This is a genomic window from Pseudomonas sp. PA-5-4B (assembly GCF_021606215.1).
Classification (GTDB): domain Bacteria; phylum Pseudomonadota; class Gammaproteobacteria; order Pseudomonadales; family Pseudomonadaceae; genus Aquipseudomonas; species Aquipseudomonas edaphica.
In genome coordinates, this window is record NZ_WKDB01000020.1 from 1 (window position 1) to 57,671 (window position 57,671).

A 57,671-nucleotide genomic window follows, 5' to 3' on the forward strand; every position below is an offset into this window, starting at 1 on the left:
GGCACTTTGTGACGCGGAGCGTCACGGGCTGCATTCCCACGCGGAGCGTGGGAACGATCGGGGACACTCAAACAGCTCGTTCCCACGCTCTGCGTGGGAATGCCTCCTGGGGCGCTCCGCGTCCCGCTCTATGCGCATGACTTGAATACTGGGCACTTTGTGACGCGGAGCGTCACGGGCTGCATTCCCACGCGGAGCGTGGGAACGATCGGGGACACTCAAACAGCTCGTTCCCACGCTCTGCGTGGGAATGCCTCCTGGGGCGCTCCGCGTCCCGCCCTATGTGCATGGCTTGAATACTGGGCACTTTGTGACGCGGAGCGTCACGGGCTGCATTCCCACGCGGAGCATGGGAATGATCGGGGACACTCAACCAGCTCGTTCCCACGCTCTGCGTGGGAATGCCTCCAGGGGCGCTCCGCGTCCCGCCCTATTAGAACTCGATGCGCACGTCGCCCTTCGGCACGCTGCAGCACGACAGGATGTAGCCTTCGGCTTCGTCTTCCTCGGTGATCCCGCCGTTGTGGTCCATCTCGACCTCCCCGCCCAGCTTCATCACCTTGCATGTTCCACAAATGCCCATGCCGCACGCTTTAGGGATCAGCAGGCCAAGCTTGGCCGCGGCTGCGTGCACGGTTTCGCCCGGTGCCACGCGGATGCTTTTGCCGGAGGCAATAAATTCCACTTGATGCAGGTCTGCCAGGTCGATCTCTGGCGCGTCCGCTGCTTGCTCGGCTTGTTCCACCGCATCGGCGCGGGCTTCCGGCGGCGTGGCGCCGAAGGACTCCTCGTGATAGCGCGTCATGTCGAAGCCGGCGGCCTCCAGCAGGCGTTTCACTGCGCTCATGTACGGCGTAGGGCCGCAGCAGAACACTTCGCGCTCAAGGAAGTCCGGCACCATCAATTCCAGCATCTTGTGGTTCAAGTAACCGCGATAACCCGCCCAAGGCTCGCCCAGCCCGTGTTTTTCGCAGATCAGGTGCAGGCTGAAGTTGTCGATCCGCGACGCCATGTGCTCCAGCTCGCGGTGGTAAATGATGTCTTTGGGCGAACGGGCGCTGTGGACAAACGTCATGTCGACATTCGCGTTGGTGTCGTAGAACCAGCGCGCCATGGACATCACCGGCGTGATGCCGACACCGCCACTGAGGTACAGCACTTTGGGGCTTGGGAAGTCGATGGCATTGAACAGCCCGACCGGCCCGTGCACCGCCAGCTCTTGCCCTTCATGCAGGGTGTCGTGCAGCCAGTTGGAAACCCGCCCCCCCGGCACGCGCTTGATGGTCACCGAGAAGCTGTACGGCACCGACGGCGAACTGGAAATGGTGTACGAGCGCATGATCGGCTGGCCTTCGATCTCAAGCTCCAGGGTCACAAACTGCCCCGGCTTGAAAAAGAACAGGATCGGCTGGTCGGCCATGAAGCAAAAGGTGCGCACGTCCCAGGTTTCCTGGATGACTTTGACGCAACGGACGATGTGCCGACCATTGGCCCAGGTCTGGGTGGTTACCGGGTTCAGGAAATTGTTGGACATGCTTGCTCTCCACTGCCGATGCTCGGCTTTATGGTGGCGATTCTGCGTAACGCCGGAACCGCCCATTTACCTATCTGCGACATTCACATACTTATCGCGACCAGCCCCCATACCACGGGGCTTGCGCGTCGGGATCAGAGTGGGCCATGTCGTTAATGGACAAGGTTCGGCGCATCGGCGGCCCCACACTCGCTGCCAACAACTACGCTTTCTTTACGCCTTGCTGCAAAACCTGATCAGCCACTTTCGCCGGCCACACAGAATGGCCATGAGGACACACACGATGGACGTCACCGCAACCTTAAGCTTGGGCGATCCGCTGGAACCCGCACGCAAGGCCACCGCGCAAATGCTGCAAGAGCGCGAGCGCACTTTTTCGCTGCCGCAGCCGTTCTACTCTGATGAGCGGTTGTTTGATATCGACATGCAGGAGATCTTCCAGAAAGAGTGGTTGATCGCCGGCATGACCTGCGAGATCCCCACCAAGGGCAACTACATCACCCTGCAAATCGGCAAGAACCCGATCATCGTGATCCGTGGTGCCGACGGCGTGGTGCATGCCTTCCATAACGTGTGCCGCCACCGGGGCTCGCGCCTGTGCACCAGCGACAAGGGCAAGGTCGCCAAGCTCGTTTGCCACTACCACCAGTGGACCTACGAACTGGACGGCCGCCTGTTGTTCGCCGGCACCGAGATGGGCGCCGACTTCGACATGAAGCAGTACGGCCTGAAGCCTGTGAACGTGAAAACGGCTGGCGGCTACATCTTCATCAGCCTGGCCGAAAACCCGCCGGCCATCGATGACTTCCTGTCGACGCTGAACCACTACATGGAACCCTACGACATGGAGAACACCAAGGTGGCGATTCAAACCACCTTGTTCGAAAAGGCCAACTGGAAGCTGGTGCTGGAAAACAACCGCGAGTGCTACCACTGCAACGCGTCGCACCCGGAACTGCTGAAAACCCTGCTGGAATGGGACGACGTCACCGACCCGCGTGCCGACCAGGCCTTCAAGGACCACGTTGCCGCCTCCGCCGCTGCGTGGGACGCCGAAAAGATCCCTTACGCTCACGCCAGCTTCGGCCTGCGCAACCGCATCGTACGCATGCCGTTGCTCAAAGGCACCGTGTCGATGACCCTGGACGGCAAGCAAGGCTGCGCCAAGCTCATGGGCCGCATCAAGAACCCGGACCTGGGCTCGATGCGCATCCTGCACCTGCCGCATTCGTGGAACCACTGCATGGGCGACCACATCATTGTGTTCACCGTGTGGCCGATCAGCGCCCAGGAAACCATGGTCACCACCAAGTGGATCGTGCACAAGGACGCCGTCGAAGGTGTGGACTACGACGTGGAGCGTATGCGCCAGGTCTGGGACGCCACCAATGACCAGGACCGCCGCCTCGCCGAAGAAAACCAGCGCGGGATCAACTCCACCGCGTACCAGCCGGGCCCGTACTCCAAGACCTATGAGTTTGGTGTGGTGAACTTTGTCGATTGGTACAGCGAGCGTTTGTTGAACAACCTGGGCGCGGCGCCAGCGCCTTACCTTAAGGGTGTAGCGGCGCACGAATAGCTGACACACCAAAGATCAAACTGTGGGAGCTGGCTTGCCTGCTCCCACATGTATTGATCACTGTTCAAATAATGATCACCCCCCTTACAGCCCTTTGCCGATCTACCCTCCAGCCTTCGCCCAACAACTTATCCACAAAGCCACCCACAGCAATTGTGGGCAAGTGTGCCCGGCCCTCTAAATTAACTGAAGAAAATCCGTGACTTATTCAAGTCGTGCGGTTTTAGCCACACCTGATCACTTATTGATCAACCCCTTGAAAGCCTCTTAATACGTGGCCTGCAGCAGTACGCGAACACCTTATCCACAGAAGCACCAACAGACTTTGGGGGCAACTTCGCCGGCGTTGTGGAAAACCGCGTCAAACCTTCACAAATCGGGGCATCCAGGGGTTTCAGCGAGCCAATAAGCCAAATTGATCATATTTTGACCACACCACTGAAAGCCTTTATTTATAAGGCTTACAGCCAGTGGCGAACATCTTATCCACAGAAGCGCCAACAGACTTTGGGGGCAAGTTTGTGCAGGGTTTCAAACTTATCCAGGAAAAAACCCAAGCAAAACCGTCAGTTAGCCTGGTTGTTTTTCGTACAGAGGGCTGCAGGGCTTGATTAGCCGGGGGTGTGGACAACCGCGAACAGGTTATCCACAGGCGGATCAACAGGGATTGTGGGTAATCCGGACGATGCACTGCAAAAACAGTGTGAGGGCGAGTTTTTCTGTGGGAGCTGGCTTGCCTGCGATACAGGCACCTCGGTCCATCAGCCAGACCGAGGTGATGCTATCGCAGGCAAGCCAGCTCCCACACAAGCCAGCTCCCACAGGTAATCAGCGCACCACGCCTTCTTCAATGAGTAGCTTCAGAATCGCTTCCGCGCCCGCCTCGGGGCTAAGACCTTTGAGCACTTGCCCACCGCCGCCGCTGGCCTTGGCGGTCGCCGCCTTCATCCGGTCCGCGCCGCTCTTGGCCTTAATCACCTTGAGGCGCTTGGGCCGGGGCTTGGCCGGTTGCAACACTGCGTCTGCGAGTAACTCGTCCGTCTCGATTTCGACCTCATGGGCCGCCAGTTCACCGCGTTGCGCCGGGCCATAGGCGCTTTGCCGTGGTTTGGGCGCGGCGTTATCCACAGTCGCCAGAAACGGCAGGCGCACCTTCAGGCGCCGCCGCTGCCCGCGCGGCAAGGCTTGCAGCACATGGGCAATGCCGCCATCGATAGATTCCACTTGCGCCAGCCCGACTATCAATGGCCAACCCAATTGCTCGGCCAAAAGAAACGGCAACATGCCTGAGCCTTCGCCGGTTTCCGCCTGGCTGCCGGTGAGCACTACGTGGGCGCCAGTCTCGCGCAGATAATCACTGAGCACCGGCAAGGCGTCGCTGCCCGCCGGTTGTTCCAGCACATGCAATTGCGGCAGGCCCATGCCCAGGTAGCTGCGCAACGTCGGCTCGTTAACGTCACCGGCATGCAACACTTGCAACTTATCCCCAGCCAGCTGCAGGCCCAGCTCGACGGCGCGCGCATCCTGCTCCGCACGGCGTGGGCGGCCGGAGGTCGGGTGGGCGCCGATTGACACCAGGCTGATTACATTCGTGGTCATGGTCATGTCCCTAGGCTGCGTCGCGCTTGGCGCCGTTGCGGTACACCTGCACCGCCTCGATCAAGGCTTGCAGAATCGCGGCGCTTTCGCCGATCACCGACAAGTCGGCACGTTTGATCATGTCGCAGCCAGGGTCGAGGTTGATTGCCACCACCTTGTCGCAGGCACCGATGCCTTGCAGGTGCTGGATCGCCCCGGAAATACCCACAGCCACATACACCCGTGCCGTCACCCAAGTACCGCTGGCACCGACCTGACGATCACGCGCCATAAAGCCATCATCCACTGCCACCCGTGACGCACCTTCGGTGGCGCCCAAGGCGGCGGCGGTCTGGTGGAACAGTGCCCAATCTTTTACGCCATTGCCGCCAGAGAAAATAAACTCCGCCTCGGCCATCGGAATCGCCCCTGGGTCCACCGCCACTGCGCCGAGATCCTCGATGCGCGGCAGGCTGCGCGCCAAGGCTGTGGATAACTCCACGGGCAAGACTTCGTGACGGGTTTCGCTGACCGGCTCGGCGCATTCCACCGCTGCCAGAATCAGGCGTGGCAGTGGCCGGGCCAAATCCTCCTGGCCCGCACCGGCGCGACCGATGCACTCCTCGCCCTTGATCTGCCACACACGGGTGGCCGGGCGCTCCTTGAGGCTCGCAGCAAAACGCCGGCCCAATTCACCGCCGCCACTGCGGCTGTCGGGCAGCAACCAATGGCGTGGGTTGAACTGGTTATCCACAGCCCGCAGGCCCTGGACGCGTTGCTCCGGTGAATAACCCTCGAATTCGTGGCCTTCCAGCACCAGCAGGCGATCGACGCCCGCCGTGGCAAAAGCACTTTCTTTATGTTCGCCAAACACCACCGCCAGCACCGCGCCGTCACTGCCGGCCAGTTGCCGGGCAAGGCCGAGCACGTCGCGGTCGTGGCTGCTCAGGCGGCCACCAACCATGTCCGGCACCACGTTGATGTAGAACGCCGGCGCTGGCACCTGGTGCAACGGCAACTGCACTTGCACCGCCGCCGTGCGCTTGGCCGCGCCGCCCTGCTGGGCGCCGCTGCGGTCGATACGCTTGATGCTGTTGGGGCCGATAAAACCCACGCCATGTACATTTTTGCGGAGGACGCCGTTCGGCCCCATCCAACTGTGTTGCAGCGGCTGCATGGCGGCGTGCAACGGGTGCAGGCGGTTGCGGGCGATCCATTCGGCCCGTGGGTCGCGGCGGATAATGTCGCTCATCAGTGCACCTCCGCAGGTTGACGCTTGATAGGTGCCTTGCCAGGTGCGGCTTCTTCAAGCAACGCGTCGGCGACCAGTTCAGCGATGTCCTTGATCAGGGGTCGTGGCTCGACCACGCCCTCAAGCATCGCGGTGCATTGTGGACAACCCACGGCCACCAGCTCGGCGCCGGTTTCACGGATGTCTTCCATGCGCATATCCGGGATCCGCTGCTTGCCGGGAATATCGGTGATCGGCGCGCCGCCACCGCCGCCGCAGCAGCGCGAACGGAAGCCCGAGCGTTGCATCTCCTTGACCTCAATGCCCAACGCCCGCAGCACTTGGCGCGGCGCCTCGTATTCGCCGTTGTAACGGCCCAGGTAACAAGGGTCGTGGTAGGTCACGCTGTTGCCCTTGTGCTGGCCCAGGTTCAGCGCGCCTTCACCGATCAGCTCGGCCATGAAGGTGCTGTGGTGCTGCACGACATAATTACCGTTGAAGGCGCCGTATTCGTTTTTCAGCACGTGAAAGCTGTGCGGGTCGCAGGTGACGATACGCTTGAAGCTGTACTTGGCCAGGGTCTGGATGTTGCGTGTGGCGAGCAATTGGAACGTGGCCTCATCACCCAGGCGGCGAGCGACGTCACCGCTGTCGCGCTCCTCCAGGCCCAGTACTGCAAAATCGACCTTGGCCGCTTTCAGCACTTTGACGAAGGCGCGCAAGGTGCGTTGGTTGCGCATGTCGAAAGCGCCGTCGCCGACCCAGAACAGCACGTCGCTGCTGCCTTTTTCGCTGAGCAACGGCAAGTTCAGGTCCGCTGCCCAGTTGAGGCGACCGCCCGGTGCGAAGCCGCCGGGGTTGTCGGTGGCGATCAGGTTTTCCAGGACTTCGGCGCCCTTGTTCGGCGTGGCACCTTTTTCCAGGGTGAGGTGGCGGCGCATGTCGACGATGGCGTCGACGTGCTCGATCATCATCGGGCACTCTTCCACGCAGGCGCGGCAGGTGGTGCACGACCACAGGGTTTCGGCATCAACCAGGCCGTTGACGATCGGCTGGTGCGGGTTGCCGCCGTGCTCGCCAATCGGTTTACCTGGATAAGGGCTGCCGGCGAACTTGGCATCGGTGCCACCGGCCAGGCCGACGACCATGTCCTGAATGAGTTTTTTCGGGTTCAGCGGCTGGCCGGCGGCGAACGCCGGGCACGCCGCTTCGCACTTGCCGCACTGCACGCAGGCGTCGAAGCCGAGCAGTTGGTTCCAGGTGAAATCCTTGGGTTTTTCCACGCCCAATGGCGCGGTTTTATCGCTGAGGTCGAGCGGCTTCAAACCTGTAGAGCGACCGCCACCAAAACGCTCGGCGCGGCGGTGCCAGGCCAAGTGCAGGGCACCGGCGAAGGCGTGCTTCATCGGCCCGCCCCAGGTCATGCCGAAGAACATTTCGCTTACGCCCCACAGCACGCCCAGGCTCAAGAGCGCGGCGAGCAGCCAGCCGCCGAAGTCGGCGGGCAGAATCCCGGCCACCGGCAAGGTCACCAGGAAGAAGCTGACCGAGAACGCCATCAGGCTTTTCGGCAGGCGCATCCACGGGCCTTTCGACAGGCGTGATGGCGGGTTGCGCCGACGTAGATAGACGAAGGTGGCGCCGACAAACATCAGCACCGAGGCCAGCAGCAAGGCATAGCCGAGGATACGGTTATGCAGGCCAAAACCGTGCACCAAAATGGCCAGCAACGCCGACAGCACAAAGCCCAGGGCCGTGGCGACGTGGGTGTTGGCGATGTATTTGTCGCGGGCCACCACGTGGTGCAGGTCGACCATGTAGCGCTTGGGCATGGCCAGCAGGCCGCCCAGCAGGTCGACCTTGGACGCGCGGCCACGGCGCCACATGTTGACCCGGCGCAGGGCGCCTAGGGCAGCGAGGCCGATGGCTGCAAACAAGAGAATAGGAAGCAAGGTGTTCAACATGGTGAAGCTCCCAAAGACCACACAGGTCTTGCATGGGAACCGGATAAAGGTGGGAGCTGGCTTGCCTGCGATGGCATCGTCTCGGTGTCACTCAAGACCGAGTCGCCTGCATCGCGGGCAAGCCCGGCTCCCACATTGACCGGTTCCCACAGTGGTTCGGTGGTTGCCTAGAAATCCTTGCACAAGCGCAGGGCGTCATAGATAGCGGCGTGGGTATTACGCTGCGCCACACAGTCACCAATGCGGAACAGCAAGTAGCCGTCACCCGCTTCGCTCAAGCACGGCTGCGGCTTGATCGCGAACAAGGCTTCGACGTCAATCTGGCCCTTGTTGCGCGAACCTTCCTTGAGCCCGTAGTAGATAGCTTCGTCCGGGCGCACGCCGTTCTCGACCACCACCTGGTCAACCACGCGTTCTTCCTTGGCGCCGGTGTATTCGTTCTCCAGCACCGCCACCAACTTGTCGCCCTCGCGGTAAACCTTTTCCAGCATCATGTCGCCGGTCATGATCACTTCTTTGGGGTACATGCTGCGGTAGTAAGTCGGGAACGACGTACCGCCAATCGCCACGCCTGGCTTGATGTCGTCGGTGACGATTTCCACCTGGCTGCCTTTGTCGGCCAGGAAGTCGGCCACCGACATGCCGGTGAACTCGCAGATGGTGTCGTACACCAGCACGTTCTTGCCCGGCGCAACTTTGCCGTCGAGCACGTCCCAGCTGCTCACCACCAGGCCTTCAGCGGCGCCCCAATGTTCGTTCTGCTCGATAAACGGATGCCCGCCGACGGCCAGCACCACGATGTCAGGGCGCAGGTCCAGGATGGTCTCGGCATCCGCCGCCACGCCCAGGCGCAGGTCGACTTTCAAGCGCGCCAACTCCAGCTGGAACCAGCGGGTGATACCAGCAATCTGGTCACGCTGCGGGGCTTTGGAGGCGGTGGTGATTTGCCCGCCGATAAACTCTTTCTTCTCCAACAGGGTCACGTCGTGGCCACGTTCGGCCGCGACCCGCGCGGCTTCCATCCCGGCAGGACCGGCACCCACCACCACGACTTTGCGTTTGGCCCCGGTGGATTTCTCGATGATGTGCGGCACGCCCATGTATTCACGGGAGGTCGCGGCGTTCTGGATGCACAACACATCCAGGCCCTGGTATTGGCGGTCGATGCAGTAGTTGGCGCCGACGCATTGTTTGATCTGGTCGATCTGGCCCATCTTGATCTTGGCGATCAGGTGCGGGTCGGCGATGTGCGCACGGGTCATGCCGACCATGTCCACATAGCCGCCTTCCAGAATGCGCGTGGCCTGGTTCGGGTCCTTGATGTTCTGTGCGTGCAGCACTGGAACCTTGACCACTTCCTTGATACCGGCCGCCAGGTGCAGGAACGGCTCCGGCGGGTAGCTCATGTTGGGGATCACGTTGGCCAGGGTGTTGTGGGTGTCACAACCCGAGCCCACCACGCCGATAAAATCGAGCATGCCGGTGTCGTCGTAATACTTGGCGATTTGCTTCATGTCCTCGTGGGACAAGCCGTCCGGGTGGAACTCGTCACCACACAGGCGCATGCCTACGCAGAAGTCGTCACCGACCTCGGCGCGCACGGCCTTGAGCACTTCCAGGCCGAACTTCATGCGGCCCTCGAAGGTGCCGCCCCATTCGTCGGTACGCTTGTTGACCCGCGGGCTCCAGAACTGGTCGATCATGTGCTGGTGCACCGCAGACAGTTCCACACCGTCCAGGCCACCGGCCTTGGCGCGCTTGGCGGCGCTGGCGTAGTTGCCGATCACGCGCCAGATTTCTTCCGGCTCGATGGTCTTGCAGGTAGCACGGTGCACCGGCTCACGCACGCCGGACGGCGACATCAGGGTTGGCCAGTTAAAGCCGTCCCAGCGCGAGCGACGGCCCATGTGGGTAATCTGGATCATGATCTTGGCGCCATGCTTGTGCATGGCGTCGGCCAGGTTCTGGAAGTGCGGGATGATGCGGTCGGTGGACAGGTTCACCGAGCTCCACCACTCCTGCGGGCTGTCGATGGCCACCACCGAGGAGCCGCCACAGATCGCCAGGCCGATACCGCCCTTGGCTTTCTCTTCGTAGTACTTCACATAGCGGTCGGTGGTCATGCCGCCGTCGGTGGCATACACCTCGGCGTGGGCGGTACTGAGCACGCGGTTGCGGATGGTCAGCTTGCCGATCTGGATCGGCGCAAACATTGCTTCGAAAGCCATGGCACGGTTCCTCGACTTACAACGGCTTGACGGTGAACAGGCCGTCGTCATGGCCCTCTTCGGAGCCTCCGTAAACTTGCTCGGCTACGGTGCGAATCTTGCTGCCACGCGCCTGCAGAATCTGGTCCATGGCACCGGCAAACCAACCGGTGAACATGTAGTCCACTTTGCGCCCGACCTTGCCGTACACGTAGACAAACGCCGAGTGCTCCAACTTGACGCTGGCGGTGCCTTTGTCGAGGTCGATGTCCTGGATCTTGAACAGGCCCCAGCCGCGTTGCGACAGGCGCTTCATGTAGTGCTCGAACACCGCAACGCCTTCCAGGCCGTGGCACTCAGCTTCTTTTTCACACCAGTGCCAGGCGGATTTGTAGCCGGCCTTGTAGAGGATCTCGGCGTAGGCATCGCTGCCCAGGACTTCTTCGATGCCCATGTGGTTGTTGACGAAGAAATGCCGTGGCACATATAGCATCGGCAGGGCGTCGGAGGTCCAGACACCGGTTTCGCTGTCGACTTCGATAGGCAATTGCGGGGCGATTTTGGCCATGGAAACTTAACTCCAGAAAATTCTCAGGTATGCCCCGACGCGAACGGTCGGGGAGAAATGCGGTGGCTTATTCGCCCCAGACGTCTTTCAAGACATTGACCCAGTTCTCGCCCATGATCTTGCGCACCACGCGCTCGCTGTGGCCGCGTTTGAGCAAGGTCTCGGTGAGGTTGGGGAACTCGCCCACGGTGCGGATGCCCAGCGGGTTGATGATCTTGCCGAAGCTGGTCAGACGGCGGGCGTAGCCTTTGTCATGAGTCAGCATTTCAAAGAAATCCTGGCCATGGCCCTGGGTGAAGTCGGTGCCAATGCCAATGGCGTCTTCGCCGACGATGTTCATGGTGTATTCGATGGCTTCGGCGTAGTCGTCGATGGTCGAATCGATGCCCTTGGCCAGGAACGGCGCGAACATGGTCACGCCGACAAAACCGCCATGGTCGGCGATGAACTTGAGTTCTTCATCGGACTTGTTGCGCGGGTGTTCTTTAAGGCCCGACGGCAGGCAGTGGGAGTAGCACACCGGCTTTTTCGATTCGAGGATGACTTCTTCGCTGGTCTTGGAACCGACGTGGGACAGGTCGCACATGATGCCGACACGGTTCATCTCACCGACGATCTCACGACCAAAGCCCGACAGCCCGCCGTCACGCTCGTAGCAACCGGTGCCGACCAGGTTCTGGGTGTTGTAGCACATCTGCACCACACCCACGCCGAGCTGCTTGAAGATCTCGACGTAGCCGAGTTGGTCCTCAAACGCATGGGCGTTCTGGAAGCCGAAGATGATGCCGGTCTTGCCCTGCTCTTTTGCACGGCGAATGTCGGCGGTAGTTTTCACCGGGATCACCAGGTCGCTGTTTTCACGGATCAGGGTCTGGCTGGCAACGATGTTGTTGATCGTGGCCTGGAAGCCTTCCCACACCGACACCGTGCAATTAGCGGCGGTGAGGCCACCTTTGCGCATGTCTTCGAACAGGTCGCGGTTCCACTTGGCAATAATCAGACCGTCGATAACGATGCTGTCGGCGTGCAACTCGGCTGGGCTCATCAGGCGTCCCCTTATTGGCGATTCATGCGCCGAATCGTCTGCCGGCGCTTTGGGGCCAGCATATGCTCAGGGGCCGACGGAGCCGGGTGCAAAAACGACAGGGGAATTGCCGAAAGCGTCAATCAGCGACAAAGGCCTACATGACATAGCTGACAGGTGGCTGTTCTTTGTCCCACGCTTGAGCCAGAATTTGCTCATCACCTGATATGAGACGGCGCAATGAAATCGATTTTCCTGGCTTTGGCACTCATCGCAACCGGCGTACACGCCGCTGAAGACACCGACAGCACGCCCTGCGATGGCATCGAAAACGACAAACAAACCCTGGAATGCGCCACCTATAACAAAACCACCGCCGAGCAATTGCTCAAGGATAACTACCAGGGCTTGCTCGAACGCATGGGTTCGACCTATGGCAGCAACAAGTCGCAACTGGCCGACATTACCGCTCGTCTGAAGGATGCCCAGCAAAAATGGGAAAAACTGCGCGATGCCGATTGCGCGGTGGACACCTTCCCGGCGGTGAATGGCAGCAAGGACTACGCGATTCAACAGAATGACTGCCTGGCGCGAATGAGTGATGAGCGGTCGGAGTTTTTGGAGTCGATTGGGCAGGAATAAGCGACAATCCCGTCACTTTTTCTCTGAAACCAGGCTATCCATGACTATCTGCGGCATCGAAATCAAAGGCAGCGAAGCCATCATCGCCGTCGCCTCCCTGGACAACCAGGCGCTGACCCACGTGGCGCTGGCCATCAAGAAAATCGCCCTCGATGACGACGATGAGGCAGCCAACGTCAAAGCCTTCGCCGCCCAGGTGAAGGCCTTTGTGCAAGAAAACGCCATCACCCGCATCGCGATCAAGAAGCGCAGCAAGAAAGGCGAATTCGCCGGTGGCCCGACCACGTTCAAGATTGAAGGGGTGTTTCAGTTGCTCGACGGTGTTGAGGTGGCATTGCTGTCGCCGCAGACCATCAATGCGCAGAACAAAAAGCACGATTTTGCCCTGCCGGCCTCGCTGAACAAGTATCAGCATGAGGCCTTCAAGGCGGCGTGTTCGGCGCTGGTAAAAAAGTAAGCCACACCACCAATCCCCTGTGGGAGCTGGCTTGCCTGCGATGGCGGTTTGTCAGATAACGCTGTACTGCCTGATCTACCGCTATCGCAGGCAAGCCAGCTCCCACATTTGATTTATGGTGTCTTTGAATTCGCTGTACGGCTTCTGTGCAGCAGCCAATCGCCAAAGGATTTGTCTTCCAGGGCATACCCGCCGCGACTCGACTTCCACACTAGCTCTTTGTCACGCAAGGCATCGATACAGGCCTGAATGGTCTGGGTGCCCGGCACCACGTCGCTGCCCATGTCCTCCAGTGCCTTGCTGACCGCCGTGAGTGTACTGTCGGTAAACGGCGCAAAAGGCTCGTTGTTCTGCGAACGCACCACCATCACCTCCAACACAGCACGCTGGGGAATGGTGAGGTTGTTCCACGCGCTTTCAAATTCGGTCCACACGCCGGCACGCAACAGTTCGGCGCGGCTGTGCAGCAGTTGGCCCAGGTTGCTCGCCTCGCCCAACTCCAGCGCCACTTCGCCGATGATGGTACGCAGCATCTCCGGGCGCCGGCCGACCAGTTCAAAGGCTTCGTCGATGTCCGCCGCGTTGAACTGATTGGTTTTGGCCAAATGCGCGTTGAGGTGCAGGGTGTAGGCCTGGGTAAACTCTTTGCCGAGCAAAGGGAACGGGGTAATGCTGGAGCCGAAGAATGGCTGGCTTTTACCGAGGACCAAATGCGCAAGCTTGTCGCGATTGGAGCCAGTGAATACCAGGCGCAAGCCACTGCCCTCCTCGTCACGGCCCTGGTTGAGCTGATCCCGGGCAGCTTTCAACGCGAACATCGCGTTGATACCAGGCTCGGTGGTCAGTGCGTGCTGCGCTTCATCAATCACCAGCACGACGGGCTTTTCGGCTGCGCTGTGGAGCAACTCCAAGGCTTGGGTCAGCGTCGCGCCAACCGGCAATTGAGGCTTGCTGAAGTCCCAGGACAAGGTACGCAGGAAGCTTAGTTTCTCGATTCCAATGTTCTTGGCCAGCTTGCGAATGCCCTTTTCATAGGGCACCAGCGCCGCAGCAATCGCGCTGGCAATCAACTCCGCGGGGTCTTTTTCTTTGTCAGCCCAGAGATCGACATACACCGTCAGCCAACCCCGCAACTGGCACTCCGGGATCAAGTCTTCGCGCAAAAAGGTGCTTTTGCCGGTGCGTCGAGGGGCTGCGAGGAACAGGCCTGAAGTGAAATCCTGAATCCCGGCGCCCACCAAGCCATCAGCAATGCTGCGAGCCAGCGTCGGGCGGCGAAACACAAAGCCGCTGTGCTTGGACATGGTTTTATACTCAATTATTGGAAGCACTATAAATTATAGTCGTGAGTATAATTGACTATAATTGCCGATCAAACCACCTCCCGTCGCCGATCCTCTCTCGGGCACTTGGCAAACCGCGCCCTGTAGCTGCGGGTGAAGTACGACGGCGACTCAAACCCGCACGCAATGCTCACTTCCAGCACGCTCATGTCGCTCTGGCGCAACAACTGCCGGGCTTTTTCCAGGCGCAGGCCGAGGTAGAAGTTACTTGGCGTGTCGTTCAGGTGCAGGCGGAATAGCCGTTCCAGCTGACGCCGGGTGACTTTAATTGCATCGGCCAACGCCAAGGTGCTCAGCGGCGGCTCGGTGTGTTGCTCCATTTCACCGATCACCTGCACCAACTTCTTGTTGTTGATGCCGTAGCGCGTGGCGATCTGCATGCGCTGGTGGTCCTTGCGCGGGCGGATGCGCCCGAGTACGAATTGCTCGGACACCTGGATGGCCAGGTCCGGGCCGTGGGCCTGGGCGATCAGGTCGAGCATCAGGTCGATGGAGGCGGTGCCACCGGCGCAGGTGATGCGCCGGCGGTCAATCTCGAACAGCTCCTGGGTCACCGTGAGCTGTGGATAAGATTCCTTGAACGCGTCGATGGCTTCCCAGTGCAAGGTCAAGCGGTGGCCGTCGAGCAAGCCTGCTTCGGCGAGCACGCAGGCGCCGGTGTCGATGGCGCCGAGGGTGACGCCGTCGAGGTCGAGGCGGCGCAGCCAGTGTTCAAGTGCGGGCGTGGTGAACTTCAAGGGTTCGAAGCCTGCGACCACCATCAGCGTCGCGCCTTTTTTCAGCGGCTCCAATGCGGCGTCGGCGTTCACCGACATGCCATTGCTCGCCAACACCGCGCCGCCATCGGCACTCAACACGTGCCAACGGTACAACTCGCCGCGAAAGCGGTTGGCCACGCGCAGCGGTTCCAGCGCGGAGATAAAGCCGATGGCCGAGAAACCCGGCATCAGCAGAAAGTAGAAATCCTGGGACATGGTGGCGCTCTCGTAGGACGGGCAGCGTGCTCACTGTGATACGCCAGTTCAACCGGCCATTCAAGAGCACAGGTCGCTGCAGTGCAAGAGCTGGTCGCCGCCGTGCGCTTTGCCTCCCCTCAAGCTGCGTAACTTGATCCCACGGCGCACAAAGACGCCGGCACCCACAATAACGACCTGCCGAGGGATCCACCATGAACCGACTGATCAGCCGCTGCGTGCTTGCACTCAGCGCCAGCGCCATCTTAAGCACCAGCGTACTCGCGGCCGACGCAGAGTCTTGCCGGAACGTGCGCATGGGCGTGGTGAACTGGACCGACGTAATCGCCACCAGCGCCATGACCCAAGTGTTGCTCGACGGCCTCGGCTACAAGACCAAACAAACCAGCGCTTCCCAGCAAATCATCTTCGCCGGTATCCGCGACCAGCGCCTGGATATGTTCCTGGGCTACTGGAACCCGCTGATGACCCAGACCATCACGCCGTTTGTGGACGCCAAGCAAGTCAAAGTCCTCGACAAACCCAGCCTGGAAGATGCGCGCGCCACCCTCGCGGTGCCGACTTATCTGGCGGATAAAGGCCTGAAAACCTTCGTCGATATCGCCAAGTTTGAAAAAGAACTGGGCGGCAAGATCTACGGCATCGAGCCAGGCTCGGGCGCCAATACCCAGATCAAGGCGATGATCGCCAAGAACCAGTTCGGCCTCGGCAAGTTCCAGTTGGTGGAGTCCAGCGAAGCGGGGATGCTCGCCGCCGTCGACCGCGCCGTGCGCCGCAAGGAGGCCGTGGTGTTCTTCGGCTGGGCGCCGCACCCGATGAACGTCAACGTCGCCATGACTTACCTCACCGGCAGCGACGACGCCCTTGGCCCGAACGAAGGCATGGCCACAGTGTGGAGCGTGACTTCGCCGACTTACGCCGAGCAGTGCCCCAACGTGCACAAACTGCTGACCAACCTGACGTTCACCGCCGCCGACGAGAGCCGAATGATGCAGCCGTTGCTGGATCACAAAGATGCCCTCGAGTCGGCCAAGCAGTGGCTCAAGGACCACCCGCAAGACCAGCAGCGCTGGCTCGAAGGCGTGACCACCTTCGACGGCAAACCGGCTGCGGCCAACCTGCAACTGACCAGCAAATAACCTGATTCGCATCACCGTATCGCAGCCGCTGTTGGCTGCGAACGGCATCACTACGCCCGCCTGTAAGGAACCGCCTCATGAACCACGACGTCATCATCACCTGCGCACTCACCGGTGCTGGCGACACGACCAGCCGCAGCCCGCACGTGCCGGTCACTCCCAAACAAATCGCCGCAGCCGCAGTGGAAGCCGCCAAGGCCGGCGCCACCGTGGTGCACTGCCATGTGCGCGACCCGCAAACCGGCAAGTTCAGCCGCGACGTGGCGCTGTATCGCGAAGTGATGGAGCGCATCCGCGAGGCCGACATCGACATCATCGTCAACCTCACCGCCGGTATGGGTGGCGACCTGGAAATCGGCGGCGGCGAGAACCCGTTGGAGTTCGGCCCCAACACCGACCTGGTCGGCCCGCTGACGCGCCTGGCCCATGTTGAGGAGTTGCTGCCGGAGATCTGCACCCTGGACTGCGGCACGCTCAACTTCGGCGATGGCGACACCATTTACGTCTCTACCCCGGCGCAGCTGCGGGCAGGCGCCAAGCGTATTCAAGAGCTGGGCGTTAAGGCCGAGTTGGAAATTTTCGACACCGGCCACCTGTGGTTTGCCAAGCAGATGATCAAGGAAGGTTTGCTCGACAACCCGCTGTTCCAGCTGTGCCTGGGCATCCCATGGGGCGCACCGGCCGACACCACCACCATGAAAGCCATGGTCGACAACCTGCCTGCCGACGCCGTGTGGGCTGGCTTCGGTATCGGCCGCATGCAAATGCCCATGGCGGCGCAAGCGGTGCTGCTGGGCGGCAACGTGCGGGTCGGCCTGGAAGACAACCTGTGGCTGGACAAAGGCGTGCTCGCCACCAATGGCCAGCTTGTGGAACGCGCGAGTGAAATCCTCAGCCGCCTGGGCGCGCGGGTCATGACCCCGGCGGAGGGCCGAATCAAGATGGGCCTGACCAAGCGCGGCTAACTCAGACACCACAAAACCCTGTGGGAGCCGGGCTTGCCCGCGATAGCGGTACACCTGCACCGAATGCACCAACTGATACACCGATATCGCAGCGGTGCGACGATTCGACAAGCCAGCTCCCACCTTGATCACCGAATTACTCAGGGATTGTCGACATGAGCTTTATCACTGAAATCAAAACCTTCGCCGCCCTCGGCAGCGGTGTTATCGGCAGCGGCTGGGTGTCCCGCGCCCTGGCCCACGGCCTGGATGTAGTGGCCTGGGACCCGGCGCCTGGCGCCGAAGCAGCCCTGCGCAAGCGCGTTGCCAACGCCTGGGGCGCCTTGGAGAAACAAGGCCTGGCGCCGGGCGCCTCTCAGGATCGCCTGCGCTTTGTAACCACCATTGAGGAATGCGTAAAAGACGCCGACTTCATCCAGGAAAGCGCCCCGGAACGCCTGGAGCTGAAACTCGAACTGCACAGCAAGATCAGCGCAGCGGCCAAGCCGAATGCGCTGATTGGCTCGAGCACTTCAGGTCTGTTGCCGAGCGAGTTCTACGAAGGTTCCACCCACCCGGAACGCTGCGTGGTCGGTCACCCCTTCAACCCGGTTTACCTGTTGCCGCTGGTAGAAGTGGTGGGTGGCAAAAACACCGCGCCGCAGGCAATTCAGGCAGCGATCAAGGTGTATGAATCCCTCGGCATGCGCCCGTTGCATGTGCGTAAGGAAGTGCCGGGGTTTATCGCTGACCGCTTGCTCGAAGCGCTGTGGCGTGAGGCGTTGCACCTGGTCAATGATGGCGTGGCAACCACGGGCGAGATCGATGACGCGATTCGTTTTGGCGCCGGTTTGCGCTGGTCGTTCATGGGCACATTCCTGACTTACACCCTCGCGGGCGGTGATGCCGGAATGCGCCACTTCATGGCCCAGTTCGGCCCGGCGTTGCAGTTGCCGTGGACGTATTTGCCGGCGCCGGAGCTGACCGACAAGTTGATTGACGATGTGGTCGACGGCACCAGCGATCAGTTGGGTAAACACAGCATTTCGGCGCTGGAGCGCTATCGTGATGATTGCTTGCTGGCGGTATTGGAAGCGGTGAAAACCACCAAAGCCAAACACGGCATGAGCTTCGCTGAATAACCGCTGTTGATCTGTGTGGGAGCTGGCTTGCCTGCGATAGCGATGCAAAATTCACCATCGCCATCGCAGGCAAGCCAGCTCCCACATTTTGACTGCATACATTCTGGAATATATGTGATGCCTGCACTGACCACCTACACCACCCACATCCAGCCCGACTGGGTGGATTACAACGGCCACCTGCGTGATGCGTTTTACCTGCTGATCTTCAGCTACGCCACCGACGCGCTGATGGACACCCTCGGGCTGGACAGCGAAAACCGCGAAGCCAGCGGCCACTCGCTGTTCACCCTGGAACTGCACCTGAACTACCTGCACGAAGTAAAACTCGGCGCCGAGGTGGAGGTGCACACCCAACTGATCGCCCACGACGCCAAGCGGTTGCACCTCTATCACAGCCTGCACCTTGTGGGCGACGCGAAGGAGTTGGCCGGCAACGAGCAGATGCTGCTGCACGTCGATCTGGCGGGGCCGCATTCAGCGCCGTTTACCGAGGCCACGCTGGAGAAACTGGCAACCATCAGTGCCGAACAGGCCGACCTGCCGCGCCCTGCCTTGCTGGGCCGAGTGATCGGATTACCACCCAAAAAACAATAAGGAATCACCATGCAAACCGCCGCCGCTGTTGCCGATTTCCGTACTTACCCGAAGATCTGCGACCTTGCCGAGGCGCAGGTACTGGACAACCAGATTCGCGTGCAGTGGGCCGATGGGCGGGTCAGCCCGTTCCATCATCAGTGGCTGCGGGACAACTGCCCCTGTGCCCAATGCGTGTACAGCGTGACCCGCGAGCAGGTGCTGGAAATTGTCGATGTGGACGAGCATCTGCGCGCCCTAAGCGCGCACATCGATCAAGGTTTTCTGTGCGTGGAATGGTACGGCGGCCATCGCAGCCAGTACGATCCAGGCTGGTTGCGCGCCCATGCCTATGACGATCAATCACGCGCCGAACGCCGCGCTGCCAAACCCCAGTCGCAACTGTGGGGCAGCACCTTCGAACTGCCCATATTTGAATACTCAGCGGTGATGGAAGACCCCAAAGCCCTGTTGCAATGGCTGCTGGCCTTGCGTGACGGCGGCCTTACGCAAATCCGTGGCGTGCCCACCGAACCAGGCTCGCTGGCACTGATCGCCAAGCGTATTTCGTTTATCCGCGAGAGCAACTTCGGCGTGCTGTTCAACGTGCAGTCCAAGGCCGATGCCGACAGCAATGCTTACACCGCTTTCAACCTGCCGCTGCACAGCGACTTGCCGACGCGGGAGTTGCAGCCGGGGCTGCAGTTTCTGCATTGCCTGGTGAACGAAGCTACCGGCGGCGAGAGCATTTTTGTCGATGGGTTTGCCATCGCCCATGCGCTGCGCAGCGAAGACCCCGAGGCGTTTCGCGCCCTGTGTGAAATCCCGGTGGAGTTTCGCAATAAAGACCGGCACAGCGACTACCGCCGCCTGGCCCCGATCATTGCGCTGGATGCCTTGGGCGATGTGGCGGAGATCCGCATGGCCAACTTTTTGCGCGGGCCGTTTGAGGCACCGGTGGAGCAGATGCCGTTGTTGTATCGGGCGTATCGGCGTTTTATTGCGATGACGCGGGAAGACCGTTTTCGACTGGTCAAACGCCTGAATCCGGGTGAGCTGTGGTGCTTTGATAACCGCCGCACCTTGCATGCGCGCAATGCGTTTGACCCGGCTTCGGGAGCGCGGCATTTTCAGGGTTGTTACATTGATCGGGATGAGTTGTTGTCCCGGATATTGGTGTTGCAGAGGTAGACCGGGGTACGGCCATCGCAGGCAAGCCAGCTCCCACAAACCCCAGCCAAAAAAAGCCCCGGGCCAGCCGTGACTGGATCGGGGCAGAGTGCTTGGTGTGAGCGTGACATCCCGAGGGTGACCAAACCTTCAAGGTGCGTGCCTGGCCTCCAGTGTGCCTATTGTTGGTGTCGGTAAATGACCCGAAAACGACCTGTTCATAGCCATCTGAGCCATTCGTGGATTCTGCCCTTGCCGACCGGCCGAGGGCCTACCAGAATCCCATTCAATCCCGTTCCCTACACCAGGATAAACGTCATGATGCACGCGGACTTGATTGACCAGGATGACCTGCTGAGCCAGCTTCGCTCGCTGGGTTTTGAAGTGTCCAGCGGTGCCAGCGCCGAACAGGCTTGCGAGTGTGCGGTGCGCGGTTTGAGTGCCGCACGGGCCAAGGCACTCAAGGGCATGGTGGAGCAGATGTACACCGGCAGCGCGACGATTTTGCCGGCGGTGCGCCAGGCGATCGACAAGCAGTTGTTGCCGGCATTGGTGCAGTTCAAGCAGAGCTCGGGCGCCTGATAGACCGCTATCGCAGGCAAGCCAGCTCCCACATTTGACTGGGTTCACAATTCAAATGTGGGAGCTGGCTTGTCGGGTCGCCGCATCGCTGCGATAAAGCCACCTCGGTCTAAAGCCTTACACTGGCAAACGTCGACTCATTACGCGCCTGGCTCAACGCCGACATCGGCCCCGACAACGGTGACAGCACCAACGCCTGCGGAATCGGCATCATCGCCACTTGCTGGGTCGTGTTGGAACCTACGCGCTCATCGCGTGGCGGAATGCCAAAGTATTCGCGGTAGCACTTGGAGAAGTGCGGCGTGGACACAAACCCGCACACCGACGCTACTTCGATGATCGACATCGGCGTTTGCTTGAGCAACTGCCGCGCGCGAATCAGGCGCAGCTTGAGGTAGTAGCGCGATGGCGAGCAGTGCAGGTATTTCTGGAACAACCGCTCCAGTTGGCGGCGCGACACGGCGACGTACACCGCCAGTTCGTCCAAGTCGATCGGCTCTTCAAGGTTGGCTTCCATCAGCGCGACGATTTCCTGCAGTTTCGGCTGGTTGGTGCCGAGCATGTGCTTGAGCGGCACGCGCTGGTGATCCTGTTCATTGCGGATGCGCTCGTACACAAACATCTCGGAGATGGCGGCCGACAATTCACGGCCGTGGTCGCGGCTGATCAGGTGCAGCATCATGTCCAGCGGCGCGGTGCCGCCCGAGCTGGTAAAGCGGTTACGGTCGAGGGTGAACAGGCGCGTGCTCATGGCCACGCGCGGGAAGGCTTCCTGCATCGACGCCAGGCATTCCCAGTGCACGCTGCAATCGAAACCGTCGAGCAAACCGGCGCAGGCCAGGGCCCAACTGCCAGTGCACACGGCGCCGAGGCGACGCGACTGGCGCGCCTGGCTTTGCAGCCACGACACGTGCTCACGGGTAACGGTACGCTGGATTCCCACGCCACCGCACACAATCACAGTGTCCAGGGCCGGGGCTTTGTGCATGGAGGCATCGGGGGTGATTTGCAGACCGTCGCTGGCCCACACTTGGTTGCCGTCGACACTCAGGGTTGTCCAGCGATACAGCTCGCGGCCGGACAGCTGGTTGGCCATGCGCAGCGGTTCCACTGCCGAAGCCAGGGAAATCAGCGTGAAATTGTCCAGCAGCAAAAAGCCGATGGATTGAGGCGCACGGTTCTGGGGTTGGGCCCCGGAGTTGAACGACGTCATCGCGGTATCTCCTCACACAAAGCGGGTGATGGCCTCAGGCGAGGCTCTTGTTATTGCGTTCGTCTCCAGCAAGGAGCGAGGCTTTGAATGGATAGAGCAAATGCCATGCCTAAAATTGAATGGCCATCCAATAACTCCTAAAAACGACCTGATGACGCGTCTATATAAGCCCGCGCGGGGAGTGCGGAATATGGCCAGAAATGGACGTCAGACCGGCCCTGCTCTGGGGTGTGAGCAGATCGGTAGCACTTGTGGGAAGGCGCTTTGCGGGCGTGGGAAAAGTCTGTCACCGCACGCACGGGTGACGAGTGGTGAGGCACGGAATCGTTCGCAAGCTACTTATCTATTTGCGACGCGCTAAAAGGTGGCGCTTTTGGGTTCGGGTGTTCACTTTATGAGCAGTGGTGCTGCAACTGCCGCTATCGCAGGCAAGCCAGCTCCCACAGGGGAATGCATTCCAAATGTGGGCGCTGGCTTGCCTGCGATGGCGGCATTAGTGAATCAACACTCTACTGCGCTGACGGCCAAACCACCCCGCGAAGTCTCTTTGTACTTATCATGCATATCCGCGCCGGTATCGCGCATGGTGCGGATCACCCGGTCAAGGGAAATGAAGTGCTGACCATCACCGCGCAGCGCCATCTGCGCGGCGTTGATCGCCTTCACCGCCGCAATCGCGTTGCGCTCGATGCACGGCACTTGCACCAGCCCGCCGACCGGGTCGCAGGTCAGGCCGAGGTTATGTTCCAGGCCAATTTCGGCGGCGTTGCACAGTTGCTCCGGCGTGGCGCCGAGGATCTCGGCAAGTCCCGCAGCGGCCATGGCACAGGCTGAACCGACTTCACCCTGGCAGCCGACTTCGGCGCCGGAAATCGAGGCGTTTTTCTTGCACAGAATCCCGACGGCCGCAGCGCTCAGCAAATAGTCGACCACGTTGGCTTCGGTGACTTCTTCGCTGAACTTCATAAAGTAGTGCAGCACCGCAGGAATAATCCCCGCCGCGCCATTGGTGGGGGCGGTGACCATGCGCCCACCGGCGGCGTTTTCTTCATTGACCGCCAGGGCGAAGAGGTTGACCCACTCCATGGCGCTCAAGGTCGAGCCAATCACGTTCGGTTTGCCCAGCTCCTGCAAACTGCGGTGCAACTTGGCGGCGCGGCGACGCACATTCAGGCCACCGGGCAGGATGCCTTCGTGCTTGAGGCCCTGCTCCACGCAGTCTTGCATGGCGCGCCAGAGCTTCATCAGGCCACTGCGGATTTCGTCTTCGCTGCGCCAGGTTTTTTCGTTGGCCAACATTAGTTCGGCGACGCGCAGGTTGTGGGTCTTGCACAACTGCAACAGCTCCACAGCACTGGAAAAATCATACGGCAGTTCGGTACGGTCCATATCGGCCACGCCGCTCTGCGCCTGGGCCTCGTCCACCACAAAACCACCACCGACTGAATAGTAGGTGCCGCGGTGCAGCTCGCCGTCATCATCGAACACCACCAGGGTCATGGCGTTGGGGTGGAACGGCAGGTTTTCGTCGAGCAGGCGCATGTCGCGTGCCCAGACGAAGGGCACCGGCAGGCGGCCGTCGAGCAAGAGCGTGTCGGTCTCGCGCAGGGTGTGAATACGCAGGCCGATTTGCGCCGGGTCGATTGCGTCCGGCCACTCGCCCATCAGGCCCATGATGGTCGCCGTGTCGCTGCCATGGCCGATGCCGGTGGCCGACAACGAGCCATATAGCTGAACTTCAACGCGACGTACTTGTTCCAACACTCCACGTTCACGCAAGTGCTGAACGAACAACGCTGCGGCGCGCATGGGGCCGACGGTGTGAGAACTAGAAGGCCCGATGCCGATCTTGAACAGGTCGAAAACACTGATAGCCATTGCGGTAGAACTCCTCGATAAGCACGGCCAGGCTTGAACGAGGTGCTACGCTCAGATCGCCCAGATGGCGGCATCATCAAGCTTTTGCTTGCCTTCACGGCGTCTCACACCGACGTAACCATGCTCAACAACGCCGCTCTCGTGCGATCGGGCATTTTGGCCGTTTTTAGCGGTTCAGATCGGTAAAAACTGCGGTTTTGCCATTGGAAAAATCTGTAAGCGACGTCACCGACACTGGATACGACCATCCCTGTACTGGATACGACGCCCCCTGTAGGCGTCAGATTTTCACTGGTACATGATCAGTCTCGACTCGTTTGCAAGGCACCGTGCCGTCGCCTCGATGCACGCCCCAACCGCAACACTTATAAAGCGCGGCGAATGCCGCCAGAAAAGACACAGGAGTCTACCCCGATGAAAGGTTCACCCTCGTTGTTGTTGGCCGCCATGCTGAGTCTGCCAGTCCTGGCACACGCTGCAGAACCGGAACAGTGCAAGACCGTTAACTTCTCCGATGTCGGCTGGACCGACATCACTGTCACCACCGCGACCACCAGCGAAGTCCTCAAGGGCCTTGGCTATAAACCGCGCACCACGATGATTTCGGTACCGGTGACCTACAAGTCCCTGGCCGACGGCAAGAACATGGACATCTTCCTCGGCAACTGGATGCCGACCATGGAAAACGACATCAAGCAATACCGTGATGCCGGCACCGTGGAAACCGTGCGCGCCAACCTGGAAAACGCCAAGTACACCCTGGCGGTCCCGGAGGCGCTGTACAACAAGGGCCTCAAAGACTTCGCCGACATCGCCAAATTCAAGGATGAGCTGGGCGGCAAGATCTACGGCATCGAGCCGGGTAACGACGGCAACCGCACTATCCAGACCCTCATCGACAAAGACGCCTTCGGCCTGAAAACCGCGGGTTTCAAAGTGGTTGAGTCCAGCGAAGCCGGGATGCTCTCGCAGGTGGAACGCGCCTCCAAGCGTGACCAGGCCATCGTGTTCCTGGGCTGGGAACCGCACCCGATGAACACCCGCTTCAAGATGAAGTACCTGACCGGCGGAGACGACTCGTTCGGCCCCAACTACGGCCAGGCCACCATCTACACCAACGTTCGCAAGGGCTACACCCAGGAATGCAGCAACGTCGGCCAGTTGCTGAAAAACCTGTCGTTCACCTTGAACATGGAAAGCACCCTGATGGGTAACGTCCTCGACGACAAGATGAAGCCCGACGCCGCAGCCAAAGCCTGGCTGAAGAAGAACCCGCAAGTGCTCGACACCTGGCTCGCCGGTGTGACCACGGTTGATGGCAAACCCGGTCTGGAGGCCGTCAAGGAATACCTCGCCAAGTAAGTGCTGACCCCGGGGCGGTGCGCTGCCCCGGGATGTTTTCCCCTTCGCATGTGGACATTCACTACCATGCTGACTGAACAGAAAATCCCACTAGGCCAGTACATCGCTGCCTTCGTCGAATGGTTGACCAAACATGGTGCCAACTACTTCGACGCCATCGCATCGACCCTGGAAACGATGATCCACGGCGTGACGTTCGCGCTGACCTGGTTCAATCCGCTGGCATTGATCGGTCTGATTGCGCTGCTGGCTCACTTTATTCAACGTAAATGGGGCCTGACCGTTTTTGTCATCGCCTCCTTCCTGCTGATCCTCAACCTGGGGTACTGGCAGGAAACCATGGAAACCCTCGCGCAGGTGTTGTTCGCCACCCTGGTCTGCGTGGTCATCGGTGTGCCGCTGGGCATTGTTGCCGCACACAAACCGCTGTTCTACACCATGATGCGGCCGGTGCTCGATCTGATGCAGACCGTACCGACCTTCGTCTACCTCATCCCTACCCTGACCCTCTTCGGGCTGGGTGTGGTGCCTGGCTTGATCTCCACGGTGGTGTTCGCGATTGCCGCGCCTATCCGCCTGACCTACCTGGGTATCCGCGATGTACCGCAAGAGTTGATGGACGCCGGCAAGGCCTTTGGCTGCTCGCGCCGTCAGTTGCTCTCACGCATTGAACTGCCCCACGCCATGCCGAGCATTGCCGCCGGTATTACCCAATGCATCATGCTGTCGTTGTCGATGGTGGTGATCGCGGCCCTGGTGGGCGCCGACGGCCTCGGCAAGCCGGTGGTCAACGCACTCAACACCGCCGACATTGCCCTGGGCTTTGAAGCCGGCCTGGCAATCGTATTGCTGGCCATCATGCTCGACCGCATCTGCAAACAACCCGACGCCAAAGTAGGGGGTGATGCATGAGCATTATCCGATTCGACAATGTCGACGTGATCTTCTCCAAAGACCCACGCGAAGCGCTCAAGCTGCTGGACCAGGGCATGAGCCGTAACGAGATTCTGAAAAAGACCGGGCAGATCGTCGGCGTTGAAAAAGCCAGCCTGGACATTGAGAAGGGCGAGATCTGCGTGCTGATGGGCCTGTCCGGCTCCGGCAAGTCGAGCCTGCTGCGCTGCATCAACGGCCTCAACACCGTAAGCCGCGGCCAGCTGTTTGTGGAGCACGAAGGCCGCCAGATCGACATTGCGTCCTGCACGCCCGCCGAGCTGAAAATGATGCGCACCAAGCGCATCGCCATGGTGTTCCAGAAGTTCGCGCTGATGCCGTGGCTGACGGTGCGCGAGAACATCAGCTTTGGCCTCGAGATGCAGGGCCGCCCGGAGAAAGAACGGCGCGCGCTGGTGGATGAAAAACTTGAACTGGTGGGCCTGGCCCAGTGGCGTAACAAGAAGCCCGACGAGCTGTCCGGTGGCATGCAGCAGCGCGTCGGCCTGGCCCGCGCCTTGGCGATGGATGCCGATATCCTGCTGATGGACGAACCCTTCTCGGCCCTCGACCCGCTGATCCGCCAAGGCCTGCAAGATGAACTGCTGGAACTGCAACGCAAGCTGAGCAAGACCATCGTGTTCGTGAGCCACGACCTGGATGAGGCGCTGAAACTCGGCAGCCGCATCGCGATCATGAAAGACGGCAAGATCATCCAGTACAGCGTGCCGGAAGAGATTGTGCTGAACCCGGCGGACGACTATGTGCGCACCTTCGTCGCCCATACCAACCCGCTGAACGTGCTGTGCGGGCGCAGCCTGATGCGTACCGTAGAGAACTGCACCCACGTCAACGGCTCCATCAGCCTGGACCCGGGCGGCGATTCGTGGCTGGACCTGGCCGAAGGCAATGTGATCAAGGGCGCACGCCAGAACGGCACGCCGTTGAACCTGCAGAACTGGGCGCCGGGGCAACCGGTGGAAGGTTTGGGCCGGGTACCGACGCTGGTGGATTCCAATATCGGCATGCGCGATGCGTTGCAGATCCGGTATCACACGGGGAACAAGCTGGTGTTGCATAACAACAACCAGGTGGTGGGGATTCTGGGGGATAGCGAGCTGTACCATGCCCTGCTGGGCAAGAACCTGGGCTAGTCGGCACCGCAAAACCAACTGAAGAAACTGGGTCAATGTGGGAGCTGGCTTGCCTGCGATAGCTTTAGTGAATTCACCACAGCTATCGCAGGCAAGCCAGCTCCCACATTTGACCTCATTCCAAGCCTGGAACAGCGGCGCCAGTGACGGCGCCGCTCGGCTCAACCATCAGCTATAGACACGGCCAAGGAGCTGCCGATGGCTTTCAAACTGATCGAGCACGTCCCGGGTGATCTGTTCCTGGGCGAAGCCCATCAGGTCATATTCCTGAGGTCCGTTGTGCAGGTAGACCTCGGCCCGGTAGTAACGGGTGCGCTCTTCTTCGGGCAGGTCGCTCGGTGCCGAGGAGTAAGCATCCAGGCTCACTTCATAGACAAACGGGTTGCCCTCTTCCATCTCGATACGCACACCGATGCAGCGCTTGGATTTACCCAGCAGCGTCTGCACTTCCAGCCCTTGGTCACGCAGCACACTCGCCGCTTCTTCCAACGCAGGCGTAACGTGTTTGTCCATAAAGCGCTGTACCGTGCCCTGGCTCGGTTGCAGGTCCAAGGCGGTCAAACGTTCGCTGAAACCACGACGACCACGTTCGGCCAACTGCGCTTGCTCCTGTTCGATGGCCACATCCTGGCGCATCGCCTTGTGCAAACCGAACATAAACAGAATCAGCACCACCGAGAACGGCAGCCCCGCCAGCACCACCATGGTTTGCATGGCTTCGAAGTTACCCGCAAACAGCAGGCCGATGGTCACCAGGGTGATCACCGCCGACCAGAAGATCCGCAGCCAGTGCGGCGCATCTTCATCCACATTGCCGCCCTTGCACGAAAGGTTGGCCATCATCACCGCGCCGGAATCCGCCGGGGTCAGGAACAGCACAAAGCCCACGAAGATCGACACGCCGATCACGATTTTCGACGCCGGGTAATGCTCAAGCAGTTGGTAGATGGCCATCGACGGTTGCTCCAGCGCCGTCTTGCCCAACTCCACCGCACCGTGGTTCAACACCAGGTCCAGCGCCGAGTTACCGAAGATCGACAACCACGCCAGGGTGAAGCCCAGCGGGATCAGCAGCACGCCGGCCACCAGTTCACGCACCGTGCGACCACGGGAGATACGCGCGATGAACATGCCTACAAATGGCGCCCAGGAAATCCACCAGGCCCAGTAGAACAGGGTCCACAGGCCCATCCAGCGTTCAGTCTTGTCGGCGTCGCCTTCGTACACATACAGGTCGAAGGTTTTCAGCACGATACCGTTGAGGTAGTCACCGGTGTTCTGCACCAGGCCATTGAGCAGGTGCAAGGTCGGGCCAAACAACAGCACAAAGATCAGCAAGCCGCTGAACAGCACAATGTTGAGGTTGGACAGGCGGCGAATGCCGTTTTCCACACCCGACACGGCAGCGATGGTCGCCACGGTGCTCATCACAATGATCACGATCAGCAGGTTGGTGTTGCTGTGCTGCATGCCGAACAGGTTTTCAAGCCCCGACGACACTTGCATCGAACCAATCCCCAGGTTCGTCACCAGGCCCAGCAGGGTCACGAACATGCCGAAGCCGTCCACCGCGTGGCCGGCCGCGCCTTTGACCCAACGCTCGCCCACCAGCGGGTACAGCGCCGAACGCAAGGCCAACGGCTGGTTATGACGGTACGCGAAGTACGCCACGGCCAGGCCGACCAGCGCATAAATCGCCCAGCCGTGCAGGCCCCAGTGCAGGAACGTCAACTGCAACGCCTGGCGGGCTGCGCCATTGCTGGCGGCGGCGCCTTCGGGCGGGTTGAAGTAGTGATCCAACGGCTCGGAAGCCCCGAAATACAGCAGCGAGATGCCGATGCCCGACGAGAACAACATGCCGGCCCAGGCGCCGTAGCTGAAGTCCGGGGTGTCGTCCTTGCTGCCCAGTTTCAATTTACCGTAGGACGAAAACGCCAGGCCGACCACAAACACCAGGTAGGCCGCGATGACCACCATGTAGTACCAGCCGAAGCTTTTCGACAGCCACGCCTGGGCTACGCCGAGCATGCGCCCGGCCTCCTGCGGGGCGATGATCAGAATGGCGGTCAACAACAGAATGAGCGCGGTGGAGGTGTAAAACACCCAACCGTTGACCCTGACCTTTTCCGGCGGGGTCTTTATAAGAGAGGCAGAACTCATGGCGCAGATGCTCCGGGCAGTGCGAGAGAGAAACACAAGGCAACGGTTATCCCGGGACATCGATTTTTCGGCAGTCGACGGACGGGTGTTATAAAGACACCCCGAAAATTCTTGAGCCCCGCCTAGGCAGTGGCCAGGCCCTGATACGGCCTGTTTCAAGGGTTTTTGCAGGTGTCAGAGGACGTTGCTCACAGGTAGGAAAAATCTGTAGGCAGCGACCATTTGTCGCAGATCTTATTCTTTGTTGATTGAACGTTCAATCAAAACAAAATAGACTGGCCATCAAGCCGACGGACGTTTAACGCCCAACGGCAGGCCTAAGGAGAGGTGCTACATGCCCAAGGTCGGTATGCAACCCATACGCCGCCAGCAGTTGATCGAAGCCACCTTGACGGCCATCGATCAGGTTGGAATGGGAGATGCCAGCATTGCGCTGATCGCCCGTTTGGCCGGCGTCTCGAACGGCATCATCAGTCACTACTTTCAGGACAAGAACGGCCTGATCGCCGCAACGATGCGGTACTTGATGAATGTGCTGATCGAGAACGTCCACGAACGCAGGCTTGCGCTGAAGGACGACAGCCCACGGGCGCACCTTCGGGTGATCATCGAGGGCAACTTCGACGCCAGCCAGGTCAACGGACCGGCAATGAAAACCTGGCTGGCCTTCTGGGCCACCAGCATGCACCACCCGTCATTGCACAGGTTGCAGCGGATCAACGATCAACGTCTGTATTCCAACCTGTGCTGCCAGTTCCGCCGAGTGCTACCGCTGCCGCACGCACGCAAAGCAGCCAGAGGCCTGGCGGCCCTGATCGACGGTTTGTGGTTGCGCGGCGCCCTGTCGGGAGACGCTTTCGACACGGAGCAGGCGCAACGGATCGCTTACGAATACATGGATTTCCAATTGGCCAAGCAGGTGAGTTAGAGCACACATAAACGCTCAACCCCTGAACGTCTGCCGCTCAGTGTTGCCACAACCCCATGGCCCACTTTCGGCGGGTAACGCCAACCACTTATGCACTTGCGAGGACTTTATGGCCCGTTTCGAACTGCAAAAACTCTACATTGACGGCGGCTACAGCGACGCTGGCAGCGATGCCACCTTCGAAGCCATCAACCCGGCTAACGGTGAAGTTCTCGCCCAAGTGCAACGCGCCACCAAGGAAGATGTGGAACGTGCCGTGGTCAGCGCTGAAAAAGGCCAGAAAATCTGGGCCGCCATGACCGCCATGGAGCGTTCGCGCATCCTGCGCCGTGCCGTCGACATCCTGCGCGAGCGCAACGATGAGCTGGCCGCCCTGGAAACCCTGGACACCGGTAAAGCCTTCTCCGAAACCCAATACGTCGACATCGTCACCGGCGCAGACGTGCTGGAATACTACGCAGGCCTGGTGCCAGCCATCGAAGGCGAGCAGATCCCGTTGCGCGACACTTCGTTCGTCTACACCCGCCGCGAGCCGCTGGGCGTAGTAGCCGGTATCGGCGCGTGGAACTACCCGATCCAGATCGCCCTGTGGAAATCCGCACCGGCCCTGGCGGCGGGTAACGCGATGATCTTCAAGCCAAGCGAAGTCACTTCGCTGACCACCCTGAAACTGGCCGAGATCTACACCGAAGCTGGCGTTCCAGCCGGTGTGTTCAACGTGCTGACCGGCAGCGGCCGTGAAGTCGGCACCTGGCTGACCGAACACCCGCGTATCGAGAAAGTCTCGTTCACCGGCGGCACCGACACCGGCAAGAAGGTTATGGCCAGCGCTTCGAGCTCCTCGCTCAAAGAAGTGACCATGGAACTGGGCGGCAAGTCGCCGCTGATCGTGTTCGAAGATGCCGACCTGGATCGCGCCGCCGACATCGCCATGATGGCCAACTTCTACAGCTCCGGCCAGGTCTGCACCAACGGCACTCGCGTGTTCGTGCCGAAACACCTGCAAGCGGCGTTCGAAGCCAAGATCGTTGAGCGTGTTGCGCGCATTCGTGTTGGCAACCCACAAGACGAAAACACCAACTTCGGCCCGCTGGTCAGCTTCGCCCACATGGAAAGCGTGCTCGGCTACATCGCCAAAGGCAAGGAAGAAGGCGCCCGCGTACTGTGCGGCGGCGACCGCCTGACCGACGGCGAATTCGCCAAAGGCGCCTATGTGGCCCCGACTGTGTTCACCGACTGCACCGACGAAATGACCATCGTCCGTGAAGAAATCTTCGGCCCAGTAATGAGCATCCTCACTTACGAGACCGAAGAAGAAGTGATCCGCCGCGCCAACGACACCGATTTCGGCCTGGCCGCAGGTTTGGTGACCAAGGACCTGAACCGCGCCCACCGCGTGATTCATCAGCTGGAAGCGGGTATCTGCTGGATCAACGCCTGGGGCGAATCCGACGCCAAGATGCCGGTTGGCGGCTACAAGCAGTCGGGCGTTGGCCGTGAGAACGGTATCAGCTCGCTGAACAACTTCACCCGCATCAAATCGGTACAGGTTGAGCTGGGCGACTACGCCTCGGTGTTCTAAACCACAGGCGCCTGGGAGTCGCCTTTGTGGCGAGGGAGCTTGCTCCCGTTGGGCTGCGCAGCAGCCCCATCCCAGGCCCCGCAGTTCTCCAGACCGAACTCGTTCGCTGGTTTTGCGACTGCTGCGCAGTCGAGCGGGAGCAAGCTCCCTCGCCACAAAAGCAGCTTGAACCACTTATATGAGGGTGCATTTATGTCCCAAGAATACGATTACATCATTGTGGGTGCCGGCTCCGCCGGTAACACCCTGGCGACCCGTCTGACCGAAGACGAAGGCGTCACCGTCCTGCTGCTGGAAGCCGGCGGCCCGGACTACCGTTTTGACTTCCGTACCCAAATGCCTGCCGCGCTGGCGTTCCCGCTGCAAGGCCGTCGCTACAACTGGGCCTACGAAACCGACCCTGAGCCACACATGGACGGCCGCCGGATGGAATGCGGTCGCGGCAAAGGCCTGGGTGGTTCTTCGCTGATCAACGGCATGTGCTACATCCGTGGCAACGCCATGGACTACGACAACTGGGCAAAACTGCCAGGTCTGGAAAACTGGACCTACCTCGACTGCCTGCCGTACTTCCGTAAAGCCGAAACCCGCGACATCGGCCCCAACGACTACCACGGTGGCGACGGCCCGGTCAGCGTGACCACGCCTAAAGCCGGCAACAACCCGCTGTTCCACGCGATGGTTGAAGCCGGCGTACAGGCCGGTTACCCGCGTACCGACGACCTGAACGGCTACCAGCAAGAAGGCTTCGGCCCGATGGACCGTACCGTCACGCCTAAAGGCCGTCGCGCCAGCACCGCACGCGGTTACCTGGACACGGCCAAGAAGCGCTCGACGCTGACCATCGTCACCCACGCCCTCACCGACAAAGTGTTGTTTGAAGGCAAGCGTGCCGTGGGCGTGCGTTACCTGATCGGCGCGGCTGAAGAACGTGTTGAAGCCCGTGCGCGTAAAGAAGTACTGGTGTGCAGCGGTGCAATCGCTTCGCCGCAACTGCTGCAACGCTCCGGTGTGGGCCCGGCCAAACTGCTGGAAAGCCTCGACATCCCGGTGGTCCACGACCTGCCCGGCGTCGGCGAAAACCTGCAGGACCACCTTGAGCTGTACCTGCAATACGCCTGCACTCAGCCAGTGTCGCTGTACCCATCGCTGCTCTGGTACAACCAGCCGGCCATTGGTGCCGAATGGCTGTTCAACGGCACCGGCATCGGCGCCAGCAACCAGTTCGAAGCGGGCGGTTTTATCCGTACCCGTGAAGACTTCGATTGGCCGAACATCCAGTACCACTTCCTGCCGGTCGCGATTAACTACAACGGCAGCAACGGTGTGAAAGAGCACGGTTTCCAGGCGCACATGGGTTCCATGCGTTCGCCGAGCCGGGGCCGCGTGCAATTGAAGTCGAAGAACCCACGGGACTATCCGAGCATCCTCTTCAACTACATGGCCACCGAGCAGGACTGGCAGGAATTCCGTGACGGCATCCGCCTGACCCGCGAAATCATGCAGCAGCCGGCGCTGGATCAATACCGTGGCCGTGAAATCAGCCCGGGCATTGACGTGCAAACCGATGAGCAGTTGGACAAGTTCATCCGCGAGCACGCCGAAACTGCGTTCCACCCGTCCTGCTCGTGCAAAATGGGCACCGACGAGATGGCTGTAGTGGATGCCGAAGGCCGCGTGCATGGCATGCAGGGGCTGCGTGTTGTGGATGCGTCGATCATGCCGATCATCACCACCGGCAACCTCAACGCGCCGACGATCATGATCGCCGAGAAAATCGCCGACAAGATCCGTGGCCGCAAGCCACTGCCGCGCAGCACTGCCGACTACTACGTCGCAGGCGATGCGCCGGTGCGTGGCAAGCCGATGCGTGAAGTCGGCCCTACTGCGCAGTAACCCGTTGATCGTTCCCACGCTCTGCGTGGGAATGCATCCTGTGACGCTCTGCGTCACGACCTTCAAAAGCGGACGCAGAGCGTCCAAGGCGGCATTCCCACGCAGAGCGTGGGAACGATCACCTATGCTAGCCTCTGGGACTGCGCTGCCCTCAAGGAGGTCCCGATGTTCGACGCCCACCCCACCCTCAAACAACACTTCAGTGCCCTGCGCACCCGCGCCGAATTCTTCTCGTTGCGTTATGTGCGCGAATCCGGCCAGTACCTGTCGGTACGCAAGAACGTCGCCGAGCCGCCACACCTTAGCCACGACGAGGGCGCCATGCTCACCGTGCGCCTCAACGGCGTGGAAGCTTATGCAGCAACCAACGACATTTCCCTCGCCGGCCTGCAAGCAGCCCTTGAGCGCGCCGAACAGCAAGCCCGGCAGATTTCGCCCCATGCCCTGCTCGACTTGCACACACAACAGGTCTCCAGTGACGTGGCCGACTACCTGTCGCCCGACCTCGACCAGCCCTTCCCATCCCTGAGCGACTGCTACCAACTGCTCGGCGATGAATCCGCCAGCGTGCCCAAGGATGAGCGCCTGGTCAGTTGGGAAGTCAGCCTGGGCACCACGCGGGTTGAACAGATCTACCTCAACAGCGCCGGTGCCGAGCTGCGCCAGGCTCAGCGTTTCGTCTTTCCGGGCCTGAGCGTCACCGCCTTCGACGGCAACGACAGCCAGACCCGCACCCTGGGCGGCACCAACTTCGGCCAGCAAGGCAGTGCGAACGTGATTCGCCGCTTCGGCCTGGCCGGCGCCGCCCGCACAGTCGCCGATGAAGCCCTGCAACTGCTGCTCGCGCCGAACACGCCCCACGGCCCGCGTGACCTGCTGCTGATGCCCGACCAGATGATCCTGCAGATCCACGAGTCCATCGGCCACCCGCTGGAACTGGACCGCATCCTGGGCGATGAGCGTAACTACGCCGGCACCAGTTTTGTGAAGGCCAGCGACTTCGGCCACCTGCAATACGGCTCGCCCTTGCTCAACGTGACCTTCGACCCGGACATCCCCGAACAGCTCGCCAGCTATGGGCATGACGACGACGGCACGGCCGCCAGCAAGCAGTTCCTGATACGCGATGGCCTGCTGCTCAAGCCCTTGGGTGGCGCGCTGTCGCAATTTCGCGCGAACCTGCCAGGCGTGGCCAACAGCCGCGCGTGCGGCTGGAATCGGCCGCCCATCGACCGAATGGCCAACCTCAATATCGAGGCCGGCGACAAGACCCAGGCTGAGCTGGTCAGCGGCATCGAGCACGGCATTCTGATGAGCACCAACCGCTCCTGGTCCATCGATGACGCACGCAATAAATTCCAGTTCGGTTGCGAGTGGGGCCAGCTGATCGAAAACGGCGAACTCAAGGGCGTGGTCAAAAACCCCAACTACCGCGCCATCTCCGCGCAGTTCTGGCGCAACCTCAGCGCCGTCGGCGACGCCAGCACCTTCCAGGTGTTAGGCACGCCCAATTGCGGCAAAGGCGAACCCAACCAGGTGATCCGCGTGGGCCACGCTTCACCGGCGTGTGTGTTCAGTGATATCGACGTGTTCGGGGGAGATGCCTGATGAATAACTTCAAGGCACTGGTGGGTTGGCTCAAGCAAGCCGTCACCGACAAGGAACAGTTTCACCTGGGCTACGCTGACGAGTCGTCCGAGTTCGTGCGCTTCAACCACGCCAAGGTGCGTCAAGCGGGCCAGGTGCAACAGGCCAGCCTCAACCTCAAGCTGATCAACGATGGCCGTCACGCCGACCTCGGTATCACCCTTGCCGGTGAGCCGGCGCTGGATCGCCAGCGCCTGGCCGACGGCCTGCAACAACTGCGCGAAACCCTGCCATTGTTGCCGCAGGATCCTTACCTGCTGCTGAACCACAACGCCTGGCAAAACCACAACGAACAACTGCGACCGCTGCCGGAACTGGCCCAGGTGCTGGCAGATATCAGCCAGGCCGCCGAAGGTGTGGACCTGGTGGGCTTCTACGCTGCCGGCCCCATCAGCCGTGGCTTTGCCAGTTCCGACGGCGCGTTCGGCTGGCATCAGGCCAATAGCTTCAACTTCGATTTCAGCCTGTTCCACGCCAACGGCGAAGCGGTGAAAGCCAGCTACGCCGGGCACACCTGGGACAGCGCCGAGTTCACTGAGCGTTTCCAGCGGGCGCGTGAGCAGCTGGAATTCCTCGGCCGCCCGTTGCACAAGCTGCCTCCCGGCCAGTACCGCGCCTACCTGGCCCCGGCGGCGCTGGAAGAAATCTTCAGCATTGTCACGTGGGGCGGGTTTTCCGCCCAGGCCATCGCCAGCAAAGGCAGTTGCTTGCAAAAGCTCTACACGGGTGAGCAGTCGCTGAGCCCACTGGTGAAGGTCGATGAGCAGATCAGCGGCTCGTTGAGCCAAGCGTTTTCCACCGAAGGTTACCCACGCGGCGACGTCACGCTGATCAACGCCGGTAAAGCCGAGGGCCAGTTGATCAACTCGCGCAGTGCTGCCGAATATGGCCTGAGCACCAACGGCGCCAGCAGCGACGAGTCGCCCAGCGCCTTGCAGATGGCCGCAGGTAACCTGCCCCAGGCCGATATCCTCAAGCAATTGGGCACTGGCTTGTACATCAGCAACCTGTGGTATCTGAACTACTCGGACTTGCCGGCGGCACGCCTGACCGGCATGACGCGCTTTGCGACGTTCTGGGTCGAAGACGGTGAGATCAAGGCGCCGGTGAGCACCATGCGGTTTGATGACAGTGTCTACAGCCTGCTCGGTTCGCAGCTTGAAGCGCTGACCTCGGAACGGGAACTGCTGCTGTCGGCGAGTACGTACAGCCAGCGCAATACCTCCTCCAACCTGCTGCCGGGGGCGCTGGTCAAGCGCCTGACGCTAACGCTGTAAATACAATTGCCCCTGTGGGAGCTGGCTTGTGTGGGAGCTGGCTTGCCTGCGATGCAGTCACCTCGGTGTGTCAGTCACACCGCAGTGATGCCATCGCAGGCAAGCCAGCTCCCACATAGGCCAGCTACCAGACAAGCCAGTTCCCACATAGGCTTGTATTGATTTCAGACACCTCGTTTCATCCCTTCCTACCGCAAAATCCCATCTAACACTTCTCCCCGGGCGGCCTGTTGTCGCCCGCAAAAAACCTCGTTATAACGGTTAGTGGCATCCCGCCACCCACCCCACGAGAGCATGACCTTGCCCGGGAAGGGCAAGCTGGAGCGTTGACATGAACCATGGAAGTTTTGTCATAGAGAAGCTGTTCAAGCACTACAACGTTCATGTTGAGCAGCTAGGAAACGATTCGGAAAAAAAGACGGTCTTGATGGTCAACGGCGCGCTGTCCACCACACGCTCTTTCGCGCGAACCAGCAAATGCCTGGCGGAGCATTTCAATGTGCTGCTGTTCGACCTGCCGTTCTCCGGCTATTCGCGCGAGCACAACACCGACCTCGAGCTTGTGACCAAGGACGACGAGGTGCAAATCCTGCGCGCGCTGGTGGAGCGCTTCGAGGTCAACCATCTGGTGTCGGCCTCCTGGGGCGGTATCTCCACCTTGCTGACCCTGGCCCACAACCCGCCCTCCATCGAAAGCTCGGTGGTGATGGCCCTGGCGCCCAACCTCAACCAGGCGATGCTCGACTACGTGGAGCGCGTGCGCGTGTTGATCGAAGCCGATGACAAATCCGCCGTCGGCCACTTGCTCAATGAGACCGTCGGCAAATACCTGTCGCCGCGCCTCAAGCGCAACAACCATCGGCACCTGTCGAGCATGGCCACCACCGAGTACCGCCAGGCGCGTTTCCATATCCATCAGGTGCTGGCCTTGGGCGATGGTAATTACCTGCCGGCGCTGACCCGGATCGAAACCCCGGTGCACTTCCTCAACGGCGCACTGGATGAATACACGCCGGCGGCCGAGGCCCAGTTGTTCAAGCGCTATGTCGGCCGCAGCAGCTTTGCGGTCGCCGAACACACCGGCCATCTGCTCGACCTGGAGTCGCGCGAAGCGGCCATGTCGGTGCACCGTGCGCTGTTGGATTTCCTGGTGGGAGAGCACGCAACACTGTCGGAATTAGACGAACCGCCAGTGGGAAAAGGGGCGACGGATGGCGCATAATCGCCAACACATAGCCTGCTAATAAAAGGGTTCACATGCCGAATCGCGCCCCTCTCGATGCCAAGACCGCCCGCTGGCTACCCTGGGTGGTAGCGATTGCCTTCTTCATGCAGTCGCTGGACGGGACGATTCTCAACACCGCCCTGCCGGCCATGGCGCGGGACTTGGCGGAAAACCCGCTGCGCATGCAAGGGGTGGTGATCGCCTACATGCTCACCGTCGCCTTGCTGATCCCGGCTTCGGGCTGGGTGGCCGACCGCTTCGGTACCAAAAAAATCTTCTTCGGCGCGATCATGCTGTTCAGCATTGGCTCCTTGCTGTGCGCCTTGTCGAGCACCTTGACCATGCTGGTGGGCGCGCGGGTCATCCAGGGTTTGGGCGGCGCGCTGATGCTGCCGGTCGGGCGGCTGGTGGTCTTGCGTGCTTATCCGCGCTCCGAACTCGTACGTATCATGGGCTTCATCACCATTCCCGGCCTGCTCGGCCCCTTGCTCGGCCCGACCATGGGCGGCTGGATGGTGCAATACCTGACCTGGCACTGGATCTTCCTGATCAACCTGCCTGTGGGCATGGTCGGTTGCTACGCCGTGTGGAAACTCATCCCCGACTTGCGCGGCAGCGAACGCACGCGCTTTGACAGTGTAGGGTTTGTACTGTTTGGCGCGGCGATGGTGCTGATTACCATCGCCATGGAAGGCCTGGGCGAACTGCACCTGCCGCACCTGCGGGTGATGTTGCTGCTGTTCGGCGGGCTCGCCTGCCTGGCCGCGTACTGGCTGCGTGCCGGGCATATCGACAACCCACTGTTCTCGCCGGTACTGTTCAAGACCCGCACCTTTGCCGTGGGCATCCTCGGCAACCTGTTCGCCCGGCTGGGCAGCGGCGCACTGCCGTTTCTGGTGCCGTTGCTGCTGCAGGTGGCACTGGGTTACTCGCCCTCCGAAGCCGGTATGAGCATGTTGCCCCTGGCGGCGGCGGCGATGTTTGCCAAGTCCATCGCCCGGCCACTGATCGAGCGGCTGGGCTATCGCATTGTGCTCACCGGCAACACCCTGGCGCTGGGCATCATGCTGGCCAGCATGGGCCTGGTCAGCGAACACACGCCCTACCCGCTGCTGCTGTGCATGCTGGCGGTGCTGGGCGCAATCAACTCGCTGCAATTTACCGCGATGAACACCGTCACCCTGATCGACCTCGACGACGCCCAGGCCAGCAGCGGCAACAGTTTGCTCTCGGTGGTGGCGCAATTGTCCTTGAGCCTGGGCGTAGCCTGTGCCGGTGCCCTGCTCGGCGGCTTTACTGCCGAAGCGGGCAATGACGGCGTGGAAAGCGTGCTGGGCGCGTTCCAACTGACCTTCCTCACCGTGGGCATCATGGCCATGCTGGCGGCGGCGATCTTCCTGCAACTGTCGCCAAAAGACGGCAAACGGGTGGTCAGCCGCGAGCACGACCTTGAGCATTAACAGGCTTCTCGTCTAGAACTTGCAGGGAAAATCCCACAGGGCTGGTACACTGCGCGACATTTTGTTTTGCAGAGCCAGTCCCGTGACTACCATCGCCACCGCTTTTAATACTTTGCCCCTGTCCGCCGCCATGCTGGCTAACCTCGACTCGCTGGGTTACGTCGAGATGACGCAGATCCAGGCGCAAAGCTTGCCGGTGATCCTCAAGGGGCTGGACCTGATCGCCCAAGCCAAGACCGGCAGCGGCAAGACCGCCGCCTTCGGCATCGGCCTGTTGAACCCGATCAACCCGCGTTACTTCGGCTGCCAGGCACTGGTGATGTGCCCGACGCGTGAGCTGGCCGACCAGGTCGCCAAGGAAATCCGTCGCCTGGCGCGTGCCGAAGACAACATCAAGGTACTGACCCTGTGCGGCGGCGTGTCCCTCGGCCCGCAGATCGCCTCGCTGGAACACGGCGCCCACGTCATCGTCGGCACACCGGGCCGTATCCAGCAGCACCTGCGCAAAGGTTCGCTGGTGCTGGACGGCTTGAACACGCTGATCCTCGACGAAGCCGACCGCATGCTCGACATGGGCTTCTACGACGCCATCGAAGACATCATCAGCAAGACCCCGCCACGCCGCCAAACCCTGCTGTTCTCGGCCACCTACCCGGTGAGCATCAAGCAGCTGGCCTCCAAATTCATGCGTGCGCCGCAGCAGGTGAAGGCCGAAGCCTTCCACTCCGACGACCAGATCGAGCAGCGTTTCTACGAGATCTCGCCGGAAGAGCGCATGGACGCGGTGACCAAGGTACTGGCGCACTTCCGCCCGGCGTCGTGCGTGGCGTTCTGCTTTACCAAGCAGCAAGTGCAGGAAACTGTGGATCACCTGACCGCCAAAGGCATCTCCGCCGTCGGCCTGCATGGCGACCTGGAACAGCGCGACCGTGACCAGGTACTGGCGATGTTCGCCAACCGCAGCACTTCAGTGCTGGTGGCGACCGACGTCGCCGCCCGTGGCCTGGACATTGACTCCCTGGACATGGTGATCAACGTCGAACTGGCCCGCGACTCGGAAATCCACATCCACCGCGTAGGCCGTACCGGCCGCGCCGGTGAGACCGGTATTGCGATCAGCCTGGTGGCGCCGTCCGAAGCCCACCGTGCCCAAGCCATTGAGCAACTGCAAAAGTCGCCGCTGAACTGGGACCAACTGGACAACCTCAAGCCGCAAAGCGGTGGCCCGTTGCTGCCGCAGATGAGCACGTTGTGCATCGCCGCCGGCCGTAAAGACAAGGTGCGCCCGGGCGACATCCTTGGCGCACTGACCGGTGACGCCGGGATTCCGGGTGCCCAGGTCGGCAAGATCGCGATCTTTGATTTCCAGGCGTTCGTGGCTGTTGAGCGCGGGATCGCCAAGCAGGCGTTGCAGCGTTTGAATGACGGCAAGATCAAAGGCCGCTCGTTGCGCGTGCGGATCCTCTGACCTGATCGTTCCCACGCTCCGCGTGGGAATGCCGCCATGGACGCTCTGCGTCCGCTTTGTGACGCAGAGCGTCACGGGATGCGTTCCCACGCAGAGCGTGGGAACGATCTGATCTGATGAACATGAGGAAACTGTTTTGCGCTCGACCGAAGTTGTGATCATTGGCGCCGGCGCCGCAGGCTTGATGTGCGCGCTGACCGCCGCCGGGCGTGGGCGCAAGGTGATGCTGATCGACCACGCCAACAAGGCCGGCAAAAAGATCCTGATGTCCGGCGGTGGCCGCTGTAATTTCACCAACATGTACACCGAGCCGGCCAACTTCCTCTCGCACAACGCGCATTTCTGCAAGTCGGCCCTGGCCCGCTACACCCAGTGGGATTTCATCGGGCTGGTGGCCAAGCACGGCGTGCCGTACCACGAGAAAAAGCTCGGCCAGCTGTTCTGCGATAACAAGTCCAGCGACATCCTCGGCATGCTGCTCGATGAGTGCATCCAGACCGGCGTGAGCCTGCACCTGGACACCTCCATCGAGGAAATTGCCAAAGTCGACGGCGGCTATCAACTGCAAACCACCTTGGGCGAACTGCGCTGCGAATCCCTGGTGATCGCCACCGGCGGCCTGTCGATTCCGACCCTGGGCGCCACCGGTTTTGGTTACCAGGTGGCCAAGCAGTTTGGCCACGAACTGCTGCCGACCCGCGCAGGCTTGGTGCCGTTCACCATCACCGACCAGCTCAAGGAGTTGTGCGGCGAGTTGTCCGGTACGTCCGTGGATTGCCTGGTGAGCTGCAACGACCAGAGCTTTCGCGAGAACATCTTGTTTACCCACCGTGGCCTCAGTGGCCCGGCGATTTTGCAGATCTCTTCCTACTGGGAGACCGGTGACACGGTTGAAATCAACCTGCTGCCCGACCACGACGCGCACACCTGGCTGCAACAGCAACAGGTCGAGCACCCCAACAGCGAGCTGAAAACCCTGCTGGGTGAGATCTTCACCAAGAAGATGGCCAATCTGTTGGCGCAGATCTGGTTTGTGTCCAAGCCGATGAAGCAATACACCCATGCCGAAGTGGCCGACATCGCGCAAAAGCTGTCGAGCTGGCAGTTGGTACCGGCGGGCACCGAAGGCTATCGCACGGCCGAGGTGACGCTGGGTGGCGTGGACACGCGGGAAGTGTCGTCCAAGACCATGGAGTCGCTGAAAAGCCCGGGCTTGTACTTTATCGGTGAAGTGCTGGATGTGACCGGTCACCTGGGTGGGTTCAACTTCCAGTGGGCATGGGCTTCCGGTTACGCAGCCGCCCAATACGCCTGAAGAATGTACACAGTCAACAGGTGGGAGCTGGCTCGTCGAATCGTCGCACCGCTGCGATAGCGGTGTTGGATTCACCGCCGCTATCGCAGGCAAGCCAGCTCCCACAGTAGTTTCGTGGTGTTCTTAGGATGTTGGCTGGAATAAATTTTGCTGTTACATGTGATCGCCACGCTTGCCGTGGCGTCATTACTGGCTCAATTTAGCGGCATCGTCCCGGAAGACTCCAGACTTCATGTCATCGACCTCGTTCAAGCAGTCCATGCGGCGCCTGTGGGCGCTGGATAAATTCAGTTACAGCGTTCGGGTATTCATCGCCCTCACCGGCAGCATGGCGCTGTGCTGGTATCAAAACGAAATGACCCTGCTGATCCCGCTGTTCCTGGGGATTATCGCCAGCGCCCTGGCCGAGACCGATGACAGTTGGCAGGGCCGCCTGAATGCGTTGGCGGTAACGCTGGTGTGTTTCAGTGTTGCCGCGCTGTCGGTTGAACTGCTGTTCCCTTATCCGTGGATCTTCGCCATCGCCCTGGCCCTGGCCAGCTTCTGCCTGACCATGCTCGGCGCGTTGGGCGAACGGTATGGCGCGATTGCTTCAGCGACGTTGATTCTGTCGGTGTACACCATGATCGGCGTGGACCAGCGCGGTGGCGCCGTCACCGACTTCTGGCACGAGCCGTTGCTGCTGGTGGCCGGCGCCGCGTGGTATGGCGCGCTGTCGGTGCTGTGGCAGGCGCTGTTTTCCAACCAGCCGGTGCAGCAAAGCCTGGCGCGGTTGTTTCGGGAGCTGGGGCGTTACCTCAAGCTTAAATCGTCGCTGTTCGAGCCGATCCGCCAACTGGATGTGGAAGCGCGCCGCCTGGAACTGGCCCAGCAAAACGGCCGGGTGGTGGCGGCGCTGAATGCCGCGAAAGAAATCATCCTGCACCGCGTAGGCAATGGCCGCCCCGGCTCAAAAGTCAGCCGTTACCTGAAGCTGTACTTTCTGGCCCAGGATATCCACGAACGCGCCAGCTCGTCCCACTACCCTTACAACGCCCTGGCTGAAGCCTTCTTCCACAGCGACGTGCTGTTCCGCTGCCAGCGCCTGTTGCGCCAGCAAGGCAAGGCCTGCCAGGCCCTGGCCGAATCGATCCAGCTGCGCCAGCCGTTCATTTATGACGACAGCTTCGCTGAAGCCCTGGGCGACCTGAACGCCTCCCTGGAACACCTGCGCATCCAGAGCAACCCGGCCTGGCGTGGCCTGTTGCGCTCGTTGCGTGCGTTGGCCGCCAACCTGTCCACCCTCGACCGCCTGCTCGGCGATGCCAGCAACCCCGACTCCCTGGCCGACGCCACCGACAGCAGCCTGCTGGACCGTGCCCCGCGCAACCTCAAGGAAATGTGGACACGCCTGCGCACGCAACTGACGCCGACGTCACTGCTGTTCCGTCACGCCCTGCGCCTGCCGCTGGCACTGAGTATCGGCTATTGGATGGTGCACTTGATCCACCCGTCCCAAGGCTACTGGATCATCCTCACCACCCTGTTCGTGTGCCAACCCAACTACGGCGCCACGCGGCGCAAGCTGGGCCAGCGGATCATCGGCACCGCCATCGGCCTGACCGTGGCCTGGGCGCTGTTTGATCTGTTCCCAAACCCTTTGGTGCAGTCGATGTTCGCCATCGCCGCAGGCCTGGTGTTCTTTATCAACCGCACCACCCGCTACACCCTGGCCACGGCGGCGATCACCCTGATGGTGCTGTTCTGCTTCAACCAGGTGGGCGACGGTTACGGGCTGTTCCTGCCACGCCTGTTCGATACCTTGCTGGGCAGCTTGATTGCAGGCCTGGCGGTGTTCCTGTTCCTGCCGGACTGGCAAGGTCGGCGCCTGAACAAAGTGCTGGCCAACACCCTGACCTGCAACAGCATTTACCTGCGCCAGATCATGCAGCAATACGCCGCCGGCAAGCGCGACGACCTGGCCTACCGGCTGGCGCGGCGCAATGCGCACAACGCCGACGCGGCGCTGTCGACCACGCTGGCGAATATGCTCATGGAACCTGGGCATTTCCGTAAGGAAGCCGATGTGGGCTTCCGCTTTCTGGTGCTGTCGCACACCTTGCTCAGTTACCTTTCCGGGCTGGGTGCGCATCGGGAGACTCAATTACCGGCCGACGTGCGTGAACATCTGATCGACGGCGCCGGTAACAGCCTGGCGGCGAGTATCGACGAAATCGCCACGGGGCTGGCCAACAAGCAGCCCATCGCGATTCAGAGTGATGCCGAGGAAGCGTTGGCGGCGGACCTGGAGCAGATGCCCGATGAGATCGATGAAGGGCAGCGGCTGGTGCAGACGCAACTGGCGTTGATTTGCCGGCAGTTGGGGCCGTTGCGCACGTTGGCGGCGCATTTGATCAAAGATACCAGCGCAGCGTAGACCGCCATCGCAGGCAAGCCGGCTCCCACCTTTGAAGGTGTTCGCCATTCAAAATGTGGGAGCTGGCTTGCCTGCGATGGGGCCAGCAGAAACACTACATCCCATGCTCCTTCATCAACCGCGCATAACTGCCATCTGCCTTCATCCGCGCAATCTCCCGATCAAAGCTGGCCACGATCTGTTCATGCTCCGGGTTCTTCAGGCTCACCAGAATATGCAGGCTGTTCTCGCTCAACGGCTTGGGTAAAAACTCCACCGCGTTGCGCACCCGTGGCGACTCCCGCGCCAGGTAATAGCGGGCCACAAACTCATCTTCCAGCGTCAGCTTGACGCGTTTGGCCGCGAGCATACGCACCGCCATGGCGAAGTTATGCACCGGCACTTTCTGCAACTGCGCATCCTGGTCGAACGCCGCCGAATAGGCGTAGCCGCGCACCACGGCGATGGGATCGTCGTGCAGTTGCTCCAGGTTCTGATAATCGATGGGGTCGTCGCGGCGCTTGATAAACCGCACGCGATTCATCAGGTATTCGCCGGAAAACTGGCCCAGCTTGGTGCGGGCATCGTCGTACCAGGCGTTGATCAACACGTCATAACGGCCATCGCCCACGCCCATCAGCGCCCGCGCCCATGGCACTTGTTCGAAATCACTGGCATAGCCTGCTCGGGCCAGCGCCGTACTGACAATATCAGTGGCCAGGCCGCCGTTGATCAAGGTCGAATCGGTAAACGGTGGCCATACATCCGCTACCAGTCGCAGGCGCTGCGCCACCGCCGGCTGAGCCAGCAGCAACACTCCTATTAAAGCAACGGCACGAGAAAATCGCGGCATGCTCAAAGTCCTTGGCGGGCAGGCATTGGCCTGATAACAGTAGCTCATCAATGAGCCTGTATTGCAGATTACACAAAGAAGCCTGTGGCGATCGGACTGAATGATGGCAAATTGACGCCATTCACAAAAATGCTCAATTTAGACAGGACGTGCGGCGGCGCTTACTATCGGCCACAGACATTAATAAGGGAAAACGCCATGACGGTTGAATGGGTCTGCAAACATCACGAAGACCTCGGCAAAGAGCAGCTGTACACCATTATGCGTCTGCGCAATGAGGTGTTTGTCGTCGAGCAAAAATGCGTTTATCAAGACCTCGACGGGCAGGATCTTTCGGGCGATACCCACCACTTGATGGCCTGGCAAGATGACGTGCTGGTGGCCTACCTGCGCCTGCTGGACCCGGAATCCCAGGGCGGTGATGTGGTGATTGGCCGGGTGATCGTCGCGCCGGTGGCACGCGGTACCGGGCTGGGGCACCAGATGATGGAAGAAGCCCTCAAGCGCATTGAAGACATCTGGCCGCAGACGCCGATCTATCTGTCAGCCCAGGCGCATTTGCAAGGGTATTACGGCAAGTATGGGTTTGAAGTGGCGGGTGAGGAATACCTGGAGGATGACATTCCCCATATTGGTATGCGGCGCCAGTAAGGACGCCATCGCAGGCAAGCCAGCTCCCACACGTTGAATTGCGAATACTTCAAGTGTGGGAGCTGGCTTGCCTGCGATGAGGCCAGAGCTGCAAGCACCCGGTTCAGGGATAACCCAGCACCTGCTTGACCGCCGCAAGGTTCGCCTCGATCCAGCGCCGATCAATCGCGCCCCAGCTACGAATCCGATAACGCCCGGCATGATTGCGCGCGCCATCCTCCTGCTCAAACTCACACACAATATCCAGATCAGCCAACGCCGCAATCGTGTCCTGCGCCGTGCGCCGTGGCATCCCGGTGGCGTCGGTGAGTGCCGGCACGCTGCTGGCCTGGCCGCTGTCGATCAGGTAGGCCACATACAGGCGGCGGTAGAAACTGCTTTTGGTCTTGCTCACATCCATGCTCGACGCCTTTTGAAGTTAGGGCTTGCCCTGCAAGTCGCGATACGTGAGGTACACCCGCAGGTCGAACTCCACCTGATGGTAGCCCGGCATCATGTACTCACAGAGTTTATAGAACGCCTTGTTGTGGTCCGATTCCTTGAAGTGCGCCAGCTCGTGCACCACGATCATGCGCAGAAACTCCGGTGCGGCTTCCTTGAACAGCGCCGCAATGCGGATTTCTTTCTTGGCTTTGAGGTTGCCGCCCTGCACCCGTGAAATCGTGGTGTGCAGGCCCAGGGCGCGGTGGGTGAGGTCCAGGCGGTTGTCGAACAGCACTTTGTCGATGGCCGGCGCGTTGCGCAGGTGTTCCTGCTTCAACGCCAGGGCATAGCTGTACAACGCCTTGTCGCTCTGCACGCCGTGGCGCTCGGGGTAGCGTTGCTCCAGGTAGGCGCCCAATTGGTCCTTGGCGATCAATTGGCGCACTTGCTCCTGGAGCGCTGCGGGGTAGGCCTGGAGGTATTTCAGCGCGGTCATGGGGCTCTGCAACACGGTTCGAATGGCCGCCAGTGTAGCGAATTCACAGCAGACGAGGGTGGGACCAGGCAGCCACTTCCTCCGCCACCAACGGTTGGGCAGCCAACGGCCCCTGAATAAATGCGCAGCCATTGGCCTTGAGCCACGTTGACTGCTCGAGGGTTTCCACACCCTCGGCGATCACCAACACCTCAAAATGTGCGCATAACTGGATGATACTGCGCGCCATTGCCGCGTCCCGTACCGAGCCTGGCAGGCGCGCCACCAGTTGCGGGTCGAGCTTGAGCGTATCGAACTCCAGGTCCCGAAGGTGGGCCAGGGAGCATTGGCCCAGGCCGAAGTCATCCAAGGCAATGCGCACGCCAATCTGGCGCAATAACTTAAGCTGCTTATGGGTCTCTTCCAGGTTACTCATCAGGCTGTCTTCGCTGATTTCCACCTCCAGCTGGCGCCCCTGCAACCCATGTCGTTCAAGGACCTGCTGCAGTTGGCTGGCGAGGTTGGGCATATTGAACTGGCTGGCACTCAAGCTCACGCTCAGCACCAACTCTTGATCGAAGGTGGCTTGCCAGGCTTGGCGCTGGGCAGCGACTTGCTGGTAGATCCAGGCGCTCAACTGGCTGATCAGCCGCGCCTCTTCAAGCAGCGGCAAGAATAAGCCCGGCGGCACATCGCCGACGCTGGGGTGCTGCCAGCGCAGCAGCGCCTCGACACCGCGCAAGCGCCCGTCTTCCAACGAGACCTGGGGCTGGTAGACCAGGGTGAAGTCCTTGTTGTGAATCGCGGTGCGCACGCTGTCTTCCAGCATCAACCGCGAACGGGCGCGGCCGTTCATTTCCTGATCGTAATAGCGATATTGCTGACGGCCCGCGCGCTTGGCTTCGTACATGGCGATATCCGCCGCACGCAACAGGCCGCTCAGGTCGGAGCCGCAGTCCGGGAACGTCGCGATGCCGATGCTGACGCCGAGCATCACCTCCAAACCGTCCACTTGCTGGCACACAGACACTCTTTCGATCAGTTTTTCCGAAATCTTGGCGGCCTGCTCCGGGCACTCCAACTCCAGCAATGCGGTGAACTCATCCCCGCCCATACGCCCGAGAATGTCGCAGGAGCGCAAGCAGGCCTGCATCTGCTCCGAGACCCAGCGCAGCACGCGGTCACCCGCGTCGTGGCCCAACGAGTCATTGACCCGTTTGAAACCGTCCAGGTCCAGATACAGCAACACCAGCGACTGCTCGTTACGCTCGCTGCGCAGCAAGATGTTCTCCACCGCCTGGTGAAAGCCGCGCCGGTTCAACAGCCCCGTCAACGGATCGGTCACGGCCTGGAACTCCAACTGCTGGTGCAGATGGCGTACCTCGGACATGTCCAGCACGGTCACCACCATGGCCTTCTGCTCGGCGGGCAGCGGTGCACAGGACAACGCCACGGGCACCTGCTGACCACGGCCGGTGCGCAAAATCGCGTCGTGCTGACGCCACGTTTCACCCCGGCGGTATGCCTCGTACATCGGGAAACTCAACCACGCGGGCACATGGGGCTTTTGCAGGAAACTCAAGAAGCTCTCGCCCTGCAACTCGGCCATGGTGGCGTTCAGCAAGCGTGAAATAGCCGGGTTGGCGTACTCGATCACACTGCCCTCGCCCACCACCAACAGGCCTTCGGCGGCGTTGTCGAGCACCGAGGCGTTGAAGGCACGCGCCAACTCCAGGTCGTGGCTCAGGCGCTGCAAGGCACGGCGGTTGCGCTGCTGCTCCAGCAGAGCCTGAACCTTGGGCTTGAGGACATGCGGGTCAAAGGGTTTGAACAGATAGTCGATTGCGCCGCTGGCATAGCCTTCCTGCACAGCGGCGGACGATTGGGCGTGGGCCGTGAGAAAGATAATCGGCGTCATGCGTGTGCGCTGGCTGCCACGCATCAGGCGTGCGACTTCAAAGCCATCCATGCCGGGCATGCGTACATCCAGCAAGACCAGGTCGACCTCGTGGGCAAGCAGCAACTCCAAGGCTTCCAGCCCGGAAGCGGCCGTGATCACGTGCCAGTCTTCACGCTGCAAAAGCGCACGCATGCTGATGAGGTTTTCCGGGTAGTCATCGACGACCAAAAGAACCGAACTGCCATCGCCGGGGTGTGGAGCGCAATCCATGCTACGTCTCTTCCTTGAGGGGCTGCACCGGTCACTTCTGCTACAAAAACCGGACAAACACTGAGGGCTCACTCTAGCCCCGCTTTAAAAAAAGCAGAAGTGACGTGGATGCCATCATTGCGCCAAAGCTCAGGAAGCCGACTAACGGTCAAGCCCTACAGCCCACGGCCTGTGGGAAACATGGCTTTTTGGCATTTAGCTGACGCCAATAATTTGCCACAAACTGTTTAACAACCGGACAACCACCGCCTATAAAGAACCTGTACAGCCCTCGGGCTAAAGCCTTCACCCTCTGTAAAAGGCCAACACCATGATCGACCTTTCCACCTGGAACCTCAGCATCCCGGTCGGCTCCCCGCCCACGACCATCGACACCCCCAAGCTGCTGAGCGGCTTCAAGGACCAGTACTTCCAGGCCGAAGGCAGCAACGTGCAATTCTGGACACCCGTGACCGGCACCCGCACCGAAAACGCCATCTACCCACGCAGCGAGTTACGCGAAACCTACGCCGATGGGCGCCTGCGCAACTGGACTTACAACGAAGCCAACAACTTCCTGCGCGCCACCGTGGCCGTCAACCAGGTGCCCTCCAGCGGCAAAGTGGTCATCGGCCAGATCCACGCGTATGACAGCCAGAAACCGCTGATCAAACTGGAGTATCAATTCAAGGAAAAAACCCAGACCGGCAACATCGTCGCCAAGGTGCGCATGCGCCCGGATGATGGTGAGGGGCGCGTGGTCACCGTCGCCTCCAATGTGCCACTCAACAAAAGCTTTACCTACGTGATCAACCTCAATAAAGCCGGGCTGCTCAATGTGTATGCCGCAGATGGCGAATGGAACGAGCGCATAGGCGCCGCGTGGGGTGCGAAACCGCTGTACTTCAAGGCAGGGGTGTATGTGCAGGACAACAGCGGCGACAGCAAGGAAGGCGCACGGGTGACGTTTGCCAAGTTAGATATTGATCACGAGTAGAGCGTGAAAGAAGCCCCGTTAGTAACGGGGCCTCTTAGTGGGTTTAATCAACGCACATCAGCATAAAGCCCATTGAAGAATCGCCGGCGGGTTTGTTATCACCCACCATGAGTGTCAATACATTAATGTAATTGATCGCCGGCAGCCCACCCAACTTGGCGTGACCATAGAAGATACGTTCATTAGAGTACACATCCGTCACCGACACCGTACAGAAGCTCGGCACCTCTTTAAAAACACCGGGCACGAATCTAACTTTATACTCTGAAAAGTAGTCAGGTTGCGCAGTCAATTTTACTTCTTTAATCCACGTGGGCGATTGCGCATAGACCGTTCCCTTATCGTCAACAGACGCTGTATATACCCTGCCTTTCCCATAGACCGACGCAGCAGAGCCCACTGCCATCAACGCTATGAAAATGCCAGCAACTTTAATAAAGTTCATTATCACTTCTCTCTCATCGAATACATTTCAAAGCCCAACCTTAAATGATTCGAAGGCGATAAAAGCGCACTTTCAATGGTGTACAAATAAAACAGAAAAACCATCAAGACACTGTGCGTTCTACTGACCGGCTTTAGGATGCTTCCGATCGCAAACAACTGTTGAGTCGCCACTATTCGTAGGCAAACTCCGACAAACACCAAGACTATTCCCTGATTACTCCGACCTCTTAAACACACCACCGAACCCTGTGGGAGCCGGGCTTGCCCGCGATGGCGGTGTATCAGCCACCATCAGCAGTGCCTGACACACCGCCATCGCGGGCAAGCCCGGCTCCCACATTGGATCTCCATCGGTTCGGGGATCGAGGTTGGTCCTACACGACCGTTGCGGGCGGACAGATCGCCGCTTATAGTTCGCCCCGTCGCTGAGAACAGCGATAGGGTTTCGCAGCCCTACCGAGTTAATACTGCACCCGTCACAAACGGCCCCGGCGCTCCGCCGACGGCCGTCCTTGTTATGGCGGCTGTGCGTGGGAGACCTTCGGGTCTGCCGGGTCTTAACTCCTCGGTCTGCGAACCCGCGTACAGCTGCCACCTAATTTGTTTCGCAGCAAACGGTGGTCATTCTTCTTTTGAGTTAAGGATTCACCATGACCGACCCATTACCGCCCCGCCGCTTCTACCCCTGCACCGAATCCGCCACCGATTCACCCGTGCTCTTGATCGACAGCGCCGCCCCACTGCCCGACCTCCACGCCTGCCTGCGCGAACGCCTCAACGCCGCCCTCGAACACCTCAACCTGATGGCCTGCTCCAGCCTCCCGGACTTCGCCGAGCGCGACCTGAATAACGTGGCCAATACCGCACGTATTCTGGTGCAGGACGTGAGCGACGTGTTCCGCGTCATTGAGCACCGAGGTTTCGATACCGCTGCCTGATCAAATCCCGGCCACAAAAAAGCCCGCATCGCTGCGGGCTTCTTTTTAAACGCTTAAGGCTCAGTTCACCTTGGCGTTCAACTCACCTTTCAGGTAACGCTGGTACATCGCTTCCAACGAGATCGGCTTGATCTTCGAAGCATTACCGGCAGTACCAAACGCTTCGTAGCGAGCGATACATACATCACGCATGGCCGTTACGGTAGCGCCGAAGAATTTACGTGGGTCAAATTCGCTCGGGTTGGTAGCCATCAGGCGACGCATTGCGCCGGTGGACGCCAGGCGCAGGTCGGTGTCGATGTTGACCTTGCGCACGCCGTACTTGATGCCTTCGACGATTTCTTCAACCGGCACGCCGTAGGTTTCTTTGATGTCGCCGCCGTACTGGTTGATGATCGCCAACCATTCTTGCGGGACCGAGGAAGAGCCGTGCATCACCAGGTGGGTGTTAGGGATGCGTTTGTGGATTTCCTTGATGCGGTCGATAGCCAGCACGTCACCGGTAGGCGGCTTGGTGAACTTGTAGGCGCCGTGGCTGGTGCCGATGGCGATGGCCAGGGCGTCCACTTGGGTCTTTTTCACGAAGTCAGCGGCTTCTTCCGGGTCGGTCAGCATCTGGCTGTGATCCAGCACGCCTTCGGCGCCGATGCCGTCTTCTTCGCCGGCCATACCGGTTTCCAGGGAACCCAGGCAGCCCAGCTCGCCCTCAACCGACACCCCACAGGCGTGAGCCATGGCCACGGTTTGCTGGGTTACGCGCACGTTGTACTCGTAGTCGGTTGGGGTCTTGCCGTCTTCGCCCAGGGAGCCGTCCATCATTACCGAGCTGAAACCCAGTTGGATTGAGCGCTGGCACACGTCAGGGCTGGTGCCGTGGTCCTGGTGCATGCACACCGGGATGTGCGGGAATTCTTCGATAGCGGCGAGGATCAGGTGACGCAGGAACGGGGCGCCGGCGTATTTGCGCGCACCGGCCGAAGCCTGGACGATCACGGGGGAGTCGGTCTTGTCAGCGGCTTCCATGATGGCGCGCATCTGCTCAAGGTTGTTGACGTTAAAGGCTGGGACGCCGTAGCCGAACTCGGCTGCGTGGTCCAGCATTTGACGCATGCTGATAAGTGCCATTGTGTTGTCTCTCCCGGTCGAGGGTCGTTAATCGTGCAAGCCTGCCGTAGCGGCGGCTGCTATTCAAGTTATTGCAGATCAAGGGGTTAAGCTTGAGCTGCTGAATCGTTATTGCAGTGTCCGGTTCGCACATAAGTGACTTTGGAACCGGATCAATGTGGGAGCTGGCTTGCCTGCGATGGGGGCAGATCAGACAACATTTGTTTTGCTGACCCACCGCAATCGCAGGCAAGCCAGCTCCCACATTTTGATCTCATCTATTTTGAGACCGTGTTCTTACTGGGCCTTACAGCCACGCCCAATCAAATCATCGGTGGCGACCCAGTAAACCAGGCCTTCCTCACCTTTTGTGTGAAACGCCAGCTGGCCGTCGCTGTACAGCACGCCCGAGGCGGCAACCTCTTGTTTAAGGCGATAAACCTGGTCCGAACCACCGAGGCGTACATCCACTTCGGAACGGGCCGCATTGGTAAAGCGCCAGTTGACCTCGGCCTTGCTGTCGCAGGTCCAGGTGGTCCATTTGTCTGCCAGCTCTGGCGCCTTGTTGAACATGTTCATGCTGCTGCAACCGGCCAACAAGGCCAGGGCTGCGAGGGCGAAAACGCCTTTCATTGCCACTCCTCGAACGACGACCCCAAGGGCCGCCACTGCTGTCGGTTAGTTGATCAGACCCGTCATGGGCAACCCTGTTCCTGACCGTTGGGCGCGGCGTCGTATTGTTCCAGCCGTTCATTGCCGATGCGCTTGTTGATCACCGGCATGGTTTCGGCCTGCCAATCGGCCTGGTAGCAGCTTTTTTTCGGCGCAGCCCCAGGCGCTTCGGCCTCGGGCACAGCGCTTGGCGTGCTGCCGCAGCCGGCCAACAGGCCCGCTGCGATCACCAGTGCCAACGACTTGATCATGGGAATGCTCCTTTTCCGGATCACGAGCCTTAACCTTTGGCTCGGGTTTCCAGCACTTCAACGGCCGGCAACACTTTGCCTTCGACGAATTCGAGGAATGCGCCGCCACCGGTAGAAATGTAGGAGATCTGGTCAGCAACGCCATATTTATCGATGGCGGCCAGGGTGTCACCGCCGCCGGCGATGGAGAATGCCGAGCTTTCGGCAATCGCCTTGGCCAGCACTTTAGTGCCGTTGCCGAACTGGTCGAACTCAAACACGCCAACCGGGCCGTTCCACAGAATGGTCTGGGAGGCTTTCAGCAGTTGCGCAAAGTTAGCCGCCGTTTGTGGGCCGATATCCAGGATCATGTCGTCAGCCGCCACGTCAGCAATCAGCTTGACGGTGGCTTCGGCGCTTTCCGCGAATTCCTTGGCAACCACCACGTCCACCGGCAGCGGCACGCTGACTTTGGCGGCGATGGCGCGGGCAGTGTCGAGCAGGTCTGGCTCATACAGCGATTTGCCCACCGGGTGCCCGGCTGCGGCCAGGAAGGTGTTGGCGATGCCGCCGCCGACGATCAGCTGGTTGCAGATCTGGCTGAGGCTGTTGAGCACGTCCAGCTTGGTCGACACTTTGGAGCCGGCCACGATGGCAGCCATCGGTTGTGCCGGAGCACCCAGCGCCTTGCCCAATGCATCCAGCTCAGCAGCCAGCAATGGGCCAGCCGCGGCAACTTTAGCGAACTTGGCCACGCCGTGGGTCGAGCCTTCGGCGCGGTGCGCGGTGCCGAAAGCGTCCATCACAAACACGTCGCACAGGGCCGCGTATTGCTGGGCCAGTTCGTCGCTGTTCTTTTTCTCGCCTTTGTTAAAGCGCACGTTTTCGAACAGCACGATATCACCAGGCGCAACAGAGACGCCGCCCAGGTAGTCGGCTACCAGCGGCACGTCGCGGCCCAGGGCCTTGCTCAGGTAGTCGGCTACAGGCTTGAGGCTGTTTTCGGCGCTGAACTCACCTTCGGTCGGGCGACCCAGGTGGGAGCAGACCATCACGGCCGCGCCTTTTTCCAGGGCCAGCTTGATGGTCGGCAGCGAGGCCAGGATTCGCGCATCGCTGGTGACAACACCGTCCTTGACTGGGACGTTGAGGTCTTCGCGAATCAGTACGCGCTTACCTTGCAGATCGAGGTCGGTCATCTTCAACACGGTCATGGGTCGCAGTTCCTGAATTACTGTTGAGGTTGTTTAGAAGCGATGTGCAGATAGTGCTCTGCCACATCCAGCATGCGGTTGGCAAAACCCCATTCGTTGTCGAACCACGCCAGGATGTTCACCAGCCTGGGGCCGGAAACACGGGTCTGGCTGGCATCGACAATCGCCGAATGCGGGTCATGGTTGAAATCACAACTGGCGTGCGGCAACTCGGTGTAGGCCAGCAGGCCTTTGAGCGGGCCGCTGGTGGCGGCGTCGCGCAAGATCCGGTTGACCTCCGTCGCGTCAGTGTCGCTGACGGTTTGCATGGTGATGTCCAGACAGGACACATTCACCGTCGGCACCCGTACGGCTTTGGCCTGGATTCGCCCGGCAAGTTCCGGCAACAGTCGCTCGATGCCACGGGCCAGGCCGGTAGACACCGGAATCACCGACTGGAACGCCGAGCGCGTGCGGCGCAGGTCTTCATGATGATAGGCGTCGATCACCGGCTGGTCGTTCATCGCCGAGTGAATCGTGGTGATCGACACATAATCGATACCGATCGCCTGATCCAGCAGGCGCAACAGCGGCACGCTGCAGTTGGTGGTGCAGGAGGCGTTGGACACCAGCAGTTCATCGCCGGTCAGGCAATCCTGGTTGATACCGTAGACGATGGTGGCGTCCACATCCGCCTCGCTGGCCATCGGCTGGGAAAACAGCACACGCGGTGCGCCGGCGTCGAGAAAACGCTGGCCATCGGCACGGGTGTGATAGACACCGGAACATTCCAGCACCAGGTCAACGCCCAGTGCTTTCCAGTCGATGCCTTCGGGGGTGGCACTGCGCAAGACCTTCACGCAGGTGCCATTAATATGCAGACAATCGCCCTCGACCCGCACTTCGCCGGGGAAGCGGCCGTGGGTGGAGTCAAAGCGTGTCAGGTATTCGATGCTGGCCATGTCAGCCAAATCGTTGATCGCCACAATTTCAAACCCGGCCGCCGCCCCTCGCTCGAACAGAGCACGCAAGACGCAACGACCAATGCGGCCGTAGCCGTTGAGTGCAACTTTGTAGGGACGCGGTTGAGGCATGGGGTTCTCGATCAAGGTGAGTTCGGTGTCGAATGTTCTGACGCCATCGCGGGCAAGCCCGCTCCCACATTAGACCGTAATCCAAATGTGGGAGCGGGCTTGCCCGCGATGGCGCCAGTACAGACAACGCAGACTGACTTAGTCTTCCAGCAGCTCTTCAGCCTGACCCAGGATGTTTTCCAGGGTGAAACCGAATTCTTCGAACAACGCTGGCGCCGGCGCCGACTCACCGTAGGTGGTCATGCCGATCACGCGGCCTTCCAGGCCCACGTACTTGTACCAGTAGTCGGCGTGAGCCGCTTCGATGGCGATACGTGCGCTGACCTGCAACGGCAATACCGATTGCTTGTAGTCGGCATCCTGGGCTTCGAACAGGCTGGTGCACGGCATGGACACAACGCGAACATTGCGGCCCTGGGCGGTCAGCTTGTCGTAGGCCTGAACAGTCAGGCCGACTTCGGAGCCTGTGGAGATCAGGATCAGTTCCGGCTCGCCGATGCAGTCTTTAAGCACATAACCGCCACGGCTGATGTTGGCGATCTGCGCGTCGGTACGCACTTGGTGTTGCAGGTTCTGACGCGAGAAGATCAGCGCCGAAGGGCCGTCCTTACGCTCGATCGCGTGCTTCCAGGCCACGGCCGATTCCACGGCGTCGGCTGGGCGCCAGCAATCCAGGTTCGGCGTGGTACGCAGGCTGGTCAGTTGCTCGACCGGCTGGTGCGTCGGGCCGTCTTCGCCCAGGCCGATGGAGTCGTGGGTGTACACATGGATCACCCGCTTCTTCATCAGCGCGGCCATACGTACCGCATTACGCGCGTATTCCATGAACATCAGGAAGGTCGCGCCGTAAGGCACCAGGCCGCCGTGCAGGGACACGCCGTTCATGATGGCGCTCATGCCGAACTCGCGCACGCCGTAGTACATGTAGTTGCCGCTGGCGTCTTCGGCCGAGACACCTTTGCAACCTTTCCACAGGGTCAGGTTGGAACCGGCCAGGTCAGCCGAACCGCCGAGGATCTCAGGCAGCAATGGGCCAAAGGCGTTCAGGGTGTTCTGGCTGGCTTTACGGCTGGCGATGGTCTCGCCCTTGGCCGCGACTTCGGCGATGTAGGCCGAGGCTTTTTCCGAGAAGTCGGCAGGCAGGTCACCGGCCAGGCGGCGCACCAGTTCGTTGGCCAATTCCGGGAATTCGGCGGAGTAGGCAGCAAAACGCTGGTCCCACTCGGCTTCGGCGGCCAGGCCTTTTTCCTTGGCGCTCCACTCGGCGTAGATGTCAGCCGGGATTTCGAACGGGCCATGGTTCCACTTCAGCGCTTCGCGAGCCAAGGCAATTTCCGCGTCACCCAGTGGGGCGCCGTGGCAGTCTTCTTTACCTTGCTTGTTCGGCGAGCCGAAACCGATGATGGTCTTGCAGCAGATCAGGGTCGGCTGCTCGCTCTTGCGCGCGGTGTCGATGGCGGTCTTGATCTCTTCCGGATCGTGACCGTCAACGTTGCGGATCACCTGCCAGTTGTAGGCTTCGAAACGCTTTGGCGTGTCGTCGGTGAACCAGCCTTCGACTTCGCCGTCGATGGAGATGCCGTTGTCATCGTAGAAGGCAATCAGCTTGCCCAGGCCCAGGGTGCCGGCCAGGGACGCGACTTCGTGGGAAATGCCTTCCATCATGCAGCCATCACCCAGGAACACGTAGGTGTGGTGGTCGACAATGTTGTGGCCAGGGCGGTTGAACTGCGCGCCCAATACTTTTTCCGCCAGCGCAAAACCCACGGCGTTGGCCAGGCCCTGGCCCAGCGGGCCAGTGGTGGTCTCGACGCCTGGGGTGTAGCCGAATTCCGGGTGGCCCGGGGTACGGCTGTGCAGCTGGCGGAAGCTCTTGAGGTCATCGATGGTGACGTCGT

The 57,671-nt window shown here is 60.6% G+C and carries 48 protein-coding genes (1 of these 48 running past the window's edge); 25 read left to right on the plus strand and 23 right to left on the minus strand.

Annotation, left to right across the window (positions count from 1 at the left end):
* Nucleotides 1-433 precede the first annotated feature (433 nt).
* Complete coding sequence (gbcB, locus tag GIW28_RS12015; protein ID WP_017139359.1) at nt 434-1,534, minus strand: glycine-betaine demethylase subunit GbcB; 1,101 nt, start codon at nt 1,532-1,534, stop codon at nt 434-436.
* Between the two features lie 283 nt (nt 1,535-1,817).
* Between gbcB and gbcA the strand changes: the two genes are divergently transcribed.
* Nucleotides 1,818-3,113 (plus strand): glycine-betaine demethylase subunit GbcA, encoded by a 1,296-nt coding sequence (gbcA, locus tag GIW28_RS12020; protein WP_017139360.1) that lies wholly within the window; start codon nt 1,818-1,820, stop codon nt 3,111-3,113.
* An 828-nt stretch (nt 3,114-3,941) separates the two neighbouring features.
* Here gbcA and etfB read toward each other — a convergent pair.
* From etfB to GIW28_RS12050, 6 genes are all read right to left on the minus strand, one after another.
* A complete protein-coding gene (etfB, locus tag GIW28_RS12025) occupies nt 3,942-4,712 on the minus strand; it encodes an electron transfer flavoprotein subunit beta (RefSeq protein ID WP_017139361.1) in 771 nt (256 codons plus the stop codon).
* Between the two features lie 10 nt (nt 4,713-4,722).
* Nucleotides 4,723-5,943 carry an electron transfer flavoprotein subunit alpha gene (gene etfA, locus GIW28_RS12030; RefSeq protein WP_236447457.1) on the minus strand — a complete coding sequence of 407 codons (1,221 nt, stop codon included), beginning with the start codon at nt 5,941-5,943 and terminating at the stop codon, nt 4,723-4,725.
* Nucleotides 5,943-7,886: a dimethylglycine demethylation protein DgcB gene (gene dgcB, locus GIW28_RS12035; protein WP_017139362.1), complete on the minus strand. Its 1,944-nt coding sequence runs from the start codon at nt 7,884-7,886 to the stop codon at nt 5,943-5,945. The genes etfA and dgcB overlap by 1 nt, the downstream gene beginning before the upstream one ends.
* A gap of 167 nt (nt 7,887-8,053) precedes the next feature.
* The gene (dgcA, locus tag GIW28_RS12040; protein ID WP_099550382.1) at nt 8,054-10,114 is read right to left on the minus strand and encodes a dimethylglycine demethylation protein DgcA; all 2,061 of its coding nucleotides are present in this window, start codon (nt 10,112-10,114) and stop codon (nt 8,054-8,056) included.
* 16 nt (nt 10,115-10,130) lie between these two features.
* Nucleotides 10,131-10,661, minus strand: a complete 531-nt coding sequence (locus tag GIW28_RS12045) for a DUF5943 domain-containing protein (RefSeq protein WP_099550381.1) — start codon at nt 10,659-10,661, stop codon at nt 10,131-10,133.
* A 67-nt stretch (nt 10,662-10,728) separates the two neighbouring features.
* Complete coding sequence (locus GIW28_RS12050; RefSeq protein ID WP_014720245.1) at nt 10,729-11,706, minus strand: dipeptidase; 978 nt, start codon at nt 11,704-11,706, stop codon at nt 10,729-10,731.
* Between the two features lie 219 nt (nt 11,707-11,925).
* Between GIW28_RS12050 and GIW28_RS12055 the strand changes: the two genes are divergently transcribed.
* Together GIW28_RS12055 and GIW28_RS12060 are read left to right on the plus strand one after the other, a co-directional pair.
* Nucleotides 11,926-12,327: a lysozyme inhibitor LprI family protein gene (locus GIW28_RS12055; protein WP_017139363.1), complete on the plus strand. Its 402-nt coding sequence runs from the start codon at nt 11,926-11,928 to the stop codon at nt 12,325-12,327.
* 40 nt (nt 12,328-12,367) lie between these two features.
* Nucleotides 12,368-12,784 carry a DUF3010 family protein gene (locus tag GIW28_RS12060; protein WP_017139364.1) on the plus strand — a complete coding sequence of 139 codons (417 nt, stop codon included), beginning with the start codon at nt 12,368-12,370 and terminating at the stop codon, nt 12,782-12,784.
* A 113-nt stretch (nt 12,785-12,897) separates the two neighbouring features.
* Here the strand turns inward: GIW28_RS12060 and GIW28_RS12065 are convergent, their stop codons facing one another.
* Together GIW28_RS12065 and GIW28_RS12070 are read right to left on the minus strand one after the other, a co-directional pair.
* Nucleotides 12,898-14,088, minus strand: a complete 1,191-nt coding sequence (locus GIW28_RS12065; protein ID WP_017139365.1) for an AAA family ATPase — start codon at nt 14,086-14,088, stop codon at nt 12,898-12,900.
* A 68-nt stretch (nt 14,089-14,156) separates the two neighbouring features.
* The gene (locus tag GIW28_RS12070; protein WP_099550379.1) at nt 14,157-15,101 is read right to left on the minus strand and encodes a GlxA family transcriptional regulator; all 945 of its coding nucleotides are present in this window, start codon (nt 15,099-15,101) and stop codon (nt 14,157-14,159) included.
* 194 nt (nt 15,102-15,295) lie between these two features.
* Between GIW28_RS12070 and GIW28_RS12075 the strand changes: the two genes are divergently transcribed.
* The 6 genes from GIW28_RS12075 to GIW28_RS12100 all read left to right on the plus strand — a co-directional run bounded on the left by GIW28_RS12075 (nt 15,296) and on the right by GIW28_RS12100 (nt 20,654).
* Nucleotides 15,296-16,240: a choline ABC transporter substrate-binding protein gene (locus tag GIW28_RS12075; RefSeq protein WP_236447458.1), complete on the plus strand. Its 945-nt coding sequence runs from the start codon at nt 15,296-15,298 to the stop codon at nt 16,238-16,240.
* A 77-nt stretch (nt 16,241-16,317) separates the two neighbouring features.
* Entirely contained in the window at nt 16,318-17,205 is an 888-nt protein-coding gene (locus GIW28_RS12080) for a 3-keto-5-aminohexanoate cleavage protein (RefSeq protein WP_236447459.1), read from the plus strand.
* Nucleotides 17,206-17,360: 155 nt separating this feature from the next.
* Nucleotides 17,361-18,326, plus strand: a complete 966-nt coding sequence (locus GIW28_RS12085) for an L-carnitine dehydrogenase (RefSeq protein ID WP_099550378.1) — start codon at nt 17,361-17,363, stop codon at nt 18,324-18,326.
* Between the two features lie 117 nt (nt 18,327-18,443).
* The gene (locus tag GIW28_RS12090; RefSeq protein ID WP_170036870.1) at nt 18,444-18,923 is read left to right on the plus strand and encodes a thioesterase family protein; all 480 of its coding nucleotides are present in this window, start codon (nt 18,444-18,446) and stop codon (nt 18,921-18,923) included.
* A gap of 9 nt (nt 18,924-18,932) precedes the next feature.
* Nucleotides 18,933-20,093 (plus strand): gamma-butyrobetaine dioxygenase, encoded by a 1,161-nt coding sequence (locus GIW28_RS12095; protein WP_236459099.1) that lies wholly within the window; start codon nt 18,933-18,935, stop codon nt 20,091-20,093.
* A gap of 297 nt (nt 20,094-20,390) precedes the next feature.
* A complete protein-coding gene (locus tag GIW28_RS12100) occupies nt 20,391-20,654 on the plus strand; it encodes a hypothetical protein (RefSeq protein ID WP_017139371.1) in 264 nt (87 codons plus the stop codon).
* Between the two features lie 109 nt (nt 20,655-20,763).
* On the opposite strand, the gene GIW28_RS12105 is transcribed toward GIW28_RS12100, so the two are convergent.
* Both GIW28_RS12105 and GIW28_RS12110 read right to left on the minus strand, forming a co-directional pair.
* A complete protein-coding gene (locus tag GIW28_RS12105) occupies nt 20,764-21,867 on the minus strand; it encodes a GlxA family transcriptional regulator (protein WP_005792167.1) in 1,104 nt (367 codons plus the stop codon).
* 501 nt (nt 21,868-22,368) lie between these two features.
* Nucleotides 22,369-23,745, minus strand: a complete 1,377-nt coding sequence (locus GIW28_RS12110) for an L-serine ammonia-lyase (RefSeq protein ID WP_099550375.1) — start codon at nt 23,743-23,745, stop codon at nt 22,369-22,371.
* Nucleotides 23,746-24,159: 414 nt separating this feature from the next.
* On the opposite strand from GIW28_RS12110, the gene GIW28_RS12115 reads away from it, so the two are divergent.
* The 3 genes from GIW28_RS12115 (at nt 24,160) to choV (ending at nt 27,194) form a co-directional block, all read left to right on the plus strand.
* Nucleotides 24,160-25,107: a choline ABC transporter substrate-binding protein gene (locus tag GIW28_RS12115; protein ID WP_099550374.1), complete on the plus strand. Its 948-nt coding sequence runs from the start codon at nt 24,160-24,162 to the stop codon at nt 25,105-25,107.
* Between the two features lie 66 nt (nt 25,108-25,173).
* Nucleotides 25,174-26,019 carry a choline ABC transporter permease subunit gene (choW, locus tag GIW28_RS12120; protein WP_017139374.1) on the plus strand — a complete coding sequence of 282 codons (846 nt, stop codon included), beginning with the start codon at nt 25,174-25,176 and terminating at the stop codon, nt 26,017-26,019.
* Nucleotides 26,016-27,194, plus strand: a complete 1,179-nt coding sequence (gene choV, locus GIW28_RS12125) for a choline ABC transporter ATP-binding protein (protein ID WP_017139375.1) — start codon at nt 26,016-26,018, stop codon at nt 27,192-27,194. Before choW ends, choV begins: the two co-directional genes overlap by 4 nt.
* Before the next feature lie 168 nt (nt 27,195-27,362).
* Here choV and GIW28_RS12130 read toward each other — a convergent pair whose 3' ends face one another.
* A complete protein-coding gene (locus GIW28_RS12130; RefSeq protein ID WP_236447278.1) occupies nt 27,363-29,297 on the minus strand; it encodes a BCCT family transporter in 1,935 nt (644 codons plus the stop codon).
* A 391-nt stretch (nt 29,298-29,688) separates the two neighbouring features.
* On the opposite strand from GIW28_RS12130, the gene betI reads away from it, so the two are divergent.
* From betI to yccS, 10 genes are all read left to right on the plus strand, one after another.
* Nucleotides 29,689-30,282 (plus strand): transcriptional regulator BetI, encoded by a 594-nt coding sequence (gene betI, locus GIW28_RS12135; RefSeq protein ID WP_010207128.1) that lies wholly within the window; start codon nt 29,689-29,691, stop codon nt 30,280-30,282.
* 109 nt (nt 30,283-30,391) lie between these two features.
* Nucleotides 30,392-31,864 carry a betaine-aldehyde dehydrogenase gene (gene betB / locus GIW28_RS12140; RefSeq protein WP_017139377.1) on the plus strand — a complete coding sequence of 491 codons (1,473 nt, stop codon included), beginning with the start codon at nt 30,392-30,394 and terminating at the stop codon, nt 31,862-31,864.
* Nucleotides 31,865-32,056: 192 nt separating this feature from the next.
* Nucleotides 32,057-33,760: a choline dehydrogenase gene (gene betA / locus GIW28_RS12145; protein ID WP_017139378.1), complete on the plus strand. Its 1,704-nt coding sequence runs from the start codon at nt 32,057-32,059 to the stop codon at nt 33,758-33,760.
* Between the two features lie 165 nt (nt 33,761-33,925).
* Nucleotides 33,926-35,368, plus strand: a complete 1,443-nt coding sequence (locus GIW28_RS12150; protein ID WP_017139379.1) for a TldD/PmbA family protein — start codon at nt 33,926-33,928, stop codon at nt 35,366-35,368.
* Nucleotides 35,368-36,684 (plus strand): TldD/PmbA family protein, encoded by a 1,317-nt coding sequence (locus GIW28_RS12155; RefSeq protein ID WP_236447276.1) that lies wholly within the window; start codon nt 35,368-35,370, stop codon nt 36,682-36,684. Before GIW28_RS12150 ends, GIW28_RS12155 begins: the two co-directional genes overlap by 1 nt.
* A 331-nt stretch (nt 36,685-37,015) precedes the next feature.
* Complete coding sequence (locus tag GIW28_RS12160) at nt 37,016-37,906, plus strand: alpha/beta fold hydrolase (protein ID WP_017139381.1); 891 nt, start codon at nt 37,016-37,018, stop codon at nt 37,904-37,906.
* Between the two features lie 35 nt (nt 37,907-37,941).
* On the plus strand, nt 37,942-39,369 hold the full coding sequence (gene mdtD, locus GIW28_RS12165; protein ID WP_017139382.1) for a multidrug transporter subunit MdtD: 1,428 nt from the start codon (nt 37,942-37,944) through the stop codon (nt 39,367-39,369).
* Between the two features lie 130 nt (nt 39,370-39,499).
* Nucleotides 39,500-40,837, plus strand: coding sequence for an ATP-dependent RNA helicase DbpA (gene dbpA, locus GIW28_RS12170; protein WP_232626477.1), 1,338 nt, complete (start codon nt 39,500-39,502; stop codon nt 40,835-40,837).
* Nucleotides 40,838-40,973: 136 nt separating this feature from the next.
* Nucleotides 40,974-42,152 (plus strand): NAD(P)/FAD-dependent oxidoreductase, encoded by a 1,179-nt coding sequence (locus tag GIW28_RS12175; protein ID WP_099550370.1) that lies wholly within the window; start codon nt 40,974-40,976, stop codon nt 42,150-42,152.
* Nucleotides 42,153-42,384: 232 nt separating this feature from the next.
* On the plus strand, nt 42,385-44,568 hold the full coding sequence (gene yccS / locus GIW28_RS12180) for a YccS family putative transporter (protein ID WP_138451593.1): 2,184 nt from the start codon (nt 42,385-42,387) through the stop codon (nt 44,566-44,568).
* 94 nt (nt 44,569-44,662) lie between these two features.
* Here the strand turns inward: yccS and GIW28_RS12185 are convergent, their stop codons facing one another.
* Nucleotides 44,663-45,400 (minus strand): substrate-binding periplasmic protein, encoded by a 738-nt coding sequence (locus tag GIW28_RS12185; protein WP_017139386.1) that lies wholly within the window; start codon nt 45,398-45,400, stop codon nt 44,663-44,665.
* A 198-nt stretch (nt 45,401-45,598) separates the two neighbouring features.
* Here GIW28_RS12185 and GIW28_RS12190 point away from each other — a divergent pair, with 198 nt between their 5' ends.
* The gene (locus GIW28_RS12190; protein WP_017139387.1) at nt 45,599-46,051 is read left to right on the plus strand and encodes a GNAT family N-acetyltransferase; all 453 of its coding nucleotides are present in this window, start codon (nt 45,599-45,601) and stop codon (nt 46,049-46,051) included.
* 103 nt (nt 46,052-46,154) lie between these two features.
* Here GIW28_RS12190 and GIW28_RS12195 read toward each other — a convergent pair whose 3' ends face one another.
* The 3 genes from GIW28_RS12195 to GIW28_RS12205 are packed head-to-tail and all read right to left on the minus strand — an operon-like array spanning nt 46,155 to nt 49,119.
* Nucleotides 46,155-46,451, minus strand: a complete 297-nt coding sequence (locus GIW28_RS12195; protein WP_017139388.1) for a winged helix-turn-helix domain-containing protein — start codon at nt 46,449-46,451, stop codon at nt 46,155-46,157.
* 18 nt (nt 46,452-46,469) lie between these two features.
* A complete protein-coding gene (locus tag GIW28_RS12200) occupies nt 46,470-46,970 on the minus strand; it encodes a M48 metallopeptidase family protein (RefSeq protein WP_017139389.1) in 501 nt (166 codons plus the stop codon).
* Nucleotides 46,971-47,013: 43 nt separating this feature from the next.
* Nucleotides 47,014-49,119 carry a putative bifunctional diguanylate cyclase/phosphodiesterase gene (locus GIW28_RS12205; RefSeq protein WP_169987535.1) on the minus strand — a complete coding sequence of 702 codons (2,106 nt, stop codon included), beginning with the start codon at nt 49,117-49,119 and terminating at the stop codon, nt 47,014-47,016.
* Between the two features lie 310 nt (nt 49,120-49,429).
* Between GIW28_RS12205 and GIW28_RS12210 the strand changes: the two genes are divergently transcribed.
* The gene (locus GIW28_RS12210; protein WP_017139391.1) at nt 49,430-50,095 is read left to right on the plus strand and encodes a polysaccharide lyase family 7 protein; all 666 of its coding nucleotides are present in this window, start codon (nt 49,430-49,432) and stop codon (nt 50,093-50,095) included.
* Between the two features lie 43 nt (nt 50,096-50,138).
* On the opposite strand, the gene GIW28_RS12215 is transcribed toward GIW28_RS12210, so the two are convergent.
* The gene (locus tag GIW28_RS12215) at nt 50,139-50,540 is read right to left on the minus strand and encodes a hypothetical protein (RefSeq protein ID WP_017139392.1); all 402 of its coding nucleotides are present in this window, start codon (nt 50,538-50,540) and stop codon (nt 50,139-50,141) included.
* A gap of 652 nt (nt 50,541-51,192) precedes the next feature.
* Between GIW28_RS12215 and GIW28_RS12220 the strand changes: the two genes are divergently transcribed.
* The gene (locus tag GIW28_RS12220) at nt 51,193-51,480 is read left to right on the plus strand and encodes a hypothetical protein (protein ID WP_017139393.1); all 288 of its coding nucleotides are present in this window, start codon (nt 51,193-51,195) and stop codon (nt 51,478-51,480) included.
* Nucleotides 51,481-51,540: 60 nt separating this feature from the next.
* Here GIW28_RS12220 and fba read toward each other — a convergent pair whose 3' ends face one another.
* From fba to tkt, 6 genes are all read right to left on the minus strand, one after another.
* Nucleotides 51,541-52,605: a class II fructose-bisphosphate aldolase gene (gene fba, locus GIW28_RS12225; protein WP_003177554.1), complete on the minus strand. Its 1,065-nt coding sequence runs from the start codon at nt 52,603-52,605 to the stop codon at nt 51,541-51,543.
* A gap of 276 nt (nt 52,606-52,881) precedes the next feature.
* Nucleotides 52,882-53,217 carry an MliC family protein gene (locus GIW28_RS12230; RefSeq protein WP_236446076.1) on the minus strand — a complete coding sequence of 112 codons (336 nt, stop codon included), beginning with the start codon at nt 53,215-53,217 and terminating at the stop codon, nt 52,882-52,884.
* A gap of 62 nt (nt 53,218-53,279) precedes the next feature.
* Nucleotides 53,280-53,507, minus strand: a complete 228-nt coding sequence (locus GIW28_RS12235) for a hypothetical protein (protein ID WP_017139395.1) — start codon at nt 53,505-53,507, stop codon at nt 53,280-53,282.
* Between the two features lie 29 nt (nt 53,508-53,536).
* On the minus strand, nt 53,537-54,700 hold the full coding sequence (locus GIW28_RS12240) for a phosphoglycerate kinase (protein WP_099550363.1): 1,164 nt from the start codon (nt 54,698-54,700) through the stop codon (nt 53,537-53,539).
* Nucleotides 54,701-54,717: 17 nt separating this feature from the next.
* Nucleotides 54,718-55,773, minus strand: a complete 1,056-nt coding sequence (gene epd / locus GIW28_RS12245) for an erythrose-4-phosphate dehydrogenase (RefSeq protein ID WP_017139397.1) — start codon at nt 55,771-55,773, stop codon at nt 54,718-54,720.
* 138 nt (nt 55,774-55,911) lie between these two features.
* Nucleotides 55,912-57,671, minus strand: the 3' portion of a protein-coding gene (gene tkt, locus GIW28_RS12250) for a transketolase (RefSeq protein ID WP_138453924.1). It continues 238 nt past the right edge of the window; only the last 1,760 of its 1,998 coding nucleotides appear in the window; its start codon lies beyond the right edge, outside the window; its stop codon occupies nt 55,912-55,914.

Bases quoted from the DNA above. Each gene is read 5' to 3' on its own strand.
- gbcB (WP_017139359.1), bottom strand. From the start codon at position 1,534: ATGTCCAACAATTTCCTGAACCCGGTAACCACCCAGACCTGGGCCAAT.
- gbcA (WP_017139360.1), top strand. From the start codon at position 1,818: ATGGACGTCACCGCAACCTTAAGCTTGGGCGATCCGCTGGAACCCGCA.
- etfB (WP_017139361.1), bottom strand. From the start codon at position 4,712: ATGACCACGAATGTAATCAGCCTGGTGTCAATCGGCGCCCACCCGACC.
- etfA (WP_236447457.1), bottom strand. From the start codon at position 5,943: ATGAGCGACATTATCCGCCGCGACCCACGGGCCGAATGGATCGCCCGC.
- dgcB (WP_017139362.1), bottom strand. From the start codon at position 7,886: ATGTTGAACACCTTGCTTCCTATTCTCTTGTTTGCAGCCATCGGCCTC.
- dgcA (WP_099550382.1), bottom strand. From the start codon at position 10,114: ATGGCTTTCGAAGCAATGTTTGCGCCGATCCAGATCGGCAAGCTGACC.
- GIW28_RS12045 (WP_099550381.1), bottom strand. From the start codon at position 10,661: ATGGCCAAAATCGCCCCGCAATTGCCTATCGAAGTCGACAGCGAAACC.
- GIW28_RS12050 (WP_014720245.1), bottom strand. From the start codon at position 11,706: ATGAGCCCAGCCGAGTTGCACGCCGACAGCATCGTTATCGACGGTCTG.
- GIW28_RS12055 (WP_017139363.1), top strand. From the start codon at position 11,926: ATGAAATCGATTTTCCTGGCTTTGGCACTCATCGCAACCGGCGTACAC.
- GIW28_RS12060 (WP_017139364.1), top strand. From the start codon at position 12,368: ATGACTATCTGCGGCATCGAAATCAAAGGCAGCGAAGCCATCATCGCC.
- GIW28_RS12065 (WP_017139365.1), bottom strand. From the start codon at position 14,088: ATGTCCAAGCACAGCGGCTTTGTGTTTCGCCGCCCGACGCTGGCTCGC.
- GIW28_RS12070 (WP_099550379.1), bottom strand. From the start codon at position 15,101: ATGTCCCAGGATTTCTACTTTCTGCTGATGCCGGGTTTCTCGGCCATC.
- GIW28_RS12075 (WP_236447458.1), top strand. From the start codon at position 15,296: ATGAACCGACTGATCAGCCGCTGCGTGCTTGCACTCAGCGCCAGCGCC.
- GIW28_RS12080 (WP_236447459.1), top strand. From the start codon at position 16,318: ATGAACCACGACGTCATCATCACCTGCGCACTCACCGGTGCTGGCGAC.
- GIW28_RS12085 (WP_099550378.1), top strand. From the start codon at position 17,361: ATGAGCTTTATCACTGAAATCAAAACCTTCGCCGCCCTCGGCAGCGGT.
- GIW28_RS12090 (WP_170036870.1), top strand. From the start codon at position 18,444: ATGCCTGCACTGACCACCTACACCACCCACATCCAGCCCGACTGGGTG.
- GIW28_RS12095 (WP_236459099.1), top strand. From the start codon at position 18,933: ATGCAAACCGCCGCCGCTGTTGCCGATTTCCGTACTTACCCGAAGATC.
- GIW28_RS12100 (WP_017139371.1), top strand. From the start codon at position 20,391: ATGATGCACGCGGACTTGATTGACCAGGATGACCTGCTGAGCCAGCTT.
- GIW28_RS12105 (WP_005792167.1), bottom strand. From the start codon at position 21,867: ATGACGTCGTTCAACTCCGGGGCCCAACCCCAGAACCGTGCGCCTCAA.
- GIW28_RS12110 (WP_099550375.1), bottom strand. From the start codon at position 23,745: ATGGCTATCAGTGTTTTCGACCTGTTCAAGATCGGCATCGGGCCTTCT.
- GIW28_RS12115 (WP_099550374.1), top strand. From the start codon at position 24,160: ATGAAAGGTTCACCCTCGTTGTTGTTGGCCGCCATGCTGAGTCTGCCA.
- choW (WP_017139374.1), top strand. From the start codon at position 25,174: ATGCTGACTGAACAGAAAATCCCACTAGGCCAGTACATCGCTGCCTTC.
- choV (WP_017139375.1), top strand. From the start codon at position 26,016: ATGAGCATTATCCGATTCGACAATGTCGACGTGATCTTCTCCAAAGAC.
- betI (WP_010207128.1), top strand. From the start codon at position 29,689: ATGCCCAAGGTCGGTATGCAACCCATACGCCGCCAGCAGTTGATCGAA.
- betB (WP_017139377.1), top strand. From the start codon at position 30,392: ATGGCCCGTTTCGAACTGCAAAAACTCTACATTGACGGCGGCTACAGC.
- betA (WP_017139378.1), top strand. From the start codon at position 32,057: ATGTCCCAAGAATACGATTACATCATTGTGGGTGCCGGCTCCGCCGGT.
- GIW28_RS12150 (WP_017139379.1), top strand. From the start codon at position 33,926: ATGTTCGACGCCCACCCCACCCTCAAACAACACTTCAGTGCCCTGCGC.
- GIW28_RS12155 (WP_236447276.1), top strand. From the start codon at position 35,368: ATGAATAACTTCAAGGCACTGGTGGGTTGGCTCAAGCAAGCCGTCACC.
- GIW28_RS12160 (WP_017139381.1), top strand. From the start codon at position 37,016: ATGAACCATGGAAGTTTTGTCATAGAGAAGCTGTTCAAGCACTACAAC.
- mdtD (WP_017139382.1), top strand. From the start codon at position 37,942: ATGCCGAATCGCGCCCCTCTCGATGCCAAGACCGCCCGCTGGCTACCC.
- dbpA (WP_232626477.1), top strand. From the start codon at position 39,500: ATGCTGGCTAACCTCGACTCGCTGGGTTACGTCGAGATGACGCAGATC.
- yccS (WP_138451593.1), top strand. From the start codon at position 42,385: ATGTCATCGACCTCGTTCAAGCAGTCCATGCGGCGCCTGTGGGCGCTG.
- GIW28_RS12185 (WP_017139386.1), bottom strand. From the start codon at position 45,400: ATGCCGCGATTTTCTCGTGCCGTTGCTTTAATAGGAGTGTTGCTGCTG.
- GIW28_RS12190 (WP_017139387.1), top strand. From the start codon at position 45,599: ATGACGGTTGAATGGGTCTGCAAACATCACGAAGACCTCGGCAAAGAG.
- GIW28_RS12195 (WP_017139388.1), bottom strand. From the start codon at position 46,451: ATGGATGTGAGCAAGACCAAAAGCAGTTTCTACCGCCGCCTGTATGTG.
- GIW28_RS12200 (WP_017139389.1), bottom strand. From the start codon at position 46,970: ATGACCGCGCTGAAATACCTCCAGGCCTACCCCGCAGCGCTCCAGGAG.
- GIW28_RS12205 (WP_169987535.1), bottom strand. From the start codon at position 49,119: ATGGATTGCGCTCCACACCCCGGCGATGGCAGTTCGGTTCTTTTGGTC.
- GIW28_RS12210 (WP_017139391.1), top strand. From the start codon at position 49,430: ATGATCGACCTTTCCACCTGGAACCTCAGCATCCCGGTCGGCTCCCCG.
- GIW28_RS12215 (WP_017139392.1), bottom strand. From the start codon at position 50,540: ATGAACTTTATTAAAGTTGCTGGCATTTTCATAGCGTTGATGGCAGTG.
- GIW28_RS12220 (WP_017139393.1), top strand. From the start codon at position 51,193: ATGACCGACCCATTACCGCCCCGCCGCTTCTACCCCTGCACCGAATCC.
- fba (WP_003177554.1), bottom strand. From the start codon at position 52,605: ATGGCACTTATCAGCATGCGTCAAATGCTGGACCACGCAGCCGAGTTC.
- GIW28_RS12230 (WP_236446076.1), bottom strand. From the start codon at position 53,217: ATGAAAGGCGTTTTCGCCCTCGCAGCCCTGGCCTTGTTGGCCGGTTGC.
- GIW28_RS12235 (WP_017139395.1), bottom strand. From the start codon at position 53,507: ATGATCAAGTCGTTGGCACTGGTGATCGCAGCGGGCCTGTTGGCCGGC.
- GIW28_RS12240 (WP_099550363.1), bottom strand. From the start codon at position 54,700: ATGACCGTGTTGAAGATGACCGACCTCGATCTGCAAGGTAAGCGCGTA.
- epd (WP_017139397.1), bottom strand. From the start codon at position 55,773: ATGCCTCAACCGCGTCCCTACAAAGTTGCACTCAACGGCTACGGCCGC.